This window comes from Streptomyces sp. NPDC005799 (assembly GCF_040630525.1).
Classification (GTDB): domain Bacteria; phylum Actinomycetota; class Actinomycetes; order Streptomycetales; family Streptomycetaceae; genus Streptomyces; species Streptomyces griseorubiginosus_B.
Map to the genome: position 1 here is coordinate 1 of NZ_JBEXXQ010000023.1, position 56730 is coordinate 56730.

The 56730-nt window shown below is 73.2% G+C and carries 46 protein-coding genes and 1 pseudogene; 15 read left to right on the forward strand and 32 right to left on the reverse strand.

The window, feature by feature from the left end; all coding sequences use genetic code 11:
- Positions 1-122 precede the first annotated feature (122 nt).
- From gcl to ABZ453_RS22875, 3 genes are all read right to left on the reverse strand, one after another.
- Positions 123-1907: a glyoxylate carboligase gene (gene gcl / locus ABZ453_RS22865; protein WP_359017068.1), complete on the reverse strand. Its 1785-nt coding sequence runs from the start codon at positions 1905-1907 to the stop codon at positions 123-125.
- Positions 1908-2104: 197 nt separating this feature from the next.
- Positions 2105-3697: an AMP-binding protein gene (locus ABZ453_RS22870; protein WP_359017070.1), complete on the reverse strand. Its 1593-nt coding sequence runs from the start codon at positions 3695-3697 to the stop codon at positions 2105-2107.
- Positions 3694-5367 (reverse strand): AMP-binding protein, encoded by a 1674-nt coding sequence (locus ABZ453_RS22875; protein ID WP_359017072.1) that lies wholly within the window; start codon positions 5365-5367, stop codon positions 3694-3696. Before ABZ453_RS22875 ends, ABZ453_RS22870 begins: the two co-directional genes overlap by 4 nt.
- A gap of 168 nt (positions 5368-5535) precedes the next feature.
- On the opposite strand from ABZ453_RS22875, the gene ABZ453_RS22880 reads away from it, so the two are divergent.
- The 3 genes from ABZ453_RS22880 (at position 5536) to ABZ453_RS22890 (ending at position 10332) form a co-directional block, all read left to right on the forward strand.
- On the forward strand, positions 5536-6372 hold the full coding sequence (locus tag ABZ453_RS22880) for a helix-turn-helix transcriptional regulator (RefSeq protein WP_359017074.1): 837 nt from the start codon (positions 5536-5538) through the stop codon (positions 6370-6372).
- 162 nt (positions 6373-6534) lie between these two features.
- The gene (locus tag ABZ453_RS22885) at positions 6535-9336 is read left to right on the forward strand and encodes an AAA family ATPase (RefSeq protein WP_359017076.1); all 2802 of its coding nucleotides are present in this window, start codon (positions 6535-6537) and stop codon (positions 9334-9336) included.
- A gap of 204 nt (positions 9337-9540) precedes the next feature.
- Positions 9541-10332, forward strand: a complete 792-nt coding sequence (locus tag ABZ453_RS22890) for a serine protease (RefSeq protein WP_208784515.1) — start codon at positions 9541-9543, stop codon at positions 10330-10332.
- Positions 10333-10426: 94 nt separating this feature from the next.
- On the opposite strand, the gene dmpI is transcribed toward ABZ453_RS22890, so the two are convergent.
- A complete protein-coding gene (gene dmpI / locus ABZ453_RS22895; RefSeq protein WP_358596639.1) occupies positions 10427-10657 on the reverse strand; it encodes a 4-oxalocrotonate tautomerase DmpI in 231 nt (76 codons plus the stop codon).
- Between the two features lie 45 nt (positions 10658-10702).
- Positions 10703-11569 carry a LysR family transcriptional regulator gene (locus ABZ453_RS22900; protein ID WP_359017079.1) on the reverse strand — a complete coding sequence of 289 codons (867 nt, stop codon included), beginning with the start codon at positions 11567-11569 and terminating at the stop codon, positions 10703-10705.
- Positions 11570-11634: 65 nt separating this feature from the next.
- On the opposite strand from ABZ453_RS22900, the gene ABZ453_RS22905 reads away from it, so the two are divergent.
- Entirely contained in the window at positions 11635-12282 is a 648-nt protein-coding gene (locus tag ABZ453_RS22905; protein WP_359017081.1) for a LysE family translocator, read from the forward strand.
- A gap of 3 nt (positions 12283-12285) precedes the next feature.
- Here the strand turns inward: ABZ453_RS22905 and ABZ453_RS22910 are convergent, their stop codons facing one another.
- The gene (locus tag ABZ453_RS22910; RefSeq protein WP_359017083.1) at positions 12286-13389 is read right to left on the reverse strand and encodes a winged helix DNA-binding domain-containing protein; all 1104 of its coding nucleotides are present in this window, start codon (positions 13387-13389) and stop codon (positions 12286-12288) included.
- 144 nt (positions 13390-13533) lie between these two features.
- Here ABZ453_RS22910 and ABZ453_RS22915 point away from each other — a divergent pair, with 144 nt between their 5' ends.
- Positions 13534-14712 carry a magnesium and cobalt transport protein CorA gene (locus ABZ453_RS22915; RefSeq protein ID WP_359017085.1) on the forward strand — a complete coding sequence of 393 codons (1179 nt, stop codon included), beginning with the start codon at positions 13534-13536 and terminating at the stop codon, positions 14710-14712.
- Between the two features lie 4 nt (positions 14713-14716).
- Here ABZ453_RS22915 and ABZ453_RS22920 read toward each other — a convergent pair whose 3' ends face one another.
- Both ABZ453_RS22920 and ABZ453_RS22925 read right to left on the reverse strand, forming a co-directional pair.
- Positions 14717-16324, reverse strand: a complete 1608-nt coding sequence (locus ABZ453_RS22920; RefSeq protein ID WP_359017087.1) for a metallophosphoesterase family protein — start codon at positions 16322-16324, stop codon at positions 14717-14719.
- A 223-nt stretch (positions 16325-16547) separates the two neighbouring features.
- Positions 16548-17057 (reverse strand): annotated as a pseudogene (locus ABZ453_RS22925) (ABC transporter substrate-binding protein); the annotation flags it as partial.
- Positions 17058-17229: 172 nt separating this feature from the next.
- On the opposite strand from ABZ453_RS22925, the gene ABZ453_RS22930 reads away from it, so the two are divergent.
- Positions 17230-17538, forward strand: a complete 309-nt coding sequence (locus ABZ453_RS22930; protein ID WP_359017089.1) for a DUF3040 domain-containing protein — start codon at positions 17230-17232, stop codon at positions 17536-17538.
- 18 nt (positions 17539-17556) lie between these two features.
- Here ABZ453_RS22930 and ABZ453_RS22935 read toward each other — a convergent pair whose 3' ends face one another.
- From ABZ453_RS22935 to ABZ453_RS22995, 13 genes are all read right to left on the reverse strand, one after another.
- Entirely contained in the window at positions 17557-18453 is an 897-nt protein-coding gene (locus ABZ453_RS22935; protein ID WP_359017091.1) for a glycosyltransferase, read from the reverse strand.
- The gene (locus ABZ453_RS22940) at positions 18450-19325 is read right to left on the reverse strand and encodes a glycosyltransferase (protein ID WP_359017093.1); all 876 of its coding nucleotides are present in this window, start codon (positions 19323-19325) and stop codon (positions 18450-18452) included. The genes ABZ453_RS22935 and ABZ453_RS22940 overlap by 4 nt, the downstream gene beginning before the upstream one ends.
- Before the next feature lie 8 nt (positions 19326-19333).
- Positions 19334-20326, reverse strand: coding sequence for a glycosyltransferase family 9 protein (locus ABZ453_RS22945; protein WP_359017095.1), 993 nt, complete (start codon positions 20324-20326; stop codon positions 19334-19336).
- 124 nt (positions 20327-20450) lie between these two features.
- Positions 20451-21812 carry a D-glycero-beta-D-manno-heptose 1-phosphate adenylyltransferase gene (gene rfaE2 / locus ABZ453_RS22950; RefSeq protein ID WP_359017097.1) on the reverse strand — a complete coding sequence of 454 codons (1362 nt, stop codon included), beginning with the start codon at positions 21810-21812 and terminating at the stop codon, positions 20451-20453.
- Positions 21809-22390 carry an SIS domain-containing protein gene (locus ABZ453_RS22955; RefSeq protein WP_359017099.1) on the reverse strand — a complete coding sequence of 194 codons (582 nt, stop codon included), beginning with the start codon at positions 22388-22390 and terminating at the stop codon, positions 21809-21811. The genes rfaE2 and ABZ453_RS22955 overlap by 4 nt, the downstream gene beginning before the upstream one ends.
- Entirely contained in the window at positions 22390-23607 is a 1218-nt protein-coding gene (locus tag ABZ453_RS22960) for a glycosyltransferase (protein ID WP_359017101.1), read from the reverse strand. The genes ABZ453_RS22955 and ABZ453_RS22960 overlap by 1 nt, the downstream gene beginning before the upstream one ends.
- Positions 23604-24536 (reverse strand): glycosyltransferase, encoded by a 933-nt coding sequence (locus tag ABZ453_RS22965; protein WP_359017103.1) that lies wholly within the window; start codon positions 24534-24536, stop codon positions 23604-23606. Before ABZ453_RS22965 ends, ABZ453_RS22960 begins: the two co-directional genes overlap by 4 nt.
- A complete protein-coding gene (locus ABZ453_RS22970) occupies positions 24533-25522 on the reverse strand; it encodes a glycosyltransferase family 9 protein (protein ID WP_359017105.1) in 990 nt (329 codons plus the stop codon). The genes ABZ453_RS22965 and ABZ453_RS22970 overlap by 4 nt, the downstream gene beginning before the upstream one ends.
- On the reverse strand, positions 25519-26169 hold the full coding sequence (locus tag ABZ453_RS22975; RefSeq protein WP_359017107.1) for an HAD family hydrolase: 651 nt from the start codon (positions 26167-26169) through the stop codon (positions 25519-25521). The genes ABZ453_RS22970 and ABZ453_RS22975 overlap by 4 nt, the downstream gene beginning before the upstream one ends.
- Positions 26166-27164, reverse strand: coding sequence for a glycosyltransferase (locus tag ABZ453_RS22980; protein ID WP_359017109.1), 999 nt, complete (start codon positions 27162-27164; stop codon positions 26166-26168). Before ABZ453_RS22980 ends, ABZ453_RS22975 begins: the two co-directional genes overlap by 4 nt.
- The gene (locus tag ABZ453_RS22985) at positions 27161-28795 is read right to left on the reverse strand and encodes a carbamoyltransferase C-terminal domain-containing protein (RefSeq protein ID WP_359017297.1); all 1635 of its coding nucleotides are present in this window, start codon (positions 28793-28795) and stop codon (positions 27161-27163) included. Before ABZ453_RS22985 ends, ABZ453_RS22980 begins: the two co-directional genes overlap by 4 nt.
- A 149-nt stretch (positions 28796-28944) precedes the next feature.
- Positions 28945-29907 carry an NAD-dependent epimerase/dehydratase family protein gene (locus ABZ453_RS22990; RefSeq protein WP_359017110.1) on the reverse strand — a complete coding sequence of 321 codons (963 nt, stop codon included), beginning with the start codon at positions 29905-29907 and terminating at the stop codon, positions 28945-28947.
- A 145-nt stretch (positions 29908-30052) separates the two neighbouring features.
- Positions 30053-31270, reverse strand: coding sequence for a cytochrome P450 (locus ABZ453_RS22995; protein WP_359017112.1), 1218 nt, complete (start codon positions 31268-31270; stop codon positions 30053-30055).
- Positions 31271-31478: 208 nt separating this feature from the next.
- Here ABZ453_RS22995 and ABZ453_RS23000 point away from each other — a divergent pair, with 208 nt between their 5' ends.
- Both ABZ453_RS23000 and ABZ453_RS23005 read left to right on the forward strand, forming a co-directional pair.
- Positions 31479-31919, forward strand: a complete 441-nt coding sequence (locus ABZ453_RS23000; protein WP_359017114.1) for an SRPBCC family protein — start codon at positions 31479-31481, stop codon at positions 31917-31919.
- Positions 31920-32433: 514 nt separating this feature from the next.
- Positions 32434-34764, forward strand: a complete 2331-nt coding sequence (locus ABZ453_RS23005) for a PQQ-binding-like beta-propeller repeat protein (RefSeq protein WP_359017116.1) — start codon at positions 32434-32436, stop codon at positions 34762-34764.
- A 12-nt stretch (positions 34765-34776) separates the two neighbouring features.
- Here the strand turns inward: ABZ453_RS23005 and ABZ453_RS23010 are convergent, their stop codons facing one another.
- The 5 genes from ABZ453_RS23010 to ABZ453_RS23030 form a co-directional block, all read right to left on the reverse strand.
- Positions 34777-35928 carry an XdhC family protein gene (locus ABZ453_RS23010; RefSeq protein WP_359017118.1) on the reverse strand — a complete coding sequence of 384 codons (1152 nt, stop codon included), beginning with the start codon at positions 35926-35928 and terminating at the stop codon, positions 34777-34779.
- A 48-nt stretch (positions 35929-35976) separates the two neighbouring features.
- On the reverse strand, positions 35977-37434 hold the full coding sequence (locus ABZ453_RS23015; RefSeq protein ID WP_359017120.1) for an NCS2 family permease: 1458 nt from the start codon (positions 37432-37434) through the stop codon (positions 35977-35979).
- Positions 37435-37609: 175 nt separating this feature from the next.
- Positions 37610-40030 carry a molybdopterin cofactor-binding domain-containing protein gene (locus tag ABZ453_RS23020; protein ID WP_359017122.1) on the reverse strand — a complete coding sequence of 807 codons (2421 nt, stop codon included), beginning with the start codon at positions 40028-40030 and terminating at the stop codon, positions 37610-37612.
- Between the two features lie 2 nt (positions 40031-40032).
- The gene (locus tag ABZ453_RS23025) at positions 40033-40602 is read right to left on the reverse strand and encodes a (2Fe-2S)-binding protein (RefSeq protein ID WP_359017124.1); all 570 of its coding nucleotides are present in this window, start codon (positions 40600-40602) and stop codon (positions 40033-40035) included.
- On the reverse strand, positions 40602-41492 hold the full coding sequence (locus tag ABZ453_RS23030) for an FAD binding domain-containing protein (protein WP_359017126.1): 891 nt from the start codon (positions 41490-41492) through the stop codon (positions 40602-40604). The genes ABZ453_RS23025 and ABZ453_RS23030 overlap by 1 nt, the downstream gene beginning before the upstream one ends.
- Before the next feature lie 344 nt (positions 41493-41836).
- Between ABZ453_RS23030 and ABZ453_RS23035 the strand changes: the two genes are divergently transcribed.
- The 3 genes from ABZ453_RS23035 (at position 41837) to ABZ453_RS23045 (ending at position 45058) form a co-directional block, all read left to right on the forward strand.
- A complete protein-coding gene (locus ABZ453_RS23035) occupies positions 41837-43537 on the forward strand; it encodes a PucR family transcriptional regulator ligand-binding domain-containing protein (protein ID WP_359017128.1) in 1701 nt (566 codons plus the stop codon).
- Positions 43538-43689: 152 nt separating this feature from the next.
- Positions 43690-44463 carry a hypothetical protein gene (locus ABZ453_RS23040; protein WP_359017131.1) on the forward strand — a complete coding sequence of 258 codons (774 nt, stop codon included), beginning with the start codon at positions 43690-43692 and terminating at the stop codon, positions 44461-44463.
- 94 nt (positions 44464-44557) lie between these two features.
- Positions 44558-45058 carry a DUF2231 domain-containing protein gene (locus ABZ453_RS23045; RefSeq protein WP_359017133.1) on the forward strand — a complete coding sequence of 167 codons (501 nt, stop codon included), beginning with the start codon at positions 44558-44560 and terminating at the stop codon, positions 45056-45058.
- Between the two features lie 58 nt (positions 45059-45116).
- On the opposite strand, the gene ABZ453_RS23050 is transcribed toward ABZ453_RS23045, so the two are convergent.
- Positions 45117-45920 (reverse strand): GntR family transcriptional regulator, encoded by an 804-nt coding sequence (locus ABZ453_RS23050; RefSeq protein WP_359017135.1) that lies wholly within the window; start codon positions 45918-45920, stop codon positions 45117-45119.
- Between the two features lie 156 nt (positions 45921-46076).
- Here ABZ453_RS23050 and ABZ453_RS23055 point away from each other — a divergent pair, with 156 nt between their 5' ends.
- Positions 46077-46925, forward strand: coding sequence for a (2Fe-2S)-binding protein (locus ABZ453_RS23055; protein WP_359017137.1), 849 nt, complete (start codon positions 46077-46079; stop codon positions 46923-46925).
- Between the two features lie 304 nt (positions 46926-47229).
- Positions 47230-48267 (forward strand): DUF2637 domain-containing protein, encoded by a 1038-nt coding sequence (locus tag ABZ453_RS23060; protein ID WP_359017139.1) that lies wholly within the window; start codon positions 47230-47232, stop codon positions 48265-48267.
- A 64-nt stretch (positions 48268-48331) separates the two neighbouring features.
- On the opposite strand, the gene ABZ453_RS23065 is transcribed toward ABZ453_RS23060, so the two are convergent.
- The 3 genes from ABZ453_RS23065 to ABZ453_RS23075 all read right to left on the reverse strand — a co-directional run bounded on the left by ABZ453_RS23065 (position 48332) and on the right by ABZ453_RS23075 (position 50470).
- Positions 48332-48784, reverse strand: coding sequence for an ATP-binding protein (locus tag ABZ453_RS23065; RefSeq protein ID WP_359017141.1), 453 nt, complete (start codon positions 48782-48784; stop codon positions 48332-48334).
- Positions 48785-49308: 524 nt separating this feature from the next.
- The gene (locus ABZ453_RS23070; RefSeq protein ID WP_359017143.1) at positions 49309-49752 is read right to left on the reverse strand and encodes a hypothetical protein; all 444 of its coding nucleotides are present in this window, start codon (positions 49750-49752) and stop codon (positions 49309-49311) included.
- A gap of 97 nt (positions 49753-49849) precedes the next feature.
- Positions 49850-50470 carry a hypothetical protein gene (locus ABZ453_RS23075; RefSeq protein ID WP_359017145.1) on the reverse strand — a complete coding sequence of 207 codons (621 nt, stop codon included), beginning with the start codon at positions 50468-50470 and terminating at the stop codon, positions 49850-49852.
- A 219-nt stretch (positions 50471-50689) separates the two neighbouring features.
- Here ABZ453_RS23075 and ABZ453_RS23080 point away from each other — a divergent pair, with 219 nt between their 5' ends.
- On the forward strand, positions 50690-52657 hold the full coding sequence (locus ABZ453_RS23080; RefSeq protein WP_359017147.1) for a helix-turn-helix domain-containing protein: 1968 nt from the start codon (positions 50690-50692) through the stop codon (positions 52655-52657).
- Here ABZ453_RS23080 and ABZ453_RS23085 read toward each other — a convergent pair.
- Together ABZ453_RS23085 and ABZ453_RS23090 are read right to left on the reverse strand one after the other, a co-directional pair.
- Positions 52654-54396 (reverse strand): pyruvate dehydrogenase, encoded by a 1743-nt coding sequence (locus tag ABZ453_RS23085; protein WP_359017149.1) that lies wholly within the window; start codon positions 54394-54396, stop codon positions 52654-52656. The genes ABZ453_RS23080 and ABZ453_RS23085 overlap by 4 nt on opposite strands.
- 65 nt (positions 54397-54461) lie before the next feature.
- Positions 54462-56309 carry a protein phosphatase 2C domain-containing protein gene (locus ABZ453_RS23090; protein WP_359017299.1) on the reverse strand — a complete coding sequence of 616 codons (1848 nt, stop codon included), beginning with the start codon at positions 56307-56309 and terminating at the stop codon, positions 54462-54464.
- Here ABZ453_RS23090 and ABZ453_RS23095 point away from each other — a divergent pair.
- On the forward strand, positions 56230-56454 hold the full coding sequence (locus ABZ453_RS23095; RefSeq protein WP_359017315.1) for a hypothetical protein: 225 nt from the start codon (positions 56230-56232) through the stop codon (positions 56452-56454). The genes ABZ453_RS23090 and ABZ453_RS23095 overlap by 80 nt on opposite strands.
- Positions 56455-56730: the final 276 nt, after the last annotated feature.

The following is a 56730-nucleotide window of genomic DNA, read 5'->3' on the forward strand; positions in this document are numbered from 1 at the left end:
CACCCCGCGGCCGCCCCCCGGCGCGGGGGGGGGGCGCGCCCGCCCCCCCGCCCGCGGCCCCCCCCCGGGGGGGCGCCCCCCCCCCCCCCGCCCCACCCCGCCGACGCCTCAGACCTTCAGCATCAGACCTTCAGCGTTCTGATCGAGGTCGGCGCGTGCCCCGGCTCGGTAGCGATCTCCTCGAACTCGACGACGTCGCCGATGTCGTTGGTGGTGGACATGGAGATGTTGGTGACGCGTTCCAGGATCGCCTCGACCACCACGGGGACCTGGTACTCCTGGGCGAGCTTCTTGGCCTGCTCGAAGGCCGCGCCCAGCTCCGCCGGGTCGGTCACCCGGATCGCCTTGCAGCCCAGGCCCTCGGCGACCTTGACGTGGTCGACGCCGTAGACGCCCAGTTCGGGCGAGTTGACGTTCTCGAACTCCAGCTTCACCTGGAAGTCGATGTCGAACGCCCGCTGCGCCTGACGGATCAGCCCCAGATAGGAGTTGTTCACCAGGACATGGATGTACGGGATCCGGTGCTGCGCCCCGACCGCCAGTTCCTCGATCATGAACTGGAAGTCGTAGTCGCCGGAGAGGGCCACGACGGGCGCCTCGGGGTCGGCCCTGGCCACGCCGAGCGCCGCGGGGATCGTCCAGCCCAGGGGGCCGGCCTGGCCGCAGTTGATCCAGTGGCGAGGCCGGTAGACGTGCAGCATCTGGGCGCCGGCGATCTGGGAGAGGCCGATCGTGGAGACGTACCGGGTCTCCGGGCCGAAGGCCTTGTTCATCTCCTCGTAGACGCGCTGCGGCTTGATCGGGATGTCGTCGAAGTGCGTACGGCGCTGCAGGGTCGCCTTCCTCTCCTGGGCCGCGGCGGCCCAGGCGCTCCGGTCCGGCAGCATGCCCGCCGCCCTCGACTCCCGTGCCACCTCGACGAACTTCTCCAGCGCGGCCTTGGCGTCGGAGGCGATGCCGTAGTCGGGCGCGAAGATCCTGCCGAGCTGCGTCGGCTCGATGTCGACGTGCACGAAGGAGCGGCCGGCCGTGTAGACGTCCAGCCTGCCGGTGTGGCGGTTGGCCCAGCGGTTGCCGATGCCGAGGACGAAGTCGGACTCCAGGAAGGTCGCGTTGCCGTAGCGGTGCGAGGTCTGCAGGCCGACCATGCCCGCGTTCAGCTCGTGGTCGTCGGGCAGCACGCCCCAGCCCATCAGCGTCGGCACGACCGGGGTTCCGGTCAACTCGGCGAACTCGACGAGCAGTTCGCAGGCGTCCGCGTTGATCACCCCGCCGCCCGCCACGATCAGCGGGCGCTCGGAGGCGTTCAGCAGGCCGATCGCCTTCTCGATCTGGGCGCGGGTGGCGGCCGGCTTGTAGACCGGGAGCGGCTCGTACGTCTCCGGGTCGAACTCGATCTCCGTGAGCTGCACGTCGATCGGCAGGTCGATCAGGACCGGCCCGGGGCGGCCGGAGCGCATGAGGTGGAAGGCCTGCTGGAAGACGCCCGGGACCTGCGCGGCCTCCAGCACGGTGACCGCCATCTTCGTGACCGGCCGCGCGATCGAGGCGATGTCGACGGCCTGGAAGTCCTCCTTGTGGATCACGGCGGTCGGCGCCTGGCCCGTGACGCACAGGATCGGCACGGAGTCGCCGATGGCCGAGTAGAGCCCGGTGATCATGTCGGTGCCGGCCGGACCGGACGTGCCGACGCAGACGCCGATGTTGCCCGGGCGGGTCCTCGTGTAGCCCTCGGCCATGTGGGAGGCGCCCTCGACATGGCGGGCGAGGGTGTGGGTGATACCGCCGGAGGCCTTGAGAGCCGCGTAGAAGGGGTTGATCCCCGCGCCCGGCACACCGAACGCGTCGCTGACGCCCTCGCGCTTGAGGATCTCAACTGCCGCACGGGCAGCGGTCATACGTGCCATCGAGTACTCCTGCCTCGGCTGCCGGATTCGCACTCCCGTCGCGCCCTGCGGTGAGCTTCTTCCGTATAGCGGAAAGTAACTTCTACTATCTGGAAGCAATGTAGGTGGGCGAGGGAGGGTCGTCAAGAGAGGGCCGGGGCAGGCGAAAGGGGCGCCACCGGGACCCGGGTCCCGGTGGCGCCCCTCGGACGACGTCCTCAGACGCCGTACTTCTCCCGCAGCTCCACCTTCCGCACCTTCCCCGACACCGTCATCGGGAAGGAGTCCAGGATCTGCAGCCTGCTGGGCACCTTGTAGTGCGCCAGCCGGCCCTCACAGAAGGCGCGCACCTCCTCGAGCGTCGGCGCGTCGGCGGGGTCGCGGGGGATGACGCAGGCCAGGACCTCCTCGCCGTACGTCTCGTGCGGTACGCCGACGACCTGGACGTCCTGGATCTTCGGATGGCCGTAGAGGAACTCCTCGATCTCGCGCGGGTAGATGTTCTCGCCGCCCCGGATGACCATGTCCTTGATGCGGCCGACGATCTCGACGTAGCCGTCCTCGCGCATCGCCGCCAGGTCGCCGGTGTGCATCCAGCGGCCGGGGTCGACGGCCTCGGCGGTCTTCTCGGGCTCGTTCCAGTAGCCGAGCATCACGCTGTAGCCGCGGGTGCACAACTCGCCCGCGGCGCCCCGGGGCCGGGTCACGCCCGTCGCCGGGTCGACGATCTTCACCTCGATGTGCGGCAGGACGCGGCCGACCGTGCCCGTGCGGTGCTCCAGGTCGTCCTCCATCCTCGTCTGCAGCGAGACCGGTGACGTCTCCGTCATGCCGTAGCAGATGGAGACCTGCTCCATGTGCATCTCGGCGACCACCCGCTTCATCACCTCCACCGGACAGGGCGAGCCCGCCATGATGCCGGTGCGCAGGGAGGTGAGGTCGTAGCCCGCGAAGTCGGGGAGGTTCAGCTCCGCGATGAACATGGTCGGGACGCCGTAGAGGGAGGTGCAGCGCTCCTGCTGGACCGCCTCCAGGGTCGCCCTCGGGTCGAAGGACGGGGCGGGGATGACCATGCAGGCGCCGTGCGAGGTGGCGGCCAGATTGCCCATCACCATGCCGAAGCAGTGGTAGAAGGGCACCGGGATGCAGATCCGGTCCTGCTCGGTGTAGGCGATCAACTCGCCCACGAAATAACCGTTGTTGAGGATGTTGTGGTGGGAGAGGGTGGCCCCCTTCGGGAAGCCGGTCGTGCCCGAGGTGTACTGGATGTTGATGGGGTCGTCGCAGGACAGTTCCGTGTACGCGGCCTCGCCGGTCGCCCGCCGCCGGAACGCGTCCCAGCTCGGGTCGCCGATGTAGACCGTCTCCCGCAACTGCGGGCATCTGCCCCGCACTTCCTCGACCATCGCCCGGTAGTCGCTGCTCTTGTGGCTGATCGAGGCGAACAGCAGGGAGACCCCTGACTGGTTGAGGACGAACTCCACCTCGTGCGTCCGGTAGGCGGGGTTGATGTTCACCATGATCGCGCCGATGCGGGCGGTGGCGTACTGGACCAGCACCCACTCGGGGCAGTTGACCGCCCAGATGCCCACCCGGTCGCCCTTGACGACCCCGCTCGTCACCAGGGCCCGCGCCAACTCGTCCACGTCGGCGGCGAATGCGGCGTAGGTCCAGCGCCGGCCGGAGGGCACGTCGACGAGCGCCTCGCGGTCCGGCCAGCTCGCCACCGCCCGGTCCAGGTTGGCGCCGATGGTGTCACCGAGCAGGGCGGTGGTTCCCGTCCCGTGCGTGTACGACAGGTGCGCGGTCACCGGAAGTCCTCCTCGCGGTACTCGGCGTGCGACCCGGCCGCCGTGGCCTCGCGCAGCTCGATGCGGCGGATCTTGCCGGAGACGGTCTTGGGCAGGGGCGCGAACTCCAGACGGCGGATGCGCTTGTAGGGGGCGAGGACCTCGCGGGAGTGCTCGAAGAGCACCTTCGCGGTGTCGGGGCCCGGCTGCCAGCCCTCGGCGAGCACGACATAGGCCTTGGGCACGGCCAGGCGCAGCTCGTCGGGGGCGGGCACGACGGCCGCCTCGGCCACCGCCTCGTGCTCCAGCAGCGCGCTCTCCAGCTCGAAGGGGCTGATCTTGTAGTCGGAGGCCTTGAAGACGTCGTCGCTGCGGCCGATGTAGGTGAGGTATCCGTCCTCGTCGCGCGAGGCGACGTCACCGGTCCGGTAGTAGCCGCCGGCCATCGCCTCGGCCGTGCGGTCCGGGTCGCCGTGGTAGCCGGTCATCAGGCCGACGGGCCGGGCGGACAGGTCCAGGGCGATCTCGCCCTCCGTGGCACCGGGCGCGCCGGTCACCGGGTCCAGGAGTTCGACCTTGTAGCCCGGGCTCGGCCGGCCCATCGAGCCGGTCTTCAGCCGCTGGCCGGGGCTGTTGGCGACCTGCACGGCCGTCTCGGTCTGCCCGAAGCCGTCCCGGACGGTGACACCCCAGGAGCGCCGGACCTGCTCGATGACCTCGGGGTTCAGCGGCTCCCCCGCGGCCACGACCTCGCGCGGCCGGGTGCGCAGCTGGGTGAGGTCGGCCTGGATGAGCATGCGCCACACGGTCGGCGGGGCGCAGAAGGTGGTGACGCCCGCGCGGTCCATCTCGGCCATCAGCCGGGCCGGGTCGAAGCGCGTGTAGTTGTGGATGAAGACGGTCGCCTCCGCGTTCCACGGGGCGAACAGGTTGGACCAGGCGTGCTTGGCCCAGCCGGGCGAGGAGATGTTGAGATGCACGTCCCCGGGCCTGAGGCCGATCCAGTACATGGTGGCCAGGTGCCCGATCGGGTACGAGGTGTGGGTGTGCTCGACCAGCTTGGGGCGGGCGGTGGTGCCCGAGGTGAAGTACAGCATCAGCGGGTCGTCGGCGAGGGTGGGCCCGTCGGGCAGGAACCCGGCCGGGGCGGCGTACGCGTCCTCGTACGGCTCCCAGCCCTCCTCGGGCAGTCCGCCGACGGAGACACGGGTGTAGGCGCCGGGCACGTCGTCGAACTTGGCGGTGTCCTCCGCCCGTACGATCACGTGCTTGACCCGGCCCCGGTCCACGCGGTCGCGCAGGTCGGCGGGGCCGAGCAGCGGGGTGGCCGGGATGACCACGGCCCGCAGCTTCATCGCGGCCAGGGCCGTCTCCCACAGCTCGACCTGGTTGCCGAGCATGACGAGGACGCGGTCCTCGGCGGCGACTCCGCGGTCGCGCAGCCAGGTGGCCACCCGGTCCGAGCGGTCGGACATCTCCGCGAAGGAGAGCCGGACCTCGGCGCCGTCCTCCTCGACGATGTGCAGGGCGGGCCGGTCGTTGCCGTCGGCGATGACGTCGAACCAGTCGAGCGCCCAGTTGAAGCGCTCGGGCCGGGGCCAGCCGAACCCCTCGTATGCCTTCGCATAGTCCTCACGGTGCGCGAGCAGGAAGTCCCGCGCGCTCCGGAACTCCTCCGTGGCCGTCGTCATCGTGTTCCTCGCTTTCTCCGGTCGTTCCCCTTCGGGGCGCTCCGTGCCCCTACGGCTCACTCCCTCTGACCGGACCATTGCCGGGCGGCTCTCTGCCATCGTGTAATCCGTGATGCAGGTCTCACTACCCCCGTACGGGGGTGTGCGCCGCACAGAAAGGGCGAGCGGGTGACGGCGGACGCGGGCGGGGCGGTCGAGATACGGAACGCGCTGGTGCGGCTGCGGCGCACGACCGGGCTCCCGGTCGCCTTCGGCGGGCTGGTGGAGCCGGGGCGCCGGCATGTGCGCATCAGTGAACTCAGCGGCGCCGCCACGGGCGCGCTGAGCGGCCTGCCGGTGAGTTCCGGCAACGGCCTCGGCGGCCGGGCCGTCGCCCTCGCCCGCCCCTGCGCCGTGACGGACTACTCCTCGTCGCGGCAGATCAGCCACGAGTACGACGTCCCCGTCGCCGCCGAGGGCCTGCGCTCGGTGCTGGCGGTCCCGGTGGTGGTGCGGCGCCGGGTGCGCGGTGTGCTGTACGGCGCCCTGCGCACGGCCCAGCCGCTCGGCGACCGCACGCTGGACGCGGCGATGGAGGCGGCCCGGGACGTGGAGCAGACGCTGGTCGTGCGGGAGGAGATGCGCGAGCTCGTCGCGGCGGCCGCCGGTGCGCCGCCCGCCGTCGACCCGCCCCCGAGTGCCGCCTGGGAGCAGGTCCGGGAAGCGCACGCGGCGCTGCGCGCCCTGGCCTCGCGGATCGCGGACCCGGTCCTGCGGGAGGAGCTGCTGGACGCGTGCGCGCTGCTGACGCCGGAGACGTCCCGGCCGGAGGTCCGGCTCGCCCCCCGCGAGCTGGACGTCCTCGCCTGTCTCGCGGCCGGGGTGACGAACGCCGCCGCGTCCGAGCGGCTGGGACTGCGGCCGGAGACGGTGAAGAGCTATCTGCGCTCGGCGATGCGCAAGCTGGGGACGCACACCCGGGGGGAGGCGGTCGCGGCGGCCCGCCGGGCGGGGCTGCTGCCGTAGCCCGCGGCAACCGTCTCGCCAAGCGGCTATTCATTACGCGATGCTTTGAATTTCCGTATGCTGCACCCTTGTTATGTCCCTCACCACCAGGTCCGTCCGAATTTCAAAGAGACGTTGCCTAGAATTTGGTCCGGACACGACACCCGGAGGGGAGCGGTAACCGTGCGACGGGACTTCAAGGAGCCTGCCAGAAGCCGCCCCGACCTGGTCATCGGCAGGGAGGAGCCGTTCGGCGCGGCGCGCGAGCAGCTCGCCCGCGGCGGCAGTGTGCTGCTTCACGGCCCCGCCGGAATAGGAAAGTCGACCGTCCTGCGGGCATTGGCATCCGAATATGGGACACCGGCCACGACCGTCTTGCGCTGCTCGGCGACCGAGTCCGAATCCCATCTCCCCTTCCTGGCCCTCGCGGACCTGCTCGGCCTGGTCCTCGACAAGGTCTCCGACGCGCTGCCGCCCGCCCAGCGCACGGCGCTGGAGTCGGCGCTCACCGGCCGCGGCGAGTCCACCCTCCAGCGCGACGGCCTCGCCCTGCGCCTGGCCGTGCTCTCCGCCCTGCGCACCCTGGCCGCCGAGGGACCCGTCCTGATCGTCGCCGACGACCTGCAGTGGCTGGACTCCGCCAGCGCCGAACTCCTCGGCTTCGCCGCCCGCCGCCTCGGCGACACCCCGGTGCGGATGCTGTGCGCGGTGCGCACCGAGGGCCAGGAGTACGACCGCTTCCTGCGCGCCTCGCCGCCGGACACCCTCGCCGTGCGGCTCGGCGCGCTCTCCCGCACCCAGGTTTCCACCCTGCTCGACCACCGCGGCTACACCGGTCTGCCCCGCTCCACGGTCCGCGACATCCACCGCACCAGCGGCGGCAACCCGCTCTTCGCGCTCGAACTGGGCCGCGCCCTGGCGGAGAACCCGACCCCGCCCCGGCCGGGCGAGCCGCTGCCGGTGCCCACCTCGCTGCGCGCGCTGGTCCTCAGCCGTCTGGAGATGCTCTCCGACGAGGCCCGCCGCACCCTCCTGGTGGCCAGCGCCGGCGCCCGCCCCACCCTGGCCCTGCTGCACGCGGCCGGCCGGGAGAACGCCGAGGCCGAGACCGCCCAGGCGGCCGAACTGGGGCTGCTGGCGACGGAGCCCGAGGGTCCCGCCGTACGGTTCGCGCACCCGCTGATCTCGGCCGCGCTGTACGCGGAGGCGCCAGCGCAGGAGCGGCGGGCCGCGCACGCCGCGCTGTCGACGGCGGCCTCGGACCCGATCGAGCGGGCCCGGCATCTCGCGCTCGCGACCACCGGCGCCGACCCGGAGGCGGCGGCCCGGCTCGCGGAGGCCGCCGCGCTGGCCCGGGACCGCGGCGCCCCCTCCGCGGCCGCCTCACTGGGCCTGCTGGCCGCCCGGCACACCCCGGCCGACGGCGATCCCGGCCCGGACGAGCGCAGGCTGCAGGCCGCCGAGGACGCGATCATCGCCGGCGAGGTGGATCTCGCCCGGGACATCGCGCGGGACGTGCTGACCCGGGCCACCGCGCCCGCCGACCGGGTACGGGCCTGGATGGTGGTGATCGAGTCGGCCGGGCAGGCGCTCGGCGACGTCGACACCGTCTACCCGCAGGCGCTCGCCGACGCCGGCTCCGACCCCGGGCTGCTCGCCCTGGTCCACTACCAGCTGGCCTGGCGGGGGCTGGTCGTGGAGGGCGACTTCGCCACCGGCCGGGAGGAGGCGGCGCACGCGGCGCAGCTGGCCGCGCGGGCCGGGGACCGGCGCACCGAACTGCTCGCGCTCGCCTTCCAGGGCGAGACCGAGACCCTGATGGGCCATCCGGACGCGCCCGCCACCATCAAGCGCGCCATGAAGGAACCCCAGGACCCGCAGGTCGCCTGCCACCACAACGGCGCGGGGTCGGCCCGCTTCCGCTGGCTGGTCATGAGCGACCAGGTGCCCGAGGCCCGCTCCACCGTCACCGCGCTGCTGCGCCGGGCCCGGCAGCGCGGCATGGTCGAGAGCGAGGTGCATTTCGTCCGCATGCTCGCCGAGACGGAGCTGCGTTCCGGGCACTGCGGACGCGCCCTGGACCTGGCCCGGGAGAGCATGCGGCTGGCCCGCGACTCCGGCATCGGCGAGATCCCCTCCGCGGTGCTCAACTCCCTCGCCGAGGCCTCCGGCGGCGACGCCGACCGTGCGCTGGCCCTCGCCCGCGAGGCCCTGGAGCAGGCCGACCAGGCCGGTGACCAGATGTACGTCTCCCGGGCCCTGACCGCGCTCGGGCACGCCCAGCTCGTCGCCCAGGACGCCGAGGGCGCGGTGCGTTCGCTGCGCCGGGTGCGGGAGCTGGAGCACGGGCTCGGCATCACCGACCCGGCCCGGGGCCGCTGGCACGGCGACCTCGCCGAGGCCCTGGTGCGCATCGGCGAGGTCGACGAGGCGCGGGAACTGGTCACCGGGGCGCGCGAGCACGCGCTGCGGCTCGGCCGGGAGAGCGTCCTGGCGGTCCTGGACCGGGCCGAGGCCCTGGTGCGGGCCGCACGGGGCGAACACGAGGCCGCGCTCGCCCAGCTGACCCAGGCTCAGGACCGGCTCGCGAAGCTGGGATACGGCCTGGAGGAGGCACGGGCCGCCTTCGCGCTGGCCTCCCTGCGCACCCGCCGCGCGGGACCCACGTCGTACGACGAGGCGGCCCGGCTCTTCCGCCGGTGCCGGGCGCTGCCGTGGCTGCGGCAGGTGGAGGCCGCCACCGCGGCGAACCCGGGGGAACCGAATCCGCCCGTCGCCGCGTCAGAGGGCCTGGAGGGCCTCGCCTCGATGGAGCGTCAGGTCGCCGCGCTCGTCATGGAGGGCGCGACCAACCGCGAGATCGCCGCGCGTCTGTTCATCAGCGTCAAGACGGTCGAGGCGACCCTCACCCGGGTCTACCGCAAGCTCGGCATCCGCTCTCGGGTGGATATCGTCCGACTGGCGGCGGGGCGCCGTACGAAGTGAGGTTTGTCCGGGTTTACTAGGGCTCGACCGAGGGATTTCCCTGCCCAACTCCCCTAGGGGGTTCCCTCATTGGGGTGAGGGTGCGCCCGGTTCTAGCGTAAGGGCATGCCGCTCGCCCGGGCATACGGGGGTCGGTCCCGCGACCCCCGTGCACCAACCCCCACACCCGCGCGATCCCCCACCGGCAACCCCCACAGGAGACTCATGTTCGGGCTCACCCGTGCCAGAAAGACCGCCGCGGTCCTCGCGGCGGGCGCCGCGGCGGTCACCACCGCAGCTCTCGGCGCACCTTCGGCGGCAGCCGCGCCCCAGCCGATCGTCGGGGGCACGACGACCACCACCACGGCCTACCCGTTCGTCATGCAGATCACGGACGCCTCGCAGAACCAGTTCTGCGGCGGCACCCTCGTCTCGGCCACCAAGGTCGTGACGGCCGCCCACTGCATGGTGGGCGAGACCACGAGCAGCGTCCGCGTCGTCGGCGGCCGCACCTACCTCAACGGCACCAACGGCACCGTCAGCAAGGTCAGCAAGATCTGGATCAACCCGTCCTACACCGACGCCACCAACGGCGACGACGTGGCGGTACTGACGCTGTCGACGTCGATGCCGTACACCACGGCGAAGTACGTCTCCTCCTCGGACACGGGCGTGTACGCGGCCGGCACCACCGCGCGCATCCTCGGCTGGGGTACCACCTCGGAGAACGGCAGCTCCTCCAACCAGCTGCGGACCGCGACCGTCCCGATCGTGTCCGACTCGAGCTGCCGGAGCTCCTACGGTTCGGACTACGTCCAGTCCGACATGGTTTGCGCCGGATACACCTCCGGCGGCACAGACACCTGCCAGGGCGACAGCGGCGGTCCCCTGCTCATCGGGGGCGTCCTGGCAGGGATCACTTCTTGGGGCGAGGGCTGCGCGGAAGCGGGGTACCCGGGTGTCTACACCCGGCTGACCACCTTCTCCAGCCTGGTGACCGCGCAGGTCAACTCATAGCCCCGAGAGCGTCCTGAGCACCCCTCAGGAGTAAGGCCAGGGGGCGTTGCGAGCTACCACGAGCAGCTCGCAGCGCCCCCTATCCACGTGTGCGCTACTTGTCGGCGGTGAGCTTCCCGGCGGCGCCCCAGCTGTCCGCGGGGACCTCGTGGATCCACACCTGCACGGTCTCGGCCGGGATCCGGTAGGCGTCCACGAAGGCGTCGGTGACGCGCTTGACGAGATCCCGCTTGAGCTCGGTGTCGCGCGGGCCCTGCTGAATGGTGACGATCGGCATGGCTGAACTCCCTTGTCCCTGTGTCGTTCTCGGGTGGGTCCAGTCCATCGCCTCCGGCCCGCGCGACCAAGGAGCAGACCGCGACCGCAGCGATCAGTCCTCGTGATCGCCGCAGGCCAGGAGCAGGGTGTCCAGGTGCGGGGGGCCGGCGGCGGCCGGTACGGCGAGTCCCGTCGACAGGGCGAGGCCGGGCGGGCGGAACCGTACGAAGGCCACGCGCGGGCTGTGCAGCACGCGCGCGTGAGAGGCGTACACGACCGTCCAGAGCGGGCGGGTGCCGATGGTGGCGAGGGTGTCCTGGAGGGAGCCGCTCGCCGGCCCGGGCAGCGGTGTGAAGCCGGCCTCGTGGCAGGCGCCGACCACCAGGTCGACCAGGGCGGCGTTGTTGCGCCGCTCGGTCAGGCTCAGGGGCAGCTCCGCCAGTTCCTCGACGCCGATCTCCTCGCGCCCGGCGAGCGGATGCGCGGCGGGGAGGGCGGCGACCAGGGGGTCGGGCCACAGCGGCAGCACGCGGACGCCCTGCCGGGGCTCGGCGGCCCGTACGAACGCGGCGTCCAGCCTGCCGCGCGCGACCCGCTCCAGGCGTTCGGCGGCCGGGAGCGAGAAGAGCTCGACGGGGACGTCCGGCGCCCGGCGGGCGAAGGCGGCGAGCACGCGGTCGAGGTGCGCGCCCAGGCCGGTGCTGGTGCCGATCCGCAGGCCGGGCGGCGGGGCGACGGCGGCGCGGGCCCGCTCGGCGGCGGCCAGCACCGTGCGCGCCTCGGGCAGCAGCCGCTCCCCCGCCGCCGTGAGCCGCACCCGGCGCGGGGTCCGGTCGAACAGCTCGGCGCCCAGTTCCCGCTCCAGGCGCTGTATCTGCATGCTCACCGCCGACTGCACGATGTGCAGCCGCTCGGCCGCCCGCCCGAAGTGCAGCTCCTCGGCGACGGTGACGAAGTAGGTGAGCTGCCGCAGTTCCATGGGTCCGACTCTAGAGCGGAGGCCGTGGAGCTTGTTTCAATGTGCGGCGGATGGGAGTGATCTGCATGGTGTCCACGGACCGTTTCCTCGCCTTCGCGGCGATGTCCCTGCTGGTGATCGTGATCCCGGGGCCCAGCGTGCTGTTCGTCATCGGGCGGGCGCTCGCCCACGGCCGCCGTACCGCCGTGGCCACCGCCATCGGCAATGTCTTCGGCTCCTACCTGCTGGTGGCCGCGGTGGCGGTCGGGATCGGCTCGCTGGTGGAGCGGTCGGTGACGATCTATCTGACGGTCAAGCTGGCGGGTGCCGCCTACCTGGTGTACCTGGGCGTCCAGGCGTTCCGGCACCGGGGGGAGCTCAAGGCCGCGGCCATCCGGACGCGGCCCGCCGGGCCCGCGCGGGGGGATCTGCGCACGGTGCTGGACGGGGCGCTGGTCGGGGTGACGAACCCGAAGGGCGTGGTGTTCTTCGCCGCCGTGCTGCCCCAGTTCGTGGACCACACGGCGGGCCGGGTCCCGCTCCAGATGCTGCTGCTCGGTCTGATCCCCATCTGCATCGGGCTGGTCACGGACACCCTGTGGGGGCTGACCGCCTCGGCGGCCCGCACCTGGTTCGCTCGCTCCGACCGCCGTCTGTCGATGATCGGCGGGGCGGGCGGCTTCGCGATGATCGGCCTGGGTCTGACGGTGGCCGTGACCGGGCGGGCCGACTGAGACTCACGCGATCACGGTCCCGAACCGGATGTCGTACGGCATGTCCGGGTACAGGACGCCGAGCATGCGCTCCCCCTCCGCCCTGAGCTCCGCCCGCTGAGCCCTGGTGAGGCTGCCGAAGGGTTCGATGACGAGGGCGTCCCGCTCCAGCTTCCACACGCCGGCCAGGAAGCCGTCGACGAGGAACGTGCGGTGCACCAGGTTCCCCACCCAGCTGCGGCCCCAGTACTCAGGCGGCACCACCCGGGTGCGGTCGGCGTGGGAGAGGAGCAGGTTGTCGAACTCGGGGAGGAAGCGGGGCGGGGCGGGGGTGTCCTCGTCGGGGCGCGGGGCGTCGGGGAGGTCGAGGAGTTCGACGCCGTTGTCGTCGCGGAACGTGAGCAGCCGCGGGCGCAGCCGCTCGAAGGGCTCGCGCAGGCGGGTCAGCCCGGCCCAGGTCTGCATGTCCTTCACCGAGGCGGGACCGAAGGCGGCGAGGTAGCGCAGGACGACGTCCTCCGGCGCGGGCGCGGGTTCGGCGGGGCGGCCGAGCCAGTGCTCGGCGGTGGTGAGGGCGACCTGGCCGCTCTGTCCCCACAGTCCGCGCGGGGTGACCTGGACCAGCGGCAGCCGGCACCGGGCGGCGATGCCGAGGGCCTGCGGGTCGGCGTCCGGCCACTCGGTGTGCAGGGCCTCGCGCAGCTGCTTCATGGTGCGCGGTCCCTCCTCGACGAGCTCCCGGGCCAGGACCGCGAGGCGGTCGAGGTCGACGCCCCCCAGCCCCTTGCGGAAGGTGGTCAGCTCGCGGTCGCGGGCCGGCTGGACCAGCGGGCGCAGGGTGAGACAGTCGTCGGCGGTGTGGGTGTGGATGGTCGAACGCAGGGTGACGATGCGGACGACCTCGCGCTCCGCCATCAGTCGTGACAGGTCCGCGGGGACGAAGCCTTCCAGGCGGGCGGCGAGGGCGAGGTAGGGCGGCTTGACGTTCTGCGCCTGGAGGCCGACGAGATGCTCGACGGCGGCCTGAGCGGACAGCGGTGAGCGGCGCAGCAGGAGCTGCCGGTCGAGGGTCGCGCGGTTCAGGGCGCGGGTACCGAGCACGGGAGCGGCGGCTGTCGTCTTCGTCATGTACCGCACGCTAACGCCGCTCGCGGACACCCTCTGTCCGCAACTCTCACCGAATCCCGGTCGCACGCGTCACCCCGGCGTCGTTTGCCCCGTATATCCTGCTCCGGATCACGCAGCCGCAGGTACGACCCCGGAGGCAGCCGCATGTCCGAGCGACGCGCCCGTCCTGCCGCCAGGAACGCCAGGAGCGCCAGGAACTCCATGAGGTCCGCGTGGCGCCGCGCGCTGACGCCTCCGCAGCCGCCCGCGGCCGACACCACCGCCCCGCCGCATGAGGAGGGGCCCGCCGAGCAGGCCGAGGTGGCCAGCGTCGTCCAGGCCGCCCTGTACCGCGACGGGGTGCGCATCTCCTCTCCCGACACGCTCGCCGACACCTTTCGTGAGCTGCGTGAGGAGCCGTCCGGGATGGCCTGGATCGGCCTCGCCCGCCCCACGGACGCCGAGCTGCTCTCCCTGGCCGCGGAGTTCGACCTCCATCCCCTGTCGGTCGAGGACGCGATGGAGGCCCATCAGCGGCCCAAGCTGGAGCGCTACGGCGACACGCTGTTCGTCGTGCTGCGTGCCGCCCGCTATCTGGACGCCCCGGAGGAGGTCGACTTCGGCGAGCTGCACGTCTTCGTCGGCCCCGACTTCGTCATCACCGTCCGGCACGGCGCCGCCCCCGACCTCTCGGCGGTCCGGCATCGCATGGAGGAGACACCGGAGCTGCTGAAGCTGGGCCCGGAGGCGGTCCTGTACGCCATTCTCGACGCGGTGGTCGACGGGTACGCGCCGGTCGTCGCCGGCGTGCAGAACGACATCGACGAGATCGAGACGGAGGTCTTCCGCGGCGACCCGGAGGTCTCCCGCCGTATCTACGAACTCTCCCGGGAGATGGTCGAGTTCCAGCGCGCCACCCGCCCGCTGGTCGGCATGCTGCACGGGCTGATCGCCGGCTTCTCCAAGTACGAGACCGACGAGGAGCTCCAGCGCTACCTCCGTGACGTCGCCGACCACGTCACCCACACGAGCGAGCGGGTGGACAGCTTCCGCCAGGCCCTCACCGAGATCCTCACGGTGAACGCGACCCTGGTCACCCAGCAGCAGAACGCGGAGATGCGGGCGCTGGCGGAAGCGGGCTTCGAGCAGAACGAGGAGATCAAGAAGATCTCGTCATGGGCGGCCATTCTGTTCGCCCCGACGCTGGTCGGGACGATCTACGGGATGAACTTCACGCACATGCCGGAGCTGCGCTGGCTGCTCGGCTATCCCTTCGCCATCGGCCTGATGGGCGTGGTCTGCGTCAGCCTGTACGTGATCTTCAAACACCGCGACTGGCTCTAGCGGGTCACTTGGGGCCGTCGGAGCGGCGGCGGTGGAGGGTGAAGGTCTCGAAGACCGACAGCTCGCCGTGCGGCTTGTTGACGTTGTAGTACGTCACGTGCATGCGTGTGGTGTCACCGGGGTGCCGGCCGGGGTCCACGGTGAACGCGGCGAAGCCGTAGGGGTGGTCGAGGTCGCGGACGCCGGTCCAGACGGCCTGCTCCTTGGTGTACGTGGCGGTGCGCTTGCCGTTGGCGCCGGGGCTCGCGGACACCGCGGTGATGACCTTGGCCGTGCCGTCCTTGAAGAAGTTCTGGTTGGTGGTGCCGGAGACGCCTCCGCCGCCCAGGATCATGTGCACGGTGCCCAGGCCCGCGTCGATGTCGTCGGTGGCCTGGGAGACCGGGTCGGGGGTGAGCGTCTCGCTGCCGGAGACGACCCCGCGCACGGCCAGGGAGCGCTCGTAGTTGTGCTCGTGGCCGCACAGCACGAGGTCCACGCCGTACCCGTCGAACAGCGGGCCGTACTTCTGCCGGAGGCCGAGGTCGGCGCCGTTGGCGTCGGAGGAGCTGATCATGACCTGGTGCATGGCGACGACGACCCAGTCGATGTCGCGGGAGGACCGGGCCGCCTTCAGCTCCTTCTCCAGGAAGGCGAGCTGGCGGCCGCCGGAGTAGCCGCTGATGTAGACGTCACCGCCGTCCTGCAGGCAGTTGTCGTCGTTCTGCAGCACGATGACCCGCACCGAACCGGCCGTGAAGGCGTACCACAGGCCCCCGAGTTCGGGGTCGGTCTCGGTGGACGGCAGGTCGAAGTAGGTCTGGTAGGCGCCGAGTCCGATCGGGCCGTTGGCCCTCTCGATCTCGTGGTTGCCGGCCGCCGGCATCCAGGGGCGGAAGCGCGCCGAACGGGTGTTGTTGGTGAAGAAGTTGTTCCAGGTCCGCACCCGGTCGACGTCCAGGTTGGCGTAGCACAGGTCGCCGTTGAGGAGGTGGAAGAGCGGGGCGACCTGCTCGACGCCGGTGACGATGTCCTTGGTGGCGGGAGTGGAGTTGGCGTCCAGCGCCACCGTGCCGTTGGCAGCCCAGGTGACCTGCGGCGCGGACTGGTCGCCGAAGCTGGTGAAGGTGAGGGGCCGGCGTCCGCCGGGGGCGGTGCGGAAGGTGCCACTGTCGGGTGTGGTGCCCTCGTGGGTGGCGAGGTAGAGGTAGTCGGTGTCCGGGCGCAGCCTGGTCAGCGAGGCGTGGTGGACGTAGACGGTGCGGCTGGAGGTGCCGTCGACGTAGGTGACCGTGCGGGCCTTGGCCTTGGAACCGAAGCCGTGCTCCAGCGTGCCGTAGTGGACCACCGGTCTGGTGACCGGTCTGTCGGTGATCCACGACACCGTCATCTGGGTGCGCGGGTCCGCTCCGAAGGTCAGGTGCAGCCCCTGGACCGGAGGCGCGCCGGCGGAGTCGGCGGTGAGGTGGAGGGCCGGGGCGGCGAGCGGCGCGGCCTGCGCCGTGCCGGCCCCCAGCAACGGGGCGGCGGCCGCTCCGGCCCCCGCCGTGCCGAACAGGCCCAGCGCGTGACGCCGGCTGACCCCCTCGGAAGACTGCGCCGGCCCGTCCGGCGTGTTGGCCTCTGTGGTCATGGTCCCCTCCCTGGCGAGCGGTTGAGCTGACAACGACCGCACCCTGGCGCGCTCCGGCGGCACTTGAGTGAACGCCGTGTGGCCAGTGGGTCGTCGTGCGCCGCGTGTCGCGCCGCGGGGCGCGTTTCTTGCCGCCGTCTTTGCCGGTGCCCGCCCCGCCGTTGACCCGCCCGCCCCCGCGGTCTGTCCCAAGGGTCCTTTCACTGTGAGCGTCCGATCAGTGGGCCGTGCGGCGCGGCCACACGTAGTCGTTGCCGACGACGAACCAACGGCGCACGCGACGGGCGTCCGCCAACAGGCCCATGGCGGGGAGCAGTTGCGAGGCCGGGGTCTCGCTGATGAGGTAGACGCCCTCCGTGCGCTCCCCGCCCTCGTACAGGGCGGTGTAGACGTAGGGCACCCGGTGCGCGATCCGCGGCGCGAGGGCCTGCCGTACGGACGAGATGTGCCAGCCGGCGACGCCCTGCACCAGGCCGGCCGCCACCAGCGCGTCCATCTGTTCGGCGACCTGCCCCGGCGGCGCACCCCCGTCCACCTCCAGCAGCCGCAGCTCCCGGCCCAGCACCCCGCCCGCCCTGTTGATCTCCTCCGCGGCGAGCCGCGCACAGGCCTCACAGGCCGGCCCGAAGATCCCGGCGGGCCCCTGCAGCGGATACACGAGCGCGACGTTCAGAGCACAGTCGTCGGCCGTGAACCAGTCGGGGACGCGTGGGCGGGGCGGCACCCGATGCATGGGCCCATGATGGCAGGCCGGTGCGTGCCGGCCGTGGTCCCGGCGTGAGCAGGACCGTCGGCGGCCGATACGGAGGTCTGTCGAGGGTGTTGGAGGGGTGCGCGGCGGTTAGATCTCGGAAGGCTGGGGGCACTCGACGTGCAGCCCCCGCCGCCGCCGAGGAGGGACGACCGTGTCCACCAGCCGACTCCCCGATCACGAACAGCGCGCCCTCGACGAGATGGAGCGCGCGCTCAGCCGCGACCGCCGTCTGGAGCGGCGGCTGCGCACCTTCCGTCCGAGCCGCCGCCCCGATCTCGCGCGGCTCGGCGCCTACCGCCCGCGGCTGTTGACGGTCGCCTTCCTCCTGCTGGTCTCGATCGGTCTGATGACCGCCGGGATCGTCACCTCCGAGCCCGCCGTGGTCTGGGCCTTCGCCGGTGTCTGGCCGGCGGCCCTGTTCGCGTCGTTCCGGCTGCTGTGCCGGCTGACGGAACGCTGAACGGCGGGGGCGGGCGGCTCAGCCGGTGTAACGGCGCGCGGTCGAGCGGTGCTGGGCGTGTTCCAGGGAACGCAGCCGTGACTCGACCGCCGCCGGTACCACCCGGCGTTCCCTCAGCACCCACGGCAGCGCGGCGGCCGCCTCGGCGAAGGCGTACAGGGACGCGGTGTCCCGCGGAACCGTACGGGCCAGGTGCAGGGTGCGGCGCAGCGCGGACCCCGCGGGCCGGCGCAGCCAGGTGAACCACAGGGTGTTGCGGATGCCGTGCCGTCGCCGCAGCGTGGAGTCCCGTACCACCGACGGCTGGTGATGGACCGTCAGATGTTCGGCGTACGTCAGCCACCAGCCGTCCGTCGCGAGGTCCACGGCCAGTAACTCCTCCTCGCCGCCGAGCCACAGCCGCGGATGGAAGCCGCCCGCCGCCCGGAAGGCGTCGGCGCGCAGGACGGTCGCGGCGGCCAGGAAGGACCCGAGCGCCGGGCCGGGCAGCCAACCGGGGCCGGGGACGGGCGAGTCGCGCAGCTCGGCGTTGATCGGGTCGTCCTCTCTGCCGGGTTCCACGACGATCCGGGCGGTGACGGACGCGAGCGCCGGATGCCGGTCCAGCAGGTCGGCGGCCCCGCTCAGTGCGCCGGGCGCCGACCAGGAGTCGTCGTCGCAGAAGGCCACGTACGGCGTGCGGAGGTGGCGCACGGCCAGATTGCGGCCGACGGCGCCGAGGTTGCGGCCGGGCCGCAGCAGCCGTACGCCGGGGTGGCGGTGGGCCACCGCGGCGGCGGTGCCGTCGGTGGAGGCGTTGTCGGTGACGACGACCGGCGGTCGCTCCGGCAGCTGAGCCAACCGGTCGAGGGTGCGCAGGAGTTCGGGGCGGCGGTTGTGGGTGATGACGACGACGCTCGTGCGCGGGTCGGTCATGGGGTCGCTCCGTCGACGGGGTCCAGGAGGCGGGCGGCACGTTCCACGTGCGGGGGCAGCGGCCTGCGCTCGCGCAGCGCGGACGGCAGCCGGACGAGGGTCTCACGCAGGGCGCGGCGCGCGGCCACGTCGTGGCGGGCGGCACCGGCCAGTTCACGGGTGCGGGCGAGGGCGTGCGGGAGGGGGCGGCGCAGCCAGGCGGTGAGGACCTCGTTGCGGCGGACGGTGGCCGGGCGGCCGGTGCGGGCCGCGGGGGCGGGGTGGTGGTGGGCGACCACGTCCGGGCAGTGCGCGACGCCCCAGCCCCGGGCCGCCAGGTCGTAGGCGAGCAGGGTCTCCTCCCCGCCGAAGAACAGCACCTGGTGGTAGCCGCCCGCGTCGAGGTAGGCGTCGCGGCGGACGACGGCCGCGCAGGCGAGGAAGCCGAGCACCTGGGTGCCGGGGAGGTCGGTGGCGGGCCCCAGGGGCGAGCCGGCGAGCACGTCGTCGAGCGGGTCGGGGGCGTCGCCGGGGCCGACGAGCGTGCGGGCGGAGAGCAGGCCGAGCCGTGGGTGCGCCTCGAAGTGGCCGACCGCGCGGTCCAGCGCGCCGGGCGCCCACCAGGAGTCGTCGTCGCTGAAGGCCACGTACGGGGTGCCGAGGGCGCGGACTCCGTGGTTGCGGGCGAGCGCTCCCCGGTTGCACGGCAGGGCGAGCACGCGCACCTGCGGGAAGTCCCGGGCCAGCATGGCGCGGGTGCCGTCGGTGGAGGCGTTGTCGGCGACGAGGACGGGGGGCGGCTCGGGCAGGGCGATGAGGTGGCGCAGGGTGCGGGCGAGGGAGGTGCAGCGGTCGCGGGTGGCGATGACGATGCCGACGCGGGAGTCAGTCATGGGTGGGGTCACTCGTGGGCGTGGTCCAACTGCCGGGCGTACGCGGCTGGTTGAGTGGCGGGCAGGGCGGTCAGGGCGTGCAGGACCTCGTCGGGGTGGATCCGCAGCAGCGACGGGTCGGGGCGCAGGCCGTGCGGGTCGCCGTCGGGGCCGGGATGCCACAGGGCGCGGTGGCACGGATCCGGGGGCGGACCCCAGCGGCTCGGCGGCACGGGGCCGAAGAGGGTGACGGAGGGGGTGGCGAGGGCGACGGCGAGGTGCGCGATGCCGGTGTCGCCGCTGACCACCGCACGGGCGTCGGCGACCAGGGCGCACAGGCGGTCGAAGGGGAGGTCGCCGGGGAAGCGACCGGTGCCGGGAAGGCCTGCCCGGTCGGCGAGTTCGGCGACCAGGTCCTCCTCGCCGGCTCCCCCGGTGACGACGACCCGCACGCCCTGCCGGCGCAGGGTGCGCGCGACCGTGGCGTAGCGCCCCACGGGCCAGCAGCGGGACGGGGCTCCCGCGCCGGGGTGGAGGACGACGGCGCCGGGGGCCGGGGAGGCTTCCGGCGGGCGGGGCAGCCGGAGATCGGTGGGGTCGGCGTCGATGCCGTAGGACTGGAGCAGCCTGCACCAGCGGGCCCGTTCGTGTTCCTGCGCGTACCAGAGGGGGCCGTCGATCTCGGGCGTCCCGGGGTGGGCGAAGGCCAGCAGCCTGAGGGGGCGCAACTGTTGCAGGAGACGGTGGCTGGGCGGACCGTTGCCGTGCAGGTCGACGGCGATCTCCGGGGGCGGGCCGGTCCAGTGCAGGGCGCGGGGTACGGCGCGCCCGGGGGCGGACGCGGGCAGCAGCCGGTCGACGGCGCCCGTCGCGGCCGCGACCGGCTCCAGCTCGGCGGGCGCGGCCAGCACCAGTTCGTGCGCCGGGAACGCCCGGCGCAGCGCGCGCAGCGCGGGGACACCGGCGAGCAGGTCCCCGAGGCCCAGGGCACGCAGGACGAGGACACGGGGCGGCTCGGTCATGAGGTGCCTGCCGTTCGGGGTGACCGGGGGTGCGGGACGGACGGTGTGCGGTGGGCGTGCGGAGGGAGGAAGCCGTCGCGGCGGACGTCGGGAGCGCCCATGAACATCGGTCCGTGTGTCGTCGTCATACGGCACCTGCCGCGCGGGTCATCAGCCGGGTCGAGGAGCGGCCGTCCAGGTACGGCAGGAGGACCGCCTGGCCGCCCCACTCCTGAAGCAGCGCGGCCTCGGGAAGGTCGGCGCCGCTGTAGTCGCCGCCCTTGACCCAGATGTCGGGCCGCAGTTCGGCGAGCAGACGTTCGGGGGTGTCCTCGTCGAAGACGGCGACGGCGTCCACGCAGCCCAGGGCGAGCAGGACCCGTACCCGGTCGTCCAGCGGGGTGACCGGCCGTCCGTCACCCTTGCGGCGCCGCACGGACGCGTCCGAGTTCACGCACACGACGAGGCAGTCGCCGAGCCGCCGGGCCGCCTCCAGGAGGCCCACGTGCCCGGCGTGCAGCAGGTCGAAGCAGCCGCCGGCGGCCACGACGGTGCCGTGCGCGGCGCGGACACGGGCGAGGACGGCCCGTACGTCGTCCCCTGGTTCCGCGGCCTCGGTGGAATCGTCCGAAAGCATGAGTGCTCCCGCCCCGCCCTCGCCGACGAAGGCCGTCGCCGCCGTGACGGCGCCCTCGACGGCCTCGCCGACCAGCGCGCCGTCGGCGAGCAGCCCGGCCGCGGTGGCGGCGAACCGGTCGCCCGCCCCGCACGGGTCCGCGCCGTGGACCTCGGGTGCGGGACACAGCAGCGGCTGATCGCCGTAGGACAGCAGGGCGCCCCGGGCGCCGAGCGTGACCGCGACGGCACCGGCCCGCCAGTGAGCCACCAGCGCGGCCGCGGCGCGCGCGGCGGTACGCAACTCCCGTACGGCGGCGGGGCCCTGGCCCACGAAGCGGTGGGCCTCCTGCTCCGCCGGCGTGACCAGGCGCGTCCCCGGCACCGGCGGTCCGCCGCGCGGGTGCGGGTCCCAGACGAGGGGCGGGTGGTCGGACAGGACGTCGCGGAGGGCGTCGGCGGTGCCGCGGCCGTAGTCGGAGACCAGGACGGCCTGCGCGGAGCGGATCGCCGCGCGGACGGCGGCCGTCGCCTCGCGGGTGGTGCCGCTGCCGCGGTCCAGGCGGGTCACGGGACGGCCCTGCGCCAGCACCCGGGTCTTCTCCGGGAGCGGGCCGGTCAGCGGGAGCGGGATCAGCTTCACCCAGGGTTCGAGAAGTCGGGTCAGCTCGCGGCTCGCGGGGTCGTCGCCGACGCCCGCCACCAGCGTCACCTCCCGGCCGTCCCGCGCCGCGAGGTAGGCGGCGAGGGCCGCGCCGCCCGGGCGGAGGCGTTCCGCGCAGTCGGCGACCACGGGGACGGGCGCGTCGGGGGCGAGCCGGTCGGCGTGGCCGTCGAGATCGCGGTCGAGCAGGGCGTCGCCGACGACGAGGAGCGGGGCTCGGCCCGTCATACCGTCCTCCTCTCCACTTCCGCGTCGAAGGCCGCGCAGACCATGTGCACCGCCACCAGGTGCAGTTCCTGCACGGTGGCGGCCGAGGTCGCCTCGACGCACAGCGCCTCGTCGCTGCCCGCGGTCAGCGGGTTGGGGGCCGGGCCGGTCAGCGCCCACACGCGCAGGCCGCTCGCGCGGGCCGCGTCGGCGGCGGACAGCAGATTGGCGCTGGCGCCGCTGGTGGACAGCAGCATCAGGACGTCGCCGGAGCGGCCGTGCGCGCGGACCTGGCGGGCGAACACCTCGTCGACGCCGTAGTCGTTGGCGATGGCGGTGGTGGAGGAGGTGTCGGCGTGCAGGGCGATCGCGGAGAACGGCGGCCGGTCGTCGCGGTAGCGTCCGACGAGCTCGGCGGTCAGGTGCTGGGCCTGGGCCGCGCTGCCCCCGTTGCCCGCGGCCAGCAGTCGTCCGCCGGCCGAGAGCACGTCGGCCAGCCGGCTCCCCCACCGTTCGGTGATGTGCGCGGAGGCGCGGAACTGGCCCAGCGCGTCCAGGAGTTCGTCGCAGTGCCCGACGGCGGGCGGGTGGACCGTCATCACGCCACCTCCTCGGACACCCGGTGTCCGGTCAGAACCTGCTGGTAGACCTGTTCGACACCGTCGGCGACACGCTGCCAGGTGTAGCGGGCGAGGGCACGCTCGCGGCCGGCCGCGCCCATGCGGCGGCGCAGCGGTTCGTCGGCGAGGAGTTCGCGCACGGCCCCGGCGATCGCCCACGGGTCGCCGGCCGGCACCCGGCGTCCGGTGTGCCCGTCGGCGACGGTGTCGCGGTGGCCGCCGACGTCGGTGGCGACGACGGGCACACCGCAGGCCATCGCCTCCAGCGGCACGATCCCGAACGGCTTGTAGACGGGGGTGCACAGGACGAGGTCGCAGCCGCGCATCAGCCCCGGCATGTGGTCCGGGTCGACGGCACCGAGCAGCCGTACCCGGTCGCCGAGTCCCGCGCGCTCGGCGAGCCGGCGCAGTCGTGCCGCCTCGGGGTCGGCGTCCAGCTGCCCGGATTCGGGGCCGCCGGCGATGAGGAGTTCGGTGTCGGGGACGCGGGTCAGGGCCCGGATCGCCTTGTCGTAGCCCTTGCGCGGGACGAGCCGGCCGCAGGCGAGCAGGCGGTGGCGCTCCCGGCGTTCGGGGACGCCGGCGCTGTGCGCCCCGGGGTGGAAGTGCTCGGCGTCCACCCCGCACGGCACCACCGACACCCGCCCCGGCGGCACGCCCATCTCGGCGAGTTCGTGGACCTCGTCGCCGCAGGTGGCCAGGACGCGGGCGCAGCCGCGGCCGATCTGCCGCTCGATGCCGACGCGTTCGTGCGGGCTGGTGTCCCGGCGGCCCTGGTGGCGGCGCTTGACGGTGCCGAGCGCGTGGAAGGTCTGCACGACCGGGACGCCGTGCTCGTGGGCGCCGATCTGCGCGGCCATGCCGGACATCCAGAAGTGCGCGTGCACGACGTCGGGCCGCTCCCCTTCCCAGGCGCGCGCGAGGACGGTGCCGAAGCCGGGCATGTAGGGGAGCAGTTCGTCCTTGGGCACGGGCTTCGCCGGTCCGGCCGGCACGTGCTCGACGACGCCCCCGCCGGGCAGCGGCACCCGGTCGGGCAGCCGGGCGGAGTCCCGGCGCGTGTACACGGTGACGTCGTGGCCGCGACGCGCCAGTTCCTCGGTGAGGCGGGCGACGTACACGTTCTGCCCACCGGCGTCCGGTCCCCCGAGAGCGGCGAGCGGGCTCGCGTGCTCGGACACCATGGCGATCCTCATCGGGTGACCTCCTTCAGCAGCCGCTCCCAGTCGTCCAGGAAACGGGACAGCCCGTAGCGGGCGAGAGCCGCCGCGCGGGCCCCCTCGCCGATCAGCCGCGCGTGCAGCGGATCGGCGACGAAGTCCCGTACGGCGTCGGTCAGTACGTCGATCCGGTTGGAGACCACGCCCGCGCCGGGCGGCACGGCCTCGGTGACCTCGGTGGTGGCGAGGGCGAGCACGGGCATGCCCAGGTGCATCGCCTCCAGCAGGGACAGCCCGAGGGAGGTCCAGCGGATCGGGTGGACGTAGACGCGCCGCCTGGCCATCGCCGCGTGCAGATCACGCTGGGCGAGGTCGAAGGTGCGCGTGTTCGGCACCCGGAGCCGGTCGGTGGCCATGCCGAAGACGTCCAGCCCGGCGGCCTCGGCGAAGACGGGCAGCAGGTCGGTGCCGGTGGTACGGCCGCGCCGCACGGGTTCGTTGACGACGACGGCGGCCCGGTCCAGCTCGCCGGTCCACCTCTGGCCGGGGTCGACGATGCCGTGTTCGATCACGGCGGTCGGGGCGCGTCCGCAGTCCCACATCAGGCGGTTGAAGTGCGTGACGTGGACGAGGGTGATGTCCGGCTGGTCGGCGACGGGATGCCGGGTGTCCGGGACGTCGCCGTGCGGGGCGTTGTGCTCGACGTACACCAGCGGCGGGCGGCGGCCCAGGCAGGCGTCGACGAGGGCGAGTTCGTGCGGGCGCTGCAGCACGACGACGTCGATCTCCTCGTCGCGCAGCCGCTCCAGCGGCACCTCGATCACCGAGTCCGGCCAGTCCCAGGTCTGCGCGCGGCCCCGTCCGTCGGGGCCCCGGTCGGGCGTGACGGGGACGACGTAGGTGTGCGGGCCCTGCACGAAGGCGGTGGTCCACGACCCGTGCACATGCCAGAGCAGGATCCTCATGTCTCCCCCAGGAGTTTCTCCACGGCGGCGGCCACGTCGTGGGCGGTGACGGTGTCCAGGCAGGGATGGCCGGGGACGGGGCACTGCCGGGCCCGGGTGCCGGCGCAGGGCGCCTGCTGGTCGCCGAGCAGCACGTACGGGACGCCGTACGGCCGCCAGCGCTCGGCCGGGACGACCGGTGCGAACAGGGAGACGACCGGGGTGCCGACGGCGGCGGCGAGATGGGCGGGGCCGGTGTTGCCGGTGACGACGGCGTCGGCGCGGGCCAGGACGCCGGCGAGTTCGGGGGCGCCGGTCCGGCCGGCCAGGTCGAGGGCGTGCTCCCCGGCGACGTACGCGGTCAGCTCGCGCTCGCCGCTGCCGCCGGTGACGATCACCCGGTGCCCGGCCTCGGCCAGTTCGCGCACCGCCTCGGCGGCCCGCTCGGGGCTCCAGGTCCGGGCCGGGACGGCGGCTCCCGGGTGCATGACGACGTACGGGCCCGGACCCGTGAGCGCGGTCGTGGCGGGCGGCTCCAGCACGCGCAGCCGGCCGTCGTCGGGGCGGGGGAAGCCGGCCGCCTCGGCGAGGTCCAGCATGGCCTCGGCCTCGTGGGCGTGCGGGGCGCGCTGGTGGCGTACGTCGAGCAGCGAGCCGGGATAGTCCTCGCTGTCCGCGGCGATGTGGCCGACGCCGGCCAGCCGCAGCAGCAGGGCGGCCGGGAGCGGGGACTGGTGGAAGGAGGTCAGGATCAGCGCCGTGTCGGCGTCGACAGTGTCGATCAGCTGGTCGGTCTCGCCGCGCCCCACGGGCGGGGGCGTGAAGCCGACCCAGGGCGCGTCCCAGACCAGCACCTCGTCCACGCCGGGCAGCAGGGGGGCGGCGGGCGCGCCGCGCGGTCCGCACAGCAGGGTGACGTGGTCGGCGCGGGCGGCGACGGCCCGGATCGCGGGCCCGGCGAGCAGGACGTCCCCGAAGCTGTCGAGACGCACGACGAGGGCCTTCATCGCGGCCCCCGGCGGGTGTCGTGGGCAGGGTCGGCGCCCGGGCTTTCGTGGCGGCCGGAGTCGGTGGTCCCGGCGGTGTCGTAGGCCGCCTCGATCGGGCGCTCGTCGACCAGGACCCGGCCCCGTGGCGGTCCCGTCAGCAGCGCGCGCACCGCTGTCAGCAGGTCCGGTGCCACGTGGTCGGCGCGGGCCGTCTCCTCGGGGCGGGTCCGCTGGTTGGGGACGAGGATGCCGTGGGCGCCGGCCCGGCGGGCGGCCTCGACGTCCGCGCCGATGTCGCCGATCACCACGCAGCGCTCGGGCGCCGCGCACAGGCGTCCGGCGGCCCACAGGACCAGGCCGGGTTCGGGCTTGCGGCAGCGGCAGCCGTCGTCGGGGCCGTGCGGGCAGACGCCGAACACGTCGAAGGGGCCGAGGAGTTCGTCGACGCGGTGGTTGACGTGGCGGACCTCGGTGTCGGTGAGCAGGCCGCGCGCGATGCCGGACTGGTTGGTGACGACCCCGGTGCGCACACCGTGGGCGCGCAGCAGGGCGACGGCCTCACGGGCCCCGTCGACCGGGCGGACCTTGTCGGGATCGCCGTTGTAGGGGACGTCGTGGACGAGGGTGCCGTCGCGGTCGAACAGCACCGCCTTGACCAGGGTCACGAGGCCACCTCCTGCCAGGCGGGGGCGTCGCGGTACCGCCACAGCCCGGACAGCCAGTGCCAGGTGGCGGCGGGTGGGATCAGCACACTGGTGGCGAGCATGGTGGTCACCTCGTCCCGGGTGCGCGGCCCGGGCGCGATCCGGGACCGGGCGAACTCGCCGGTGCCGAGCGCCCATCCGGCGCCGACGGCCGCGGCGGCCCGGGACCGTCCGGCGGCGGCGAGGGCGAGCGCTGCGGCGCCGGACGCGGTGATCGCGAGGTGGGAGCGGAGCCGGCCGCGCGGGGCGACCGCCTTCTCCCACCAGTCGGGTCCGTGCAGCCGCCGCATCAGCGCGTCGTCGGCGTTGCCGCGCTGGGCGCGCAGCGACACCCAGCGGGAGGCGGGGCGCACGGGGTGACGGGTGGTGCGGCGGCCCTGGTGGATGCGCCAGCCCGCGTCGAGGACGCGCAGGGCGAGGTCGGCGTCCTCGCGGAAGGCGCGCCGGAAGCGTTCGTCGAAGCCGCCGACCTGCTTGAGGACGTCGGTGCGGTAGGCCATGTCGGCGGTGATCCAGCGGGCGCGGGCCAGCCCCGCCGTGCCGCGTTCCCAGTCGGTCGGCCGCCGCTCGCCGGGCAGCGGTACGGCGATGACGCCCTGGACACCCGCCGTGTCCGGGGGCGCGTCGGCGAGGTCCTGGGCGAGCTGCTCGCACCAGTGCGGGCCGACCTGGACGTCGTCGTCGAGGAAGGCGATCCACGGTGCGGCGACCGCGCGCAGTCCGGTGTTGCGGGCCGCGGCGGGCCCCCGGCCCCGGCTGCGCAGCACGGTCGTACGGACGCGCAGGTCGCCCAGGACGGCGAGCGGGTGTTCCAGGGGTTCGGAGGTGGCGTCGGCGCGGTCGTCGACCAGGACGATCTCGGCGGGTCGCGGGCCGGTCGCGGCGGCGAGGGCCGCGAGGCAGTCGGCGAGGGTGTCCCGCACCAGGGTGGGGATCACGACGGCGTACGCGGTCATCCGAAGGCCCTCCCGCGGCGGATCGCGAACGGCCCGAGCGCCAGCAGGTCCACGGGCGCCGAGCCGAAGCACTCCAGCGCGTCGCGCGGGTCGTCGACCATGGGCCGGCCGGCGGTGTTGAGGCTGGTGTTGACGACGACGGGCAGCCCGGTGCGCCGTTCGAAGGCGGCCAGCATCCGCGCGACGAGGGGTTCGTCGCGCTCGTCGACGGTCTGGATGCGGGCGGTGCCGTCGACGTGCACGACGGCCGGGATCCGCTCGCGCCACTCGGCCGCGACCTCGTGGACGAAGAGCATGTACGGGCTCGGCAGCGGCCCGGCGAACAGCTCGTGGGCGCGCTCGGCGGCGACCATGGGGGCGACCGGGCGGAACTCCTCGCGGCCCTTGACGTGGTTGAGGCGCTCCAGGTTCTCGGCGCGGCCCGGGTGGGCGAGCAGGGAGCGGTGTCCGAGGGCGCGCGGCCCGTACTCGCTGCGGCCCTGGAACCAGGCGACGACGCCGTCCCGGGCGAGTTCCCCGGCGACCGTCTCGGCGATGTCGTCGGGCCGCTCGTAGGGTACGGCGGCCCGCTCCAGCCAGGCGCGCAGTTCCTCGTCGCTCCAGCCGCGGCCGAGGGCGGGGCCGGGCATGGGCTGCGGGGCGCCCTCGTTCGCCGCGAGGTGCAGCGCGCCGCCGAGGGCGGTCCCGGCGTCGCCGGCGGCGGGCTGCACCCAGACGTTCCGGTACGGGCCGCGCGCGGCGATCTTGGAGTTGGCGACGCAGTTCAGGGCGACCCCGCCCGCCATGGTGAGCGTCTCGCCGCCGGCCTCGCCGTGCAGCCAGTGGACGAGTTCCAGCAGGACCTCCTCCAGCACCGCCTGCGCGCCGGCCGCGAGGTCGGCGTGGTCGCGGGTCCATGGCTCGTCCTTGGCGCGGGGCGGGGCGAGCGAACCCCAGTCGACGCCGTGGGCGCGGAAGCCGCCGTGGCCGGTGGGGTGGACGTACTGCCTGAGCCGGGGCAGGAAGCGGGGGGTGCCGTAGGAGGCGAGGGCCATCACCTTGTACTCGTCGCTGCTGCGCAGGAAGCCGAGGTGGGCGGTGAGCTCCTCGTAGACCAGGCCGAGGGAGTCGGGCAGGGCCTGGGTGGCGAGGGTGTCGAGCTTGCCGTCGCGGTAGCGGCCGGCCAGGTGGGAGGCGCTTTCGCCGCGGCCGTCGAGGACCAGCACGTCGTTGTCCGGGTGCGGGGAGGCGGGCCCGGCGGAGGCGGCGTGCGCGACGTGGTGGGGGACGAAGACGACCCGGTCGGGGTCGAGTCCGGACAGGGCCTCGGCGAGGAAGCCGGGGGCGCGGCGGGCGTATTCCAGCCGGAGCGGGTCCCAGGGGTCGTCGAGGCCCATCTCAGCGGCGGGGCGCGCCAGTTTCGGGTCGAAGGAGTAGGCGACGGCGTCGAGGTCCTCGGGCCCGAGGCCCGCCTGCGCCAGGCACCAGCGGGCGGACTGCTCGGGCAGTTCCCAGGCGGAGAAGGGCAGGGGCCGCTTGCCGTGCTTGCGGCGGCTGAATCGCTCCTCCTCGGCGGCGGCGACCGTGCGGCCGTCGACGACGAGGGCCGCTGCCGGGTCGTGGAACAAAGCGTTGATGCCGAGGATGCGCATGGGGGGGTGCTCCGTCACGAGGTCCGGGTGGCGTCAGAAGGGGGCGGGTGCCGCAGGACAGTTGGCTCAAACACTTGGAGCCAACTTGCCCCGTAATAAGCTGATATTTCACTATTCGTACGGGGGCGGTCGACGCTCTGTCGCCCCGGTCAGGCCGCGACGGCCCGGGTGAACCAGCCGATGGTGCGCTCCAGCCCCTCGGCCCAGCCGACCCTCGGCTGCCAGCCGAGCCGTTCCCGGGCCAGCCGGGTGTCGGGGCGGCGCCGGGCGGGGTCGTCGGCGGGGCGCTCGACGAACCGGACGCGGGAGGCGGAACCGGTGAGGTCGATGATCCGGCGGGCGAGGTCGAGCATGGTGATCTCCTCGCCGCCGCCGATGTTGACGGGCCCCCGCTCACCGGAGGCGGCCAGCGCGAGCACGCCGTCGACCGTGTCGCCGACGTAGCACAGGGAGCGGGTCTGGCTGCCGTCCCCGGCGACGGTGAGCGGAGCTCCGTCCAGCGCCTGGGAGACGAAGGCCGGGACGGCGCGGCCGTCGCCGGTGCGCATCCGGGGGCCGTAGGTGTTGAAGATCCGCACGATGGCGGTGTCGGTGCCGTGCACCTTGCGGTGGGCGGTGACCAGGGCTTCGGCGAACCGCTTGGACTCGTCGTAGACGCTGCGCGGGCCGATGGGGTTGACGTTGCCCCAGTAGCCCTCGTGCTGCGGATGCTCCAGCGGGTCGCCGTACACCTCGGAGGTGGAGGCGAGGACGAACCGGGCCCCGTCGGCGCGGGCACGCTCCAGGGCGTTGCGGGTGCCGCTGCTGCCGACGTCGAGGGTCTCCAGCGGCAGCCGCAGGTAGTCGGCCGGCGAGGCGGGGCAGGCGAAGTGCAGGACGAGGTCGAAGCGGCCGGGCAGGGCGCGCACGGCGGCGGGGTCGGTGGCGTCGGCGCGCACGAAGCGGAAGCCGGGCCGCTGTTCGAGTTCGGCCACGTTGGACCGTGATCCGGTGCAGAGGTTGTCCAGGCACACGACGTCGCCGCCGACCTCCAGCAGCCTGCCGCACAGGTGGGAGCCGACGAACCCGGCTCCACCGGTGACCAGGGCCCGGCGCCACAGGTTTCCGCTCATGGGTCGCTCCTCACTCGCGCCGTCACTTGCGTGTCGGCGCGAGTAACCCTGTGGCGGGCTCGCATACCTCGATCCGGTTTCCGATCACCCGCTCGGCACGACGTCCATACGCGCCGTGTACAGCCCCGCAGCGGCGCCGCCCCGCTCACCAGGTCAGGTGCAGGGCCTGGGGTGAGCGGTGGATCATCGTGGACCGCATGACGACCGGACGGTCCCGGGCGAGCCGCAGGCCCGGCAGCCGGCGAGTCAACTCCTCCAGTGTGAGCCTGAGTTGCTCGCGGGCCAGCTGGGCGCCGGGGCAGCCGTGCACGCCGAGCCCGAAGGCGAGGTGGCGCACCGGAGCACGGGTGATGTCGAACGCGTCCGGGTCCGGGTGGCGGGCGGCGTCCCGGTTGGCGGCGCCGAAGGCGACGAACAGGCCGGCCCCGGCGGGGAGTTCGGTGCCGGCGAGGGTGAGCGGGCGGGTGGTGACCCGGCGGAAGCCCTGCAGAGGGCTGTCGTGGCGGGCGGCCTCCTCGACGGCGGCGGGGATCCTCTCGGGCTCGGCGCACAGCAGTTCCCACTGGCCCGGGTGGCGGAGCAGGTGGAGGACGGTCGTGCCGATGAGCGCGGTCGTGGTCAGGTGCCCGGCGAGCAGCAGGTTCTGCAGATGGGCGACGAGCTCGTGCCGGTGCTCCAGGGTCAGGTCACCACCCTCCGGGACGACGGACCTGACCAGCTCCGTGCACAGGTCGTCGCGGGGCTCGGCGTGCCGGGCCCGGACGTACCGCTCCAGGGTGCGCTGCATCGCGACCACGTCCTCGGCGGCCGCGATCTGCTCGTCCTCGGCCAGCGGGCGGAACAGCAGCTCCGCGGCACGGTGTCCGCCGCGCACGACGCCGGGGACGTCGGCGGGGTCGAGCCCGACGACCCGGCCGACGACCTCGCCGGGAAGCCTCTGCGCGTACGCCGACATCAGCTCGACGTGCCCGTCCTTCACGAACCCGTCGACCAGGGCGGCGGCGCGCTCGGCGGCGTACGGCAGGACCGCGGCCACCCGGGCCGGCGACAGGCCGCGCACGATCGGGGCGCGCAGTTCCTGGTGCCGGGGGCCGTCGGTGCCGACGACCACGGGCCGGCCGCCGAAGCCGCCGGCGAGGACGGCGAACGCGGCGGGCGAGGGCATCACGTCGGGGGTGAGGGCGTTGGCCGACGAGAAGTCCTCCGGTCTGCGCAGGACTTCGCGGACGTCGGCGTCCCGGGCGACCAGCCAGGCGTCGAGTTCGGCGAGGTGGGTCAGGCCGTCGGCGCGCCGGGCCCGCTCGTAGTGCGGATATGGATCGCGTTGCAACTCATCTAGGCCTGGGCGCAGTTGACGGTCCATGAGGCGCCTTCCGGGCGGCGGTGGGACGGGCTCTCAGGGTGCCGTACGGGTGTGCGGATGCGGTAGGGGCCGTCCTGCCGGAGCCGTCGGCGGTGTCCCGCGCTCCTGCCACGTGGGTGCCGTCCGCGCGCGCCCCTTCACTGCGCCATCTGTGTGACGCGCCACGGAAGAGCACGCTGAACAGCCCGACTTCCCTACGATGCGTCACGTGGTCAACATCCTCCTCGAACGCACCGCGCCGCTCCCCCTCCCCGAGGCCTGGCGCCGCCTCACGGAGTGGCCCCGGCACGGCGAGGTGGTCCCCCTGACCCGCGTCACCGTGCTCACCGCGCCGCCGACCCATGAGGGCACGGTGATCGTCGCCCGTACCGGCCTCGGTCCCCTCGCCTTCGAGGACCGCATGGAGGTCACGGTCTGGCACCCGCCGACGGACGAGGAAGCCGGCCTGGTCCGACTGGAGAAACGCGGCCGGGTGGTGAAGGGCTGGGCGGAGATCGAGGTGCGCCCGGGCCCGGGCGGCCGCAGCCATGTCATCTGGCGCGAGGAACTCACCGTCCCCCTGCTCCCGGGCCCCGTGGACCCCCTCCTCCACCGCGCCTCCCACAGCATGTTCGGCCGTGCGGCCAACCGCCTCCTGCGCATGCCGTGACCCACCGCAACAACCCGACTGGGAACGCCACTTCGCCGCCGGGAACGGCTTCCACCGCGAAACCGCCATGAGCTGCGCCTCTTGGTCGCAGCGGCGCCCCCGCACGCCGGTTCCCGTGCCCTGAACACGGTTGCGGCCTCGGCACCTGCGCGGCCGCCTTGGCCCACCTCGGCCATGACACCCTCGCCGTCGACCGGGCCGACTCGGCCGTGGCGGCGACACGGGACCGGCACACGGACCTGGTGCCGGATCCGAGAGCGATGAGGCTCGACTTCGAGCGCGGGGCGGCGCCTCGGCTGAGCCAGGAGGATGTCGCGCGGCTCATCGGCGCGTGGGGACACGGCGGTTGGTACGACCTGGAGCCTGAGGGTCTGCGGTGTTTTGTGATGCGAGACGGGGTTGCCGGGGCTGTCGAGCGTGGTTTTGCGGGGAGTGGTCGGTGGGATGGAGGGACCGCCTAGGGTGAGGGGGTGGTCGGGTCGGGCGGGATCGGGGATGGGGAGGTGGCCGGGGCATGCCGGTGGGTTCCGGGGAAGCCGCGTCCATAGGTGGCTACACGCTGATCGACCGGCTCGGCAGTGGCGGGATGGGCGTCGTGCATCTGGGGCTGTCCGCCTCCGGACGGCAGGTCGCGATCAAGGTCGTGCACGCCCAGTACGCGCTGGACGAGGAGTTCCGCGCCCGCTTCCGGCAGGAGGTCGCCGCGGCGCGGCGGGTGAGCGGGGCGTTCACGGCGCCCGTGGTGGACGCCGACCCCGAGGCCGAACAGCCGTGGATGGCGACGCTCTACGTGCCCGGCCGCACACTCTCCGACATCGTTGCCGAGGAAGGGCCCCTCACCGGCCGCAGGCTGCGCACCCTGGCCCTGGGCCTGGTGGAGGCGCTGCAGGACATCCACCGCGCCGGTGTCGTGCACCGCGACCTCAAGCCGAGCAACGTCCTGATGGCCGAGGACGGCCCCCGGGTCATCGACTTCGGCATCTCCCGCGCCGCCGACAACGAGGACCTGACCGTCACCGGCCGCCTCATCGGCACCCCGCCCTTCATGTCCCCGGAGCAGTTCTCCTCGCCGAAGGACGTCACCCCCGCCTCGGACGTGTTCTCGCTCGGTTCCCTGCTGGCGTACGCGGCCACCGGCAACCGCCCCTTCGACGGCGGCAGCCCCTACCTGACGGGCTATCAGGTGATGTACGAGGCCCCGCACCTGGACGGCGTCCCGGAGCCGCTGCGCGGCATCGCGGCCCGCTGCCTGGACAAGGACCCGCTGGTCCGGCCACAACTGGCGGAGCTGCACAGCCTGTTGCTGCACCTGCCCACCGAGGCTCCCCCGGCCTTCCCCGACCTCGCGGGCGTCCCGGCCCCGCGCTCCGCGCCCGGCGCGGACACCACCGCCGCGCCGCACGGCCGCCACAGCCGCAGCGCCCGCCCGAACGCCCGCCCGACTCGCCCCGACGGCACGACCGTCGCCCCGTCGGCGTCCGGCGGGGGCCGACGGGTACGGCGTGTCCTCATCGGGATCGGCACGGCGATGGCCGTCGCCGTGGTCGGTCTCACGGCGGCCCACATGGCGGCGAGCGGCGGACCGGCCGGTGATCCATCCGCCGTCGACGCCGGCGGCTCGGCGAGCGCGGCCGGTGATCCCGTGGCGGGTCTGCCCACGGGCTGGAAGCCGTGGCGGGCGAGCCTGCTCACCGCCAAGCAGGGCGACCCGATCGACTTCGGCGAGTCCGGATGCGTGGCGGGCGGTTCGACGGCCGTGTACTGCGCCGGGACCGGCTTCACCGTCACCCGCCTGGACGCCGCGTCCGGCCGGGTCGACTGGCGCCGCGGCACCGACCCGGAGACCTCGCGCCCCCTCGGCGTACGCGACGGACGCGTCTACACCTACCGCAAGCCCGACCCGACCGGCACCTACCGCACCCGGCGGCTCGCCGTCCTGGACGCGAGGACCGGCACCGAGCTGTGGGCCCGTCCCGTCGCCGAGGAGGAGCCTTCCGTCCTGTTCGACCGGGGCGTCCTCGTGATGGACGAGAACAGGACCACGTTCATCGCCTACGACGCGGCGGGCCGGCAGTTGTGGACGGCGCCGTCCAAGTCGTCGAGCGGGAACGCCTGTACGCCGACCGTGTTGGACGGCGCCCCCTACGGCCTGTGCACTCCGGTGGACGATCCCAGTACGGGCAAGGTCGCTCTGCTGCGGCTCGACCCGGCCCGCGGCACCGCCGCCGAGATCGCCACCCTGCCCACGGGCGCCCGGCCGATGGGCACCGTGGACGGCCAACTGCTGTTCCTGCTCCCGAAGCTGGCGGACCAGCAGTTCGCCGCCGCCGGCGACGACCAGCCGTACTCCGCCCTGCTACGGGTGAACCCGCGCACCGGCGCCGTCACACGCGCCCCGCTCCCGGGCACCCCGCGCGGCACCGCCACTCTGCTCGAGGGCGTCGTCTGGTTCGTGCGGCCGGACGGCACGGTCACCGCCGTGCGCGGCTCCGACGGCAAGCGGCTGTGGCAGGCGACGACGGACGTGGAGAACCTGTCGGCGCCGGTGGTGTCCACGAAGTTCGCCACCCTGTACCTCGTCAACGAGTACGGCCGTGTCCTGGCCCTGAACAGCGCGACGGGCGCGGTGCGCTGGCGCACCTCCGCGCTCGCCGATCCCGGCGAGTCGGCCGGCGAGACCACCCCGTACGTGCTCCTCGTCAAGGACGCCCTGGTGGCCGTCGCGGGCGACACGGCCTTCTCGGTGCGACCGGACCGGCCCACCCGGCTGCCGTCCAAGAACCCGGCCCCGTCGGCCCCCGACACGGTGGCCCCGACACCCGCCCCGACCCAGGCCTCGGGCTGACGCCCCCGCCGCTCAGGCCACCGACCCGATCCGCCGCGCCGGCAGGGACGCCGGGTCGTGGTGGATCGGCGTGTGCGCGCCGGTGAGGGAGACGCCGCTGCCGCCGCGCCGGTCGGCGACGATCTCGGCGGCGATGGACAGGGCCGTCTCCTCGGGGGTGCGGGCGCCGAGGTCCAGCCCGATGGGCGAGCGCAGCCGCGCCAGCTCCACGTCGCTCACGCCCACTTCACGCAGCCGCCGGTTGCGGTCCAGATGGGTGCGGCGCGAGCCCATGGCGCCGACGTACGCCACCGGCAGCCGCAGCGCGAGTCGAAGCAGCGGTACGTCGAACTTGGCGTCATGGGTGAGGACGCACAGCACACTGCGGCCGTCCACGGCCGTCCGCTCCAGGTAGACGTGGGGCCACTCGACGACGATCTCGTCGGCCTCGGGGAAACGGGCGCGGGTGGCGAACACCGGGCGGGCGTCGCACACGGTTACGTGGTAGCCGAGGAACTTGCCGATCCGGACCAGCGCAGACGCGAAGTCGATCGCGCCGAAGACGATCATCTGGGGTGGCGGGACGGAGGACTCGATGAGGACCGTGAGCGGTGCTCCGCAACGAGAGCCCTGCTCCCCGATCTCCAGGGTGCCGGTGCGGCCCGCGTCCAGGAAGGCCGACGCCTCGGCGACGACGGTCCGGTCCAGCTCGGGATGGGCGCCGAACCCGCCCTCGTGGGAGCCGTCGGAGCGGACCAGGAGCGCTCGGCCCAGGAGTTCGGCCGGGCCGGACACGACCCGTGCCAGCGCCGCCGCCTCCCCCCGGCCGGCGGCGGCCAGCGCGGACGCCACCACCGGACGGGCCGGGTCGCCGGCCCGTACCGGAGTGACCAGGATGTCGATGACGCCGCCGCAGGTCAGGCCGACGGCGAAGGCGTCGTCGTCACTGTATCCGAAGCGCTCCAGGACGGTTTCGCCGTCCCGCAGCGCCTGCTCGCACAGCTCGTACACGGCGCCCTCCACGCAGCCGCCGGAGACCGACCCGATCGCCGTGCCGTCGGCGTCCACCGCGAGGGCGGCGCCCGGCAGACGGGGTGCGCTGCCGCCCACGGCCACCACGGTGGCCACGGCGACGTCACGTCCCTGCTCGACCCACCGGTTGAGCTCCTCGGCGATGTCCAGCATCTGTCGGTCTCCTGACGGGGTTGGCGGGAAGGGCGGTTCGGCGGGCGGCTAGTGCACGCCCAGCCAGCTCTCGACGGGGTTGAGGGCGAAGTAGACCAGGAAGATCACCGCGAGGCCCCACATGAAGACGCCGATCTCGCGCGCCTTGCCCCGGGCGGCCTTGATGGCGACATAGGAGATGACGCCGGCGGAGACACCCGCGGTGATGCTGTAGGTGAACGGCATCACGACGACGGTGAGGAAGACCGGGATCGCCGTGGCGCGGTCGCCCCAGTCCACGTGCCGGGCGTTCATCAGCATCATCGAGCCGATGACGACCAGGGCTGCGGACGCCACCTCCTGCGGCACGATCGCGGTGAGCGGGGTGAAGAACAGACAGGCCGCGAAGAACAGTCCGGTGACGACCGAGGCGAGTCCGGTACGGGCGCCCTCGCCGACGCCGGTCGCCGACTCGATGAACACCGTCTGCCCGCTGCCGCCCGCGGCACCGCCGATCGCGCCGCCCGCGCCGTCGATGAACAGCGCCTTGGACAGGCCCGGCATCCGGCCCTTGTCGTCGGCCAGTTCGGCCTCGGTGCCGACGCCGATGATGGTGGCCATGGCGTCGAAGAACCCGGCCAGCACGAGGGTGAAGACGATCATTCCGACCGTCATCGCGCCGACCTTGCCCCAGCCGCCGAACTCGACGTGTCCGAAGAGCGAGAAGTCGGGCATGGAGACCGCGCTGCCGTGCAGTTCGGGGGCGCCGTTCGCCCACTGCCGGGGGTCGATCACACCGGCGGCGTTGAGGACAGCGGCGACGATCGTGCCGCTGACGATGCCGATGAGGATGGCGCCGGGGATGTTGCGGGCCTGCAGCATGAAGATCAGCAGCAGGGTGCCGGCGAACAACAGCACCGGCCAGCCCGCGAGTTCGCCCGCCGGGCCGAGGGTGACCGGGGTGGCCCTGCCCTGGTGCACGAAGCCGGACTTGTAGAAGCCGATGAGGGCGATGAACAGGCCGATGCCCATGGTGATGCCGTGCTTGAGCGCGAGCGGGATCGCGTTCATGATCATCTCGCGCAGTCCGGTGACGACCAGCAGCATGATGACGACGCCGTACATGACGCACATGCCCATCGCCTGCGGCCAGGTCATCTGCGGGGCGACCTGCGAGGACAGCACGCCGGAGACGGACAGGCCGGCGGCGAGCGCGAGCGGGACCTTGCCGACGAGGCCCATCAGCAGCGTGGTGAAGGCCGCGGCGAACGCGGTCGCCGTGATCAGGGCCTTCTGGCCGAGGGTGTCCCCGGCCGCGTCCTTGCCGGACAGGATCAGGGGGTTGAGCAGCAGGATGTACGCCATCGCCATGAAGGTGGTGACGCCACCGCGGACCTCACGGGCGAGGCTGGATCCCCGCCGGGATATGTGGAAGTACCGGTCGAGCCACGACCGTCCGGCGGGGGCGCGGGTTCCCGCGCCCGCCTCCTCGGGGACGGTCTGCGGCTGAAGGGACTGCTGGGTCATGTGGGCCTACTCCCAAGGTTCAAAGGGGCACCCGTGTGAACCGACCCTGCGGTTCACGGGATTTGGGATGGTGCTTCGGCCGCACGACCCGGGGGACGGCCCGAGACGAACGAACTGGCTGCTCCGGGCGGCACATCGAAGTGTGACGCTCCCCGTGCCGCCCGGAGGGACGTGGTTACGCCTGGCCCGTGAGGTGTTCGGGCCGTACCGGTGTCCTGTTCAGCTCCAGGCCGGTCGCGGCGCGGATCGCCGCGAGGACGGCCGGGGTCGAGGACAGGGTGGGTGCCTCGCCGACGCCCCGCAGCCCGTACGGGGCGTGGTCGTCGGCGAGTTCGAGGACGTCGACCGGCATGATCGGCGTGTCCAGGATGGTCGGCAGCAGGTAGTCCGTGAAGGAGGGGTTCCTGACCTTCGCGGTCTTGGGATCGACCATGATCTCCTCCATCACCGCGATGCCCATGCCCTGGAGCGTGCCGCCCTGGATCTGGCCGACCACGGAGAGGGGGTTGAGCGCCTTGCCGACGTCCTGGGCGCAGGCCAGCTCGATCACCTTGACCAGGCCGAGCTCGGTGTCGACCTCGACGACGGCCCGGTGGGCGGCGAAGGAGTACTGGACATGGCCGTTGCCCTGGCCGGTGCGCAGGTCGAAGGGGACGGTGGGACGGTGCCGCCACTCGGCCTCGACCTCGACGGCCTCGTCCTCGAGCACGTCCACCAGGTCGGCGAGGACCTCGCCGCCGTCGGTGACGACCTTGCCGCCCTCCAGCAGCAGCTCCGCCGTCGCCCAGGCGGGGTGGTACGTGCCGAACTTGCTGCGGCCGATGTCCAGGACCTTCTCCCGGACCAGCTCGCAGGAGTTGCGGACCGCGCCGCCGGTGACGTAGGTCTGCCGGGAGGCCGAGGTCGAACCGGCGCTGCCCACCTGGGTGTTGGCCGGGTGGATCGTCACCTGCGCGACGCCCAGCTCGGTGCGGGCGATCTGCGCGTGGACGGTGACGCCGCCCTGGCCGACCTCCGCCATCGCGGTGTGCACGGTGGCGACGGGCTCGCCGCCCACGACCTCCATCCGCACCTTGGCGGTGGAGTAGTCGTCGAAGCCCTCGGAGAAGCCGACGTTCTTGATGCCGACCGCGTACCCGATGCCGCGCACGACTCCCTCGCCGTGCGTGGTGTTGGACAGGCCGCCCGGCAGCTGCCGTACGTCCGCGCCCTCGCTGGACTCCCACTGGCGCTCAGGGGGCAGCGGCATCGCCTTGACGCGGCGCAGGAGTTCGGCGACCGGGGCGGGTGAGTCGACGGGCTGGCCCGTCGGCATGAGCGTGCCCTGCTCCATGGCGTTGAGCTGCCGGAACTCCACCGGGTCCATGCCGAGTTGCTTCGCCACCTTGTCCATCTGCGCCTCGTAGGCGAAGCACGCCTGGACCGCGCCGAAGCCCCGCATGGCCCCGCAGGGCGGGTTGTTGGTGTAGAGGGCGATGGCCTCGATCTCGACGTCGTCCACCTTGTAGGGGCCGATGCCGAGCGAGGAGGCGTTGCCGACGACCGCGGGAGAGGCGGAGGCGTACGCGCCGCCGTCCAGGACGATCCGGCACTTGACGTGCGTCAGCCTGCCGTCGCGGGTGGCCCCGTGCTCGTAGAAGAGACGGGCGGGGTGGCGGTGGACGTGGCCGAAGAAGGACTCGAAGCGGTTGTAGACGATCTTGACGGGTTTGCCCGTGCGCAGGGCGAGCAGACAGGCGTGGATCTGCATCGACAGATCCTCGCGGCCGCCGAACGCGCCGCCGACGCCGGCCAGCGTCATCCGCACCTTCTCCTCGGGCAGGCCGAGGACGGGCGCGATCTGGCGCAGGTCGCTGTGCAGCCACTGGGTGGCGATGTAGAGATGGACGCCGCCGTCCTCCTCGGGCACCGCGAGACCGGACTCGGGGCCGAGGAAGGCCTGGTCCTGCATGCCGAAGTAGTACTCGCCCCTGACGATGACATCGGCCCTTTTCGCGGCCTCGGTGGCGTCGCCTCGGATGATCGGCTGGCGGTGGACGATGTTGGGGTGCGGGACATGGCCGATGTGGTGGTCGGTGCGGCCCTCGTGGACCAGGATCGCGTCGGGCGCGGTCGCGGAGGCCTCGTCGGTGATGACGGGCAGCTCGCGGTACTCGACCCTGATCTTGGCGGCGGCCCGGCGGGCCGTCTCGGGGTGGTCGGCGGCGACGATGGCGACCGGTTCGCCGTGGTGGCGGACCTTGCCGTGCGCGAGGACCGGGGTGTCCTGGATCTCCAGGCCGTAGTTCTTCACGTCGGTCGGCAGGTCGTCGTACGTCATGACGGCGTAGACGCCGGGGGTCCTCAGTGCCTCGCTCGTGTCGATCGAGACGATCTCCGCGTGGGCGACGGTCGAGCGGAGGATCTGGCCCCAGAGCATGTCCTCGTGCCACATGTCGGACGAGTACGCGAACTCGCCGGTGACCTTGAGGGTGCCGTCCGGGCGGAGCGTGGACTCGCCGATGCCGCCCTTGGTCCGGGATCCCTGAATGATCTTGGTGGGAGTGCCGATGGGGGCACCGCCCGCTCGAGCGAAGTCGAGAGTGGGGGACGGCATCGTCAGACCGCCTCTTGCTGCCGGGCGGCCGCCAGACGGACCGCGTCCATGATCTTCTCGTAGCCCGTGCAGCGGCACAGGTTGCCCGACAACGCCTCACGGATGTCCGCGTCGCTCGGGTTGGGGTTGCGCTCCAGCATCTCGTCGGCGGCGACCAGCAGACCGGGCGTGCAGAAGCCGCACTGGACGGCGCCGGCATCGATGAACGCCTGCTGGATCGGCGCCAGTTCGGTGCCCTCGCCGGTCTGGGAGTCGGTGCCCCGCGCCTGCCAGGCCTTCGCCTCGTCGAGCGGGGTGCCGCACGCGTCGCCGCGGGAGCGCTGCCTGGCGTGGTCCGCGAGGCCCTCCACGGTCACCACGTCACGGCCCTCGACCTGTCCGGCCGCGACCAGGCACGAACACACCGGCACGCCGTCGAGGCGCACCGTGCAGGACCCGCACTCGCCCTGCTCGCAGGCGTTCTTGGAGCCCGGCAGGCCCAGCCGCTCCCGCAGCACGTACAGCAGGGACTCGCCCTCCCACACGTCGTCGGCCTCCTGCGGACGTCCGTTGACAGTGAAGTTGACGCGCATCAGGCGACTCCCTCCGAGCGGGCGGCGGTGCCGCGGTAGGACTCCCAGGCCCAGGTCAGCGTGCGGCGGGCCATGACGCCCACCGCGTGCCGGCGGTAGCTCGCCGTGCCCCGGACGTCGTCGATCGGGTTGCAGGCGCCGGAGCACAGGTCGGCGAACTGCTTGGCGACCGACGGGGTGATGATCTTTCCGGTGTCCCAGAAGCCGCCCTCCTCGAGGGCCGCGTTCAGGAACTCCTCCGCGGCCTTCGCCCTGACGGGTGTCGGGGCGGCCGATCCGATGCCGGTGCGGACGGTGCGCGTCGAGGGGTGCAGCGCGAGCCCGAAGGCGCACACGGCGATGACCATGGCGTTGCGGGTACCGACCTTGGAGAACTGCTGGGGGCCGTCGGCCTTGTCGATGTGCACGTACTTGATGAGCTCGTCGGCGGCGAGCGCGTTGCGCTTGACGCCCGTGTAGAAGGCGTCGATCGGGATACGGCGGCTGCCGCGCACCGACTCCACCTCGACCTCGGCGCCCGCCGCGAGCAGCGCGGGGTGGGCGTCGCCGGCCGGGGAGGCGGTGCCGAGGTTGCCGCCGACGCCGCCGCGGTTGCGGATCTGCGGGGAGGCGACCGTGTGCGAGGCGAGGGCGAGGCCCGGCAGCTCGACGCGCAGCCGCTCCATGATCGTGGTGTAGGGGACCGAGGCGCCGAGCCGCACGCTGTCCTCGCCGATCTCCCACTCGTAGAGGTCGCCGACGCGGTTGAGGTCGAGCAGGTACTCGGGCCGCCGGTGGTCGAAGTTGATCTCGACCATCACGTCGGTGCCGCCCGCAATGGGCACAGCGGTGGGGTGCTCGGCCTTCGCGGCGAGCGCCTCCTCCCAGCTGGCGGGGCGAAGGAAGTCCATGACCGGCTCTCTTCTTCGTCTCGGGGGTGGTACGGATCGAGCCAGATCCGGTGCGGCGGGCTCGGCTCGCTCATGTGCTGTTCACGCGGAGTGGAGTCAGTACACAGCGCCGTGCTCCAGCCGGGTCAGTCACGGAAACCATGAAGGAGTTGGCTGGCCAGGCCGGGCATCTTGTAGATTCGTATGAACGGAGGTCATCAGTCACCTCCCTGTTTTCCTGTAGAAACGCAGGAAACAGCCAGGCAGTCGAAGCGTGCGGCTCCCGCACCGTCCGGCGGGTCCCTCTCCCCGACCACCCTCACGGTTCATCGTAGATTTCGAGACAAAGAACGGCGGCGACGAGAATGCGGCTGCGCGCACTGCTGGACACCGACGCGCTGGGCCTCAGGCTACTCGGCGGCGAGGACGAGCTGGACCGGACCGTCCGCGGCGTGATGACCACCGACCTGCGCGATCCCAGCCGCTACCTCTCGGGTGGTGAGCTGGTGCTCACCGGCCTGGCCTGGCGCCGGGACGGGGACGACTCGGAGCCGTTCGTACGGATCCTGGTGCAGGCCGGGGTGGCCGCGCTGGCGGCCGGCGAGGCGGAGCTCGGGGACGTCCCCGAGGACCTGGTGGTGGCCTGCGCCCGGCATCGGCTGCCGTTGTTCGCGGTGCACGAGTCGGTGGCGTTCGCGACGATCACCGAGCATGTCGTCCGGCAGGTCTCCGGCGAGCGCGCGGGCGATCTGGCGGCCGTGGTGGACCGGCACCGGCGGATGATGACCTCGGGCCCGGCGGGCGGCGGCCCGGACGTGGTGCTGGACCTGCTCGGCTCCGACCTGGACCTCAGGGCCTGGGTGCTCTCCCCCACCGGACGGCTGATCGCCGGTCCGAAGGTCGCGGGGCCGGGCTTGCCCGCCGACCTGTGCGCCAAGCTCGCCGCCGAGCATCTCGCCGCCGCCCGCACCGGACGCCGGGGGCCGCACCGGGTGACGCTGGGCCCGGCGACGTACAGCCTCTTCCCGATCCGCGCTGCGGGCCACCGCCCGGCCGTCGCCGGCCCGGGGCGCTCGCCGCAGGCCTCGCGGGACGTGCGCGAGTCGGTGCTGTCGGACTGGCTGCTGGCCGTCGAGGCGGACGCGGGCGACTGGCCCGCCGAGCGGCTGGACCTGCTGCAGGGCGTCACCCAGCTCATCTCGGTCGAGCGGGACCGCCGGGACGCGGCGCGCACGGTACGGCGCCGGCTCGCCCAGGAGGTGCTGGAGCTGGTGCAGACGGGGGCCGCGCCGGCGGAGATCGCCGCCCGTCTGCGGGTGGCCGCTCCGGTGCTGCTGCCCGGTCTCGGGGCCGCCCCGCACTGGCAGGTGGTCGTGGCCCGCGTCGACTGGGCGGGCGCGGACATCGAGGCGGGTCCGGTCGCGCAGTCGCTGCTGGAGGAGATCCTCGTCGACCCGCTGGCCACCGGGCCCGAGCCCTCGGACCGGATCGCCGTAGCGCACACCGGGGACGAGGCCGTCGCCCTCGTCCCGCTCCCGGCGGTCTCCGCCGAGCACGACGGTTCGGAGTCCGGGATCCTCGCCGAGGCGCTGCTGGAGTCCGTGCGCGACCCGCTGTCGGCCGGTCTCGACGACGACGGCCAGGTCACCCTCGGTGTCAGCGCGGCCGTGCACTCGGCGGAGGGGCTGCGCGGCGCCCTGGAGGAGGCCCGGCACGCCCGCCGGGTGGCGGCCGCCCGCCCGGGCCGCGTCTGCGCGGCCGGCCACCAGGAACTCGCCTCCCACGTCCTGCTGCTCCCCTTCGTCCCGGACGACGTCCGCCGCGCCTTCACCGCGCGGCTGCTGGACCCGCTGCGCGAGTACGACCGCCGCCACCGCGCCGAGCTGATCCCGACCCTGGAGGCCTTCCTGGACTGCGACGGTTCCTGGACGCGCTGCGCGACCCGGCTGCACCTGCACGTCAACACACTGCGCTACCGCGTGGGCCGAATCGAGCAGTTGACGGGCCGGGACCTGTCCCGGCTGGAGGACAAACTCGATTTCTTCCTGGCGTTGCGGATGAGCTGAGCCCGCCGGTCGGCGGGCCGGAGTGGCACCAAGTGCCGCCGGAGTCCCACGACTTTGTGAAATCCTTCACCCGCCCCCTTGGCCCCGCCACGGAATCCGTGCTGAGATGCGGCCACCACTCAAAGCTCGATGGCGTGCTCGGGGAGGGCAACGTGGCGCATACCGCCATGTCTGGTATCGGAACTTCCGCAGGGGACGATCCCGTCCAGACCGCGGTGTGGCGGCTGCGCTCGCGGGCCTGCTGGACCGACGCGGCGGCGCTGCTGGACCCGGTCACCGCCGCCTCGGCGCTGCAGCGGACCGCGCTGCTCGTGGAGAAGTGCCTGTACACGGAGCAGGGGTGGGACGAGGCCGAGGACGCGCTGCGGACGGCGGAGGCGCTGGCCCACACCGACGACGAGCGCGGCGCGGCCGCTTGTGAACGCGGGTACTTGGCGTACGCGGCGACCCTGCACTCAGTGCGCGACCGGGCCGACGAGGCACGGGCCGCGCTGGGGCGGGCGGCGGCGCTGATCCCTCCGGGGGCCGTGGGGCGGGCGCTGCTGGACTTCCGGCGGGGGCTGCTCGCCGAGAACCTCACCCGCTCCCCCCAGGCAGCGCGGGCCGCCTACCGTCGCGCCCATGCCGCCGCCACCGCCCATTCCGACCCGCTGCTGCTGTCCTCCACCTGGCGCCATCTCGCCGGTCTCGCCCTGCGGGAGGGCGAGGTGGCCGAGGCACGGCACGGGTTCGCGGAATCCCTGCGGATCCGCGAGGAGTTGGGCTACCTGGTCGGTACGGCCCCGGCGCTGGCGTCGCTGGCCGACGCGGAGGCGGAACCGGAGGCCTCCCGCCTGCGCGAGGAGGCACGGCGGCTGTTCCGGCTGCTGGGCGGGGTGCCGACCTGGCTGGCGCGGCAGTTGACGCCACCGGCGGCGACGGCCTGAGAGGTCCGGGGTCGTTCAGGGAGTTCTCAGAGGAACCTGAGAGGTTGCTGTGGCAGGCTGCGGCACCCATCCCCCCTCCTCAGAGGAAAACCCGATGAGCCTCGTCAACGGTCTGCCTGCGCATGTCCTGTTGGTCCATTTCGTCGTCGTACTCGTCCCACTGACCGCGCTGGCCCTGGTGGTCTGTGCCGTGTGGCCGAGGGCCGCGCGCCGCATGGGCGTGGTCCTGCCGGTGCTGGCGTTCGTGACGCTGGTGAGCGTGCCGCTGACCACGCAGGCCGGCGAGTGGCTGGAGCGGCATGTGACCAGCAGCGCGCTGATACGCCGGCACACCGAACTCGGTGACGGGCTGCTGCCCTGGGCGCTGGGTCTGTTCGTGCTGGCGGCGGCCGTGTGGTGGACGACCCGCCGGACGTCCGCCGAGCGGGCCGGCACCCGGTCCGCGTCCGTGATCCGCGTCGCGGCCGGCGTGCTGAGCGTCGTCGTGGCCGCGGGTGCCGTCGTCGACGTCTACCGCATCGGGGACTCGGGCGCGAAGGCGGCCTGGACCGGCGGCTACTCCAAGACGGCGACGGGCTCGGGCGACGGGAACTGATCCGCCCCACGGGCGGTGCGTGCGGGGGCCCGGTCGGCGAGGCCCCCGCACCGACCCTTCACACCAGGCCCGCGAAGTGCCGGCCCACCAGCCCCCGGACGACATCGACGTCCCGCGCGATCAGCGCGTCCAACAGCACGGTGTGGTCGGCCGCGTCCGCGATCAGGTCGGCGTTCCCGGCCGGGGCCCGTCCGCCCACCAGCGGCCACTGGGCCCGGCGGTGCAGGTCGTCGGCGATCTGGACGAGCTGTGCGTTGCCGCCGAGGGACAGCACCGCCCGGTGGAAGGCGCGGTCGGACTCGGCGTAGGTGGCCCGGCAGCCCAGGGACGCGGCCCGGACCGTCGCCTCGGCGAGGGGCCGCAGGTCCGCCCAGCGCTCCACGGGGACCGTGCGGGCCAGCCGGAGCATCACCGGAACCTCGATCAGCGCCCGGATCTCGGCCAGTTCGGCGAGCTCCCGGGTGCCGCGTTCGACGACCCGGAAGCCCCGGTTGGGGACGACCTCCACGGCGCCCTCCAGGGCCAGCTGCTGCATGGCCTCCCGCACCGGCGTCGCCGAGACGCCGAAGCGCTCACCCAGCGCCGGCGCCGAGTACACCTCCCCCGGCCTCAGCTCGCCGGTGACCAGCGCGGTGCGCAGCGCGTCGAGGATCTGTCCGCGCACGGAGGCCCGCTGGACCAGCCGGGGGCGCGGGATCGGCTGCTCGCTGTGGGTGTGCTCGCCGCGTGTGCCGTCGGGGGCCACGCCCCGCTCCCGGTCCACATCCGCCGCCACGGGCTGCTGCGGCACGCGGGGCGTGGCGGCGGCCGTACGGATCTGCGGTGTTCCCGTCCCCGTGGAGCCCTGCGCGTGCTGCCTCACGGGTCCTCCTCGGGACGTGTCGGTACTTGGGGCCATTACGACGGGTTGTTACTCGTCCGTCAAGCACCATAAGCGCACAAGCCGTCAGTTCAAATCCGATCGACTATAGATAAGGTAAGCCTTACCTTTCAGTCGTCCCGGATCGGCGGTCTACGCATGCCCTCTGCCCGCTCAGCCTTCCATGACGCCTACACCCGTCTGACCAAGGCGTTCCCGGGACTGGACGTGAGGGAGCTCGCCGCCGGGGAGCCGGTACCCGAGGACGGCGGCTGGGTGACCACCGCCTCACTGGCGGAGGGCGGCGCCCGCCTCGACGCGTTTCTCGCCCAGGACGACGCACAGGTGCTGCGCGACCACGGACAGCGGGCGCGCCCGGACGTCGTCGCGAGTTTCGGCCTGCACCGGTACGCCTGGCCCGCTTGCCTCCTGATCACGATGCCGTGGTTCCTGCACCGCCGGGTCCCCCGCCTCCCGGTGGACGAGGTCACCTACGACCGCACGGCGCCCGGTCTCCCCCTGGGCCGGCTGGCCGTACGCCCGGCAGACTTCGCCTGTCTGCCCGGCGATCCGGCGGCCGTGCTGCCCGGCGCCCGGGTCGTCGCCGACGAGGATGCGCTGCGGGCGGAGGTTCGGGCCGCGGTGGCCGAGCACCTCGAGCCCCTGCTGGCCGCCTTCGGGCCGCGGATGCGGCGGCGCGGACGCGCCCTGTGGGGCATGGCGACCGACGAGCTGGTGGAAGGTCTCTGGTACGTCGCCCATCTGCTCGGTGAACAGGAGCGGGCCAGGCGCGAGCTGGAGGCGCTGCTGCCCGGCGCGACCCGGCCCTACGTCGGCTCGGTGGCCTTCCGCGAACTGACCGGTCCGGACGGGGAGTCACTACCCACCCGGGACCGGGTGAGCTGCTGCATGTTCTACACCGTGCGCCCCGAGGACACCTGCGCGACCTGCCCGCGCACCCGCGACGCCGACCGCGTGACCAAGCTGCTGGCCGCCACCACCAGTTGAGCCCCCCTCAGGCACACTGGCGCGGGGCGATGTCGTAAGATCGCCCGCGAAGGGACCGCCCGCTCGGTTACAGCTGCTTCACAACTTTCTCACTTGTCGCAGGAACTTTCCGAGGAACCACCCGTACGGGTAGTCTTATTCGAACTCAACTCCCGCCCCTCAAGCGGCAGTTCGAGCAGAAAGCTGCCCTGGCACCCCCCTTGCAATTCCTTGGCGGCCTCTTGCCCCGAAACCCCCTGAGGGCCCGTGGGATTGGGCCACTATGGCGGGCGTTACGCCCTATCCCAATGCAAGGGACCCCTAGATGAGACTGACCGACATATCGCTGAACTGGCTGCTTCCGGGCGCCGTACTGCTCCTGGGCATGCTGGCGGCGGTGGCGGTGCTCGCGCGCAGCAAGCGGTCCGGCGGGGAGCACGCGAAGGACGACTCGTGGGAGCGCAGCGAGGAGCGCCGCAGGCGCAAGGAGGCCATATACGGCACCGCCTCCTATGTGCTCCTGTTCTGCTGTGCGGCGGTCGCCGCCGCGCTCTCCTTCCACGGACTGGTGGGCTTCGGCCAGCAGAACCTCGGCCTCTCGGAAGGCTGGGAGTACCTGGTGCCGTTCGGCCTGGACGGCGCGGCCATGTTCTGCTCCGTGCTCGCGGTGCGCGAGGCCTCCCACGGTGACGCCGCTCTCGGCTCCCGGATACTGGTGTGGACGTTCGCGGGCGCCTCTGCCTGGTTCAACTGGGTGCACGCGCCCCGAGGGGTCGACCACGCGGGCGCGCCGCAGTTCTTCGCCGGCATGTCGCTCTCGGCGGCGGTGCTGTTCGACCGCGCGCTGAAGCAGACCCGCCGGGCCGCCCTGCGTGAGCAGGGTCTGGTGCCGCGTCCGCTGCCGCAGATCCGTATGGTGCGCTGGCTGCGGGCCCCCCGCGAGACCTACAGGGCCTGGTCGCTGATGCTGCTGGAGAACGTGCGCAGCCTGGACGAGGCGGTCGAGGAGGTCCGTGAGGACAAGCGGCAGGAGGAGGCCAACCGGCTGCGCCGCCGTGAGGCGGACCGGCTGGAACGCGCCCAGCTCAAGGCGATCAGCCGGGGCCACCGCGGGATCATCGGCCGCGGCGGCCGACCGGAGCCGCAGGCCCTGGAGCGGGCAGGCGCCCAGAACTCCGCGGAGCCTGCCATATCGGCCCCGGAGCCGCTGCCCGTCCGCCAGCGTCCCTCGCTGCAGCCCGTCCGCAAGGGCGGTTCCGACCAGATCACGGTCGATCTCACCGCGGAGGACGACACAATGGCCCTCCCGCGCCTCGACTCCCTGGAGCGCAAGCTCAAGGACCTCGAGCAGCAGTTCGGCTGAGCCGGCCGGCGCAGGAGCCGGTATAGGGAAGGGGGCGTGGCCGGTGGCCACGCCCCCTTCCCGTTCAGGCCGGGCCGGCGTCGAGTTCGAACCACACCGCCTTCCCCACCCCGTGCGCCCGTACCCCCCACGCGTCCGCGAGGGACTGCACCAGGACCAGGCCCCTGCCGTGGGTGCCGTCGCCGGTGTTCGCCGGGCAGGGCCTGGGCCTGCGGGCCACGAAGTCCCGTACCTCCACCCGCAGTCCACGCGGTCCCACGACGGCCGTCAGGACCGCGTCGTGGTCGGTGTGGACGAGTGCGTTGGTGACCAGTTCACTGGTGAGCAGTTCCGCCACGTCCGAGCGTCCGGGCCTGCCCCACTGCCGTAGCAGCTCGCGCAGTGCCCTGCGCGCCTCGGGCACCGCCTTCAGATCCCCGCGCCCGAGTCTCCGCCGCAGCTGGGACGGCTGCGGCCCTTCCGTCACGTCGTCGGTCTCTTCCTCCACCGTCCGAGCCGAGGAGGCCCCGATCGCCATGGGACCGCCCCCTCGTGCCTGCCTCTTCATGACCCCCGCCCGCGTGCCGATGTCGGTTCCCCTCCTTGTCGAACACGTTCACGGGATCCATGCCCTCTGTCACCCGGCGCAGTCATGTCGAATGCTCAACCACCGGGTGTTCGGCCACGCATACGTCCCTTTCGGCCGGACGGGCACCGGCGGACCGTGCCGAACGCCTTCGCGCCTAGGCGTCCGGGGGCATCCTGACCATCCGGGATCATCGCCTGCGCCGACTCCGGTCTGCCGATCCCGTCGTACTCGCCACAGCGGTGTGGCGGTTGGTACCGGGCGTCCAGGTCCTGCTCGAGGGCCCGGCGGACCGTGCCCGCGGCTCACCAAACTGGCCTGAATCCACTGGTTTTCCGGCCCGTACGGGGAACCGAGAACCGTCCGACGACCGAACGGCCGCAGCGCGGGAGCGACATGCTCCCGCGCTGCGGCCGTTCCAGGCGGTGCTCACACCGCGGCCGAGGGCCGCGGCGCGACGGTCAACCGCTGCCCGCTTACCTGGCGCCGATGTGGAAGATCTTGTGGCCGGCGTTCATGTCGACGACCACCTTGGAGGTCACCCCGCGGCTCCAGGTCAGGGTGACGACGGCCTCCGTCCGGCCCGCCCTGGTGCCGGTCTCGGTGACCTTCCACGCCAGCGGCACGTTCTGGGCACGCAGAACGCCGTCCGCGTGCTCCCGCTCCTCCCACTTGTTCAGCTCCTTCTGGAAGGCGGGCGTGAGGTAGTGGCCGCGCAGGGCGGTGCCGAGGTTGCCGCTGTCCTCGTCGTACACCGCGTCGATGTAGGTGCCGTAGAAGTCGGCGATCCGGGTGAGGTTGTCGGACGTCCTGCCGCTGACGCTGCGCGGGGCGCCGGCGGAGGCCTGGGCGGTGGCGCCGAGGCCGAGGGCGACGGCGAGGAGGCCGGCGCTGATGACGGTGCGGGTCTTGCTGCTCATGTCTGTTCCCCGTTTTCGGTTGCGTGTTGTGAGAGGTGCGGTGGTCGGTGGGCGCCCTCCCGACCCCCGTGGCGGGAGGGCGGCCCTGGTCGTGCGGTCAGTGGAGCTTGTTCACGGCGGTCGTGGTCGTCTTCTTGAACGCCTTGACCGGCGCGTCCCTGAAGCCGCCCATCTGCCCCCAGTCGACGACGGTCACGGTCCTGCCGTCCCGGCCCACGGACAGGAGCCGGATGTCGTTGGCTCCCCAGGAGGTCTGGGTGTGCAGGCCGTAGACATGGGCGCCCTCCTCGACCGGCAGGGTGCCGTAATCCTTGAGCGTCGCCGCCGTCTCCGGGTCGGCTTCCTCGATCCGGGCCGGGCAGGACGCGATGTCCTTGTCGAGCCGCGCGAAGCGGCCCTTCGCCGCGCTGACGCCGGGCAGTTGGACACTGACCTGACGGGCGCCCGTGTCGAGGTCGGTGCGGAACTCCCGGTACCAGGTGTCCTGGCCCCCGCCCAGCGCCATGCTCAGGCAGCGGTCCTGTTCCACCGCCTCCGGTACGCCGACGGTGACCCTGCCGGCGGTCCAGGACGACGAGGCGTGTGGCGGCAGGTCCGCGGCCGCCAGGAACCCCGGTGCCCGGGACGCGGCGTCCGCCGGTGGGGCGAGCGTCGTGCCGAGGGCGAGGCCCGTGACGGCGAGTGCGATGAGCGCGCCTGCTCGGGTGCACTTGGACATGGGTGTCCCCCGTGGATGAGTGCATGGGTGTCGGAAGGTCGCCGCGACGGCGGATGGTCGGTTCGCCCTGGTCGGTGCGACACCAAGAGCATCGGCGCTCCCGGCGCCCCGGCGCAACGGCCGCCGTCCGATCGGCCGGGGTGGAACCATCCCAGCCCATCTGACGTGCAGGTATATGAGTGCCTGGGATGACGGGGACGACGGGGAGACGGGGGAACGGTGTCGACACGGGACGACGTCGAGCAGTTCGCGGCGCTGCTGCGCCGGTTGAAGGACCGCACGGACCGGAGCTACGGCTCGCTGGCACGGCGCCTCAACATGAACACCTCCACGCTCCACCGCTACTGCGCGGGCGAGGCGGTGCCGCAGGACTTCGCCCCGCTGGAGCGCCTGGCCGCCTTCTGCGAGGCGACGCCGGAAGAACGCCTCGAACTGCACCGGCAGTGGCTCCTGGCGGTCGCGGCACGCCAGCGACCCCGCACACCGGAGGAACCACCCCCGACCGACACCGCGCACACGTCCGTGCCGGGGCGAGCCGCTTCCCACCCGGGCGGGGCCATCGCCCTGACGGATCCGCAGGCTTCCCAGCCGGGCGCACATCTTTCCCCGCCGAAGTCACCGACTTCCGTGCGGGATGCACCTGTTTCTCTGCCGGAGTCACCGACTTCCCAGCCGGGCGCGGGTCTTTCCCGGCCCCAGCCACCCACCTCCCTGCCCGGCGGGGCCGCTTCCGAGAGCGAGCCACACACTTCCCCGTCCGGCACGGCCACTTCCCCACCCCAGCCACCCACCTCCCTGCCCGACACGGCCGCTCCCCAGAGCGAGCCACACACTTCCCCGTCCGGCACGGCCACTTCCCCACCCCAGCCACCCACCTCCCCGCCCGACACGGCCGCTCCTCTATCCGGGACGACGCTTGCTTCCCCGATCGGGACGGCTGCTCCTCTGTCAGGGACGACGCCCACTTCCCCGTCCGGGGCGTCAGCGCCCTCGTCGAAGGGACTCGCTCCCCATCCCGAGACGACCGGTCCCGAGACCGAGACAGCCGCGCGCGAGCCGGAGACGACCGCCGGCGTCGCCGACGGAACCGGTCCCGAGACCGAGACAGCCGCGCGCGAGGTGGAGACGGCTGCTTCCGTGGTCGGGGGAACGGATCGCGGGCCGGAGACGGTGGGTTCCCCTCACGACACGGCCGCTCGTCAGCCCGAGCACGCGGCGGGTGGTACCGGGGCCACCCCCGCCCCCCGCCCCCGCCCTTGGTTCCGTCGGCGGCGGAGTCTCCTCGGCGCCGCCGTGGCCACCGTGCTGCTGGCCACGCTCGGGACCGTCTCGGCGCTGTCGGAGGACGGGGCGCGGGGCGGTTCCGCCAGGACACCGTCCGGGCCGTCCCGTACGACGGAGGCCGGCGCCCGCCGCGCCCCGTCGGCCGGCGGCGCGAGCAGCAGCCCCTCCCCCGGCGCCGGCTCGGCCTCACCCTCGACGGGTGGTACGGCGTCGCCCACTCCCCCGTCGCAGGACGCCCCGGCCGTGAAGGGCAAGGCTCCCGCGCCCACCGCTGTGCCCTTGGCCCTGACCGTCGACTCGCAGGTCTGGCAAGGAGGGTGCGGCCAGAACTACGTGATCGACAAGACGCCGACCGAGGTGCCCCCGCCACCGGTGCCGCAGGACGCCGCGGTGTGGGCGGCGACGCAGAACGCGGTGCAGGGGCGGCAGTCGACGGTGGAGATCTCGGTGCAGGGAAAGTCGTCGACGGCCGTCGTGCTGAACGCCCTGCGCGTCCGGATCGTGGGCCGCGGCAACCCCGTACCCGGCACCGCGTACTCCATGGACGAGGGCTGCGGCGGCGGTCTGACCCCGCGCAGCTTCGCCGTGAACCTCGACGTCAACCGGCCCATCGCCCACCCGATGCCCGGCACCAACGACGGGGGAAAGCCGGCGCCCGCGGTTCAGTTCCCCTACCGCGTCTCGGCCCAGGACCCCGAGGTGCTGCTGGTCACGGCGACGACCGAGACGTACGACGCCAGCTGGTATCTCGAGCTCGACTGGTCCTCACAGGGCCGCACCGGCACGGTCCGCATCGACGACCACGGCCACCCGTTCCGCACCAGCGGCATCAAGGGCAAGGCCCGCTACTGGTACGGAACGAACGACGCGGGCGAACGCGCCTGGGTCCCCTACAACAGCTAAGGCCGCGGCACGTTGCGGATGTTGGAGCGGGCCATCTGCAGCATGCGGCCGACTCCACCATCCAGGACGATCTTGGATGCCGACAGGGCGAAGCCGGTCACCATCTCGGCGCTGATCTTCGGCGGGATGGACAGGGCGTTGGGATCGGTGACCACGTCGACGAGTGCCGGGCCCTTGTGCTTGAAGGCGTCCTTCAGGGCGCCGGCGAGATCCTTGGGCTTCTCGATCCGCACCCCGTAAGCACCGCAGGCGCGGGCGACGGCGGCGAAGTCGGGGTTCTTGTTGGTGGTGCCGTGCGAGGGCAGCCCCGCCACCAGCATCTCCAACTCGACCATGCCGAGGGAGGAGTTGTTGAAGAGGACGACCTTGACCGGGAGGTCGTACTGCACCAGCGTCAGGAAGTCGCCCATCAGCATGGAGAATCCGCCGTCCCCGGACATGGAAACCACCTGCCGCTTGCGATCCGTGAACTGCGCCCCGATCGCCATGGGCAGCGCGTTCGCCATCGAGCCGTGCGAGAACGAACCGATCACCCGGCGACGGCCGTTGGGCGAGATGTAACGGGCCGCCCACACGTTGCACATCCCGGTGTCCACGGTGAACACGGCGTCGTCGTCGGCGAGTTCGTCGAGTACGGACGCCACGTACTCGGGATGGATCGGCACGTGCTTGTCCACCTTGCGGGTGTAGGCCTTCACCACCCCCTCCAGCGCGTCCGCGTGCTTCTTGAGCATCCGGTCCAGGAACCGGCGGTTGGACTTCTCCCGCACCCGCGGGATCAGACAGCGCAGCGTCTCGCGCACATCTCCCCACACCGCCAGGTCGAGCTTGGAGCGGCGGCCCAGGTGCTCGGGCCGGACGTCGATCTGGGCGATCTTGACGTCGTCGGGCAGGAAGGCGTTGTACGGGAAGTCGGTGCCGAGCAGGATCAGCAGATCGCACTCGTGGGTGGCCTCGTAGGCGGCGCCGTAGCCGAGCAGTCCGCTCATGCCGACGTCGTAGGGGTTGTCGTACTGGATCCACTCCTTGCCGCGCAGCGCATGCCCCACCGGCGACTTGATCTTCCCGGCGAACTCCATGACCTCGGCGTGCGCGCCGGCCGTGCCGCTGCCGCAGAACAGGGTGACCCGGTCGGCCGCGTCGATCATCCGGGCGAGTTCGTCGATCTCGGCGTCGCCCGGTCGGACCGTGGGCCGGGAGGTGACCAGTGCGGTCTCGGCGGCCTTGTCGGGGGCGGGCTCGGCGGCGATGTCGCCCGGGAGGGAGACCACGCTGACGCCGGAGCGGCCGACCGCGTTCTGGATGGCGGTCTGCAGCAGCCGGGGCATCTGCTTCGGGCTGGAGATCAGCTCGCTGTAGTGGCTGCACTCCTGGAAGAGCCGGTCGGGGTGGGTCTCCTGGAAGTAGCCCAGGCCGATCTCGCTGGAGGGGATGTGCGACGCGAGCGCGAGGACCGGGGCCATCGAACGGTGGGCGTCGTAGAGGCCGTTGATGAGATGGAGGTTGCCGGGCCCGCAGGAGCCCGCACACGCGGTGAGCTTGCCGGTGATCTGGGCTTCCGCGCCGGCCGCGAAGGCGGCGGTCTCCTCGTGGCGTACGTGCACCCAGTCGATGGCTGCGTTGCGGCGCACCGCGTCCACCACCGGGTTGAGGCTGTCGCCGACGACGCCGTACAGGCGCTTGACTCCGGCGCGGACGAGGATGTCGACGAACTGCTCGGCGACGTTCTGTTTGGCCATGGTGCTCTGCTGCCCCTTCGGTCTCCGATGATCCCGCTGGGTCCATCAATTCACAGGCCGCGCGCTCACGCCTCCCAAACGGCCGCGGCCGTACGGTCGTCCGCGTAACCCTTGACCCGGACCTGGACGTCCGCGAGGAACGCGGCGAGGCCGGGCGGGGTGGGTCCGGACCATCGGCCCGTCAGATAGCGGCACAGGTCCGGTTCGCCGCGCAGCGGGTCCGCGAGGCCCGCGGTGCACATCAGCAGGGTGTCACCCGGGCGGGCCACCGAGGCACGGAAGCGGAAGGGTTCGCGGGGCGGTTCGGGGGCCGGCTCGTAGGGGCTCGGGGGTGTGGGGATGCCGAGGTCCATGGTGAGGCGGTCGCCCTCGGGGGTCTCGGCGGGCAGCGAGCCGAAGCCGACGACCGGGTCGCCGGTGACCTCGGTGACGCGGGGCTCGATGTCCTGCCAGTCACCGTCCCTGAGGCGGAACAGTCCGCCCCCGCCGACGCCGAAGAAGACGCGGGTACGGCACTCCGGGTCGGCCGGCAGCAGCAGGCAGCGCAGGGTGGCGGAGTACTCCTCCGGCTCGATGCCCTGCTCTGCGGCGCTGGCGCGGAGTTTGCCGAGGCTGCGGTCGGTGAGACGGTGCAGGCCCGACTTCAGATCACCGCGCCTCGCCGCCCGGATGTCCTCCGCGAGCCGGGCATGACTGCGGCCGACGGCCCGGCCGATCCAGTGGCAGGCCTCGGCGGCGGCACGGTGGGCTCCGGGGGTGGCGCGGGCGCCGGTGGCCATGGCGACGAGGATCAGCGCGTTCTCGGCGGTGCCGAAGCGGGCGGTGAGCAACGAGTCGCGGCGCGGTTCGCCCCGGTACCGCGCGGAGTCCCCCCGGACGGAGACGGCACGCAGGGTGCAGGCCCCGTACCGGGCACCGTCGAGCACGGTGTCGGCCACCAGATCATCGAGATCGTCCGGATCGGCGACGGGCAGAGCGGTGGGCTCGGCCTCATAGGTGGGCGGCCCCGAGCCGACGTAGTCGAGATGGTCGGCGGGGGGCGGGGGGAAGGTCGGCAGACCGAAGTCGTCGACGGGAGGCGGAGGAATGGCCGGCAGATCGAGGCGGTCGGCCGGAGGTGGGGGCGGGGCCGGGAGGTCGAGGTGTTCAGTGGGAGGCGGCGGGAGGGTCGGCAGATCGAGGTGGGTGGCGGTGCGGAGGACCGGGGGCCGGTCGGCGGGTGGCGGGTCGGCGGGCTGTGGCGCGGGGGCGGGCGGGACCGGTGGCGGGGGGTACGGCACACGATCCTGGACCGGCGGGGCACCGTCCCGCTGCGGACCCGAAGCCACCCCATCGACGCGACCACCCGCGGCCGGGGTCCGGGCCGAAGCGCCCGCAGCTGAGCTGGGGGGCGGAGGGGCAGGACTGCCCGCGCCCGGGCTCTGGACGGGAGGGGCAGGGGTGCCCGGCGGCCGGGCCGGAGGGACGGGGCTGCCCGCAGCCTGAGCCGGGGCCGAGGGATGAGACGACCCGTCCCGGGACGGCGGGGCGCCGTCCCGCTGCGGACCCGAAGCCGCCCCATCGGGGCGGCCACCCGCAGTCAGCCCCCCCGCCGGAGCGGGCGGGCTGCCCGCGCCTGGGCTCTGGGCCGGAGCGAGAGGGCTGCCGACGGGCGGGTTCTGGGGTGGAGGGGCGGAGATGCCGGCAGCCGGGCTCCCGGGCGGAGGAGCCGGGGTACCCGGAGGGCGGGGCGGAGGGGCGGGGCTGCCCGCGGCCGGAGGGCGGGGCGGCGCGACAGGGCTGCCCGCGGCCGGGGGGCCGGTCGGCCGGGGGCCCGCTTCGCGGGCGGGGTCCGTGCCGGTCGGTGTCCGGGACGAGGGGGCCGTCGTCGTCGGGGTCTCCGTCGACGTGCCGCTGCGCTGGGCGGGGACCACGTCGGCCCGTTCGCCCGGCGGCGATCCGTCGGCCACGGTCCCGGCCGCCGAGGCGAACCGGTCGTCCAACGTGTCGGCCGCGGGGGTCGGCCCCGTGTCCTCGGTGAAGTCGTCGTACAGCTGCCCCCACCAGTCGTCCTCGTGACCGGTGGGACTTCCCCCCTGCTGGCTCATGCCCCCAATTGTCCACCCCCGGGCCCCGATGAAAACGGGGCAACGGGAAAAACCGGCACGGCACGCCGAGTCGAACGCCGTGTCGAGTGACATGTCGAACAGGAAAACGAAAAACAGGCCGCCGGACTGCTCCACCCCTCGCGGGAGAACCGCCCGGCGACACCGGAGTGACCCGGGCCCGGATCCCCTTCGCGTCGGTGACCGTACCCCGTACCAGATGCTGACCTGCGCTTTCTGTATCCCTCCG

Excerpts from the sequence above, each read along its gene's own strand:
- gcl (WP_359017068.1), bottom strand. The coding sequence starts at position 1,907 with ATGGCACGTATGACCGCTGCCCGTGCGGCAGTTGAGATCCTCAAGCGC.
- ABZ453_RS22875 (WP_359017072.1), bottom strand. The coding sequence starts at position 5,367 with ATGACGACGGCCACGGAGGAGTTCCGGAGCGCGCGGGACTTCCTGCTC.
- ABZ453_RS22890 (WP_208784515.1), top strand. The coding sequence starts at position 9,541 with ATGTTCGGGCTCACCCGTGCCAGAAAGACCGCCGCGGTCCTCGCGGCG.
- dmpI (WP_358596639.1), bottom strand. The coding sequence starts at position 10,657 with ATGGACTGGACCCACCCGAGAACGACACAGGGACAAGGGAGTTCAGCC.
- ABZ453_RS22900 (WP_359017079.1), bottom strand. The coding sequence starts at position 11,569 with ATGGAACTGCGGCAGCTCACCTACTTCGTCACCGTCGCCGAGGAGCTG.
- ABZ453_RS22905 (WP_359017081.1), top strand. The coding sequence starts at position 11,635 with ATGGTGTCCACGGACCGTTTCCTCGCCTTCGCGGCGATGTCCCTGCTG.
- ABZ453_RS22910 (WP_359017083.1), bottom strand. The coding sequence starts at position 13,389 with ATGACGAAGACGACAGCCGCCGCTCCCGTGCTCGGTACCCGCGCCCTG.
- ABZ453_RS22915 (WP_359017085.1), top strand. The coding sequence starts at position 13,534 with ATGTCCGAGCGACGCGCCCGTCCTGCCGCCAGGAACGCCAGGAGCGCC.
- ABZ453_RS22920 (WP_359017087.1), bottom strand. The coding sequence starts at position 16,324 with ATGACCACAGAGGCCAACACGCCGGACGGGCCGGCGCAGTCTTCCGAG.
- ABZ453_RS22935 (WP_359017091.1), bottom strand. The coding sequence starts at position 18,453 with ATGACCGACCCGCGCACGAGCGTCGTCGTCATCACCCACAACCGCCGC.
- ABZ453_RS22940 (WP_359017093.1), bottom strand. The coding sequence starts at position 19,325 with ATGACTGACTCCCGCGTCGGCATCGTCATCGCCACCCGCGACCGCTGC.
- ABZ453_RS22945 (WP_359017095.1), bottom strand. The coding sequence starts at position 20,326 with ATGACCGAGCCGCCCCGTGTCCTCGTCCTGCGTGCCCTGGGCCTCGGG.
- rfaE2 (WP_359017097.1), bottom strand. The coding sequence starts at position 21,812 with ATGACGGGCCGAGCCCCGCTCCTCGTCGTCGGCGACGCCCTGCTCGAC.
- ABZ453_RS22955 (WP_359017099.1), bottom strand. The coding sequence starts at position 22,390 with ATGACGGTCCACCCGCCCGCCGTCGGGCACTGCGACGAACTCCTGGAC.
- ABZ453_RS22960 (WP_359017101.1), bottom strand. The coding sequence starts at position 23,607 with ATGAGGATCGCCATGGTGTCCGAGCACGCGAGCCCGCTCGCCGCTCTC.
- ABZ453_RS22965 (WP_359017103.1), bottom strand. The coding sequence starts at position 24,536 with ATGAGGATCCTGCTCTGGCATGTGCACGGGTCGTGGACCACCGCCTTC.
- ABZ453_RS22970 (WP_359017105.1), bottom strand. The coding sequence starts at position 25,522 with ATGAAGGCCCTCGTCGTGCGTCTCGACAGCTTCGGGGACGTCCTGCTC.
- ABZ453_RS22980 (WP_359017109.1), bottom strand. The coding sequence starts at position 27,164 with ATGACCGCGTACGCCGTCGTGATCCCCACCCTGGTGCGGGACACCCTC.
- ABZ453_RS22985 (WP_359017297.1), bottom strand. The coding sequence starts at position 28,795 with ATGCGCATCCTCGGCATCAACGCTTTGTTCCACGACCCGGCAGCGGCC.
- ABZ453_RS22990 (WP_359017110.1), bottom strand. The coding sequence starts at position 29,907 with ATGAGCGGAAACCTGTGGCGCCGGGCCCTGGTCACCGGTGGAGCCGGG.
- ABZ453_RS22995 (WP_359017112.1), bottom strand. The coding sequence starts at position 31,270 with ATGGACCGTCAACTGCGCCCAGGCCTAGATGAGTTGCAACGCGATCCA.
- ABZ453_RS23005 (WP_359017116.1), top strand. The coding sequence starts at position 32,434 with ATGCCGGTGGGTTCCGGGGAAGCCGCGTCCATAGGTGGCTACACGCTG.
- ABZ453_RS23010 (WP_359017118.1), bottom strand. The coding sequence starts at position 35,928 with ATGCTGGACATCGCCGAGGAGCTCAACCGGTGGGTCGAGCAGGGACGT.
- ABZ453_RS23015 (WP_359017120.1), bottom strand. The coding sequence starts at position 37,434 with ATGACCCAGCAGTCCCTTCAGCCGCAGACCGTCCCCGAGGAGGCGGGC.
- ABZ453_RS23020 (WP_359017122.1), bottom strand. The coding sequence starts at position 40,030 with ATGCCGTCCCCCACTCTCGACTTCGCTCGAGCGGGCGGTGCCCCCATC.
- ABZ453_RS23025 (WP_359017124.1), bottom strand. The coding sequence starts at position 40,602 with ATGCGCGTCAACTTCACTGTCAACGGACGTCCGCAGGAGGCCGACGAC.
- ABZ453_RS23030 (WP_359017126.1), bottom strand. The coding sequence starts at position 41,492 with ATGGACTTCCTTCGCCCCGCCAGCTGGGAGGAGGCGCTCGCCGCGAAG.
- ABZ453_RS23035 (WP_359017128.1), top strand. The coding sequence starts at position 41,837 with ATGCGGCTGCGCGCACTGCTGGACACCGACGCGCTGGGCCTCAGGCTA.
- ABZ453_RS23045 (WP_359017133.1), top strand. The coding sequence starts at position 44,558 with ATGAGCCTCGTCAACGGTCTGCCTGCGCATGTCCTGTTGGTCCATTTC.
- ABZ453_RS23055 (WP_359017137.1), top strand. The coding sequence starts at position 46,077 with ATGCCCTCTGCCCGCTCAGCCTTCCATGACGCCTACACCCGTCTGACC.
- ABZ453_RS23060 (WP_359017139.1), top strand. The coding sequence starts at position 47,230 with ATGAGACTGACCGACATATCGCTGAACTGGCTGCTTCCGGGCGCCGTA.
- ABZ453_RS23065 (WP_359017141.1), bottom strand. The coding sequence starts at position 48,784 with ATGGCGATCGGGGCCTCCTCGGCTCGGACGGTGGAGGAAGAGACCGAC.
- ABZ453_RS23070 (WP_359017143.1), bottom strand. The coding sequence starts at position 49,752 with ATGAGCAGCAAGACCCGCACCGTCATCAGCGCCGGCCTCCTCGCCGTC.
- ABZ453_RS23075 (WP_359017145.1), bottom strand. The coding sequence starts at position 50,470 with ATGTCCAAGTGCACCCGAGCAGGCGCGCTCATCGCACTCGCCGTCACG.
- ABZ453_RS23085 (WP_359017149.1), bottom strand. The coding sequence starts at position 54,396 with ATGGCCAAACAGAACGTCGCCGAGCAGTTCGTCGACATCCTCGTCCGC.